Below are 57,671 nucleotides of genomic sequence, written 5' to 3'. Positions count from 1 at the left end.
TAACAGACCAAAAGTAATTGAAGTAGATAACTTAAACGTATCTTTCAATACTTATGCTGGTGAAGTAAAGGCTGTAAGAGGCGTAAGCTTTGACATCTACGATGGAGAAGCTTTGGCTTTAGTAGGTGAATCTGGATGTGGTAAAACAGTAGTAAGTAAATCAATACTTCAAATTTTACCTCAATCAGCAGTTATCAAAGAACCATCTTCAATTAAATATATGGATGAACAAGTTCTTAACATGGATAAGAAGAGATTAAGAGAATATAAGGGTTCTGATGTATCAATGATTTTCCAAGACCCTATGACTTCTCTTAACCCAACTATGAAAATAGGTAAACAAATTACAGAATCTCTTTTATTGCACACTGATTTATCAAAAGATGAAGCTAAAAAAGAAGCTGTTAAATTGTTAAAGACTGTAAATATTCCTAACGCTGAAGAACGTGTTAAACAATATCCACACGAATTATCAGGTGGTATGAGACAAAGAGTTATGATTGCCATAGCATTGGCATGTAACCCTAATGTAATCTTGGCTGACGAACCAACTACAGCACTTGATGTAACTATTCAAGCACAAATCTTGGATTTGATGAGAGAATTAAGAGATACTAAAAATACTTCTATAGTATTGGTAACTCACGATTTAGGTGTAGTAGCTGACTTTGCAGACAGAATTCAAGTAATGTATGCCGGTGAAATCATGGAAACTGGTACAGTACAAGAAATATTTAAAGATGCACATCACCCATATACATGGGCATTGTTGATGAGCGTTCCAAGACTTGATTCATCAAAAGACAATGAATTGTATTCATTAGGTGGAACTCCACCAGATTTATTGATGGAAATTCCGGGATGTCCATTTGCAGCAAGATGTGATTATGCAATGCAAATTTGTAGAGAAAAGAAACCACCTGAAACAAGATACTCAGATCATCATGTTTGCAGATGTTGGTTAACACACGAACAAGCACCAAAAGTTGAAAGACCTTATTAGGAGTGAATTATGTCAGAAACTAACGTTATTAAAGATAAAAACATAGATTATTCAAACAGAGAAGTGCTTGTTGAATTAGAAAACTTAGATAAGTTTTTCAAAGTTGGTAAAAACAAGACTTTAAAAGCTGTTGAAAATGTAAATTTGAAAATATATAAAGGGGAAACTTTCGGACTTGTAGGAGAATCTGGATGTGGTAAAACTACATGCGGAAGAACAGTTATTAACTTATATGAACCTACAAATGGTAAAGTTATATATGAAGGAAAAGATATCACAAAGTTGAGCGGTAAAGAAAAACAATCTTTCAAGAAAAAAGCTCAAATGATTTTCCAAGACCCATACTCATCACTTGACTCTAAGATGACTATTGGTGATATCATTGGAGAAGGTATCAGAGTTCACTTCCCTGAAATGCAAGAAAAAGATATTCAAAACAGAATTACTGAATTATTAAAAACTGTAGGACTTAACGCTGAACACGGAGCTAGATTCCCACACGAATTATCTGGTGGACAAAGACAAAGAATTGGTATTGCCAGAGCTTTAGCAGTAAAACCAGAATTTATCGTATGTGATGAACCTATCTCAGCGCTTGATGTAAGTATTCAAGCACAAGTTGTTAACTTACTTATTGAATTACAAAGAGAAAAGAAATTAACTTATTTGTTTATTTCTCACGATTTATCAATGGTAAAACACATTTCAGATAGAATAGGCGTAATGTATTTAGGTAGTATGGTAGAAGTATCTTCAAACACTAAGATTTATAATCAACCACTTCACCCTTATACTAAAGCATTGATTTCTGCAATTCCTATTCCAGATCCTGATGTTTCAAGCGAAGGACGTGTTAAATTACAAGGTGAAATTCCTTCACCAATTAATGCACCAGAAGGATGTAAATTCTGTACAAGATGTAACTATGCAATGGAAATCTGTAAAACTGATAGACCAGTTCTACAAGAAATTGCTGATAAACACTTTGTAGCTTGCCACTTATTCGATAAAGGATTGGATGAAGGTATAAGAGCTATGAAAGAACAAGATGCTAAACTTAGTCGTGCACCACAATCTGAAGTTCAAGAAAATGTTGAAGAAACAACAGCTGAACAAGAAATGGGCAAGAGATTAGATGATGAAGCACAAGCTAGAAACATCGATTCAACAGGAATGACAAAATAAATTATATTCCCCGCCATGTGCGGGGTTTTGTTTTGCCCAAAATTCAAACACAAAAACAAATATATGATAAAATAATCATTGGTGTTAAAATTAATTTATAAATACACCACAGTAAATTTGCTATGATATAATAAATCGAGAGGGGAATTATGATTAAAAATATAATATTTGATCTTGATGGTACTATTACGAATTCTTATGAGGGAATTGTAAATGCTGTTAAGTTTAGTTTGGATAAAATAAATTTCAAATACGATGAAAGTAAGCTTATATCTTTTATAGGTCCACCTTTAAAAGACAGTTATACGGAGTTGGGTTTTAGTGAAATTGAATGTAAAGAAAGAATTGAAGATTTTAGAGATTATTATTTCAAAAAAGGTATGAAAGAAATGGAACTCTACGATGGAATTGTAGAAACTATAAACAAATTTTATGATGAAGAATATAAAATTTATTTGGCTACAAGTAAAGTTGAATCTTCAGCTAGGAAAATTTTATCAGATAATAATTTGTTGAAATATTTTTCATATACTGCTGGTGCAACTATGGATCAATCTAGAGTTGAAAAAGAAGATGTAATAGCTTATTTAATTGATAAAACTGGTATAAATCCAGAGGAATCGATTATGGTTGGAGATAGACATCACGATATTGAAGGGGCAAGACTTAACAATATTAAAGCAATTGCTGCAGGATATGGATTTGGAAATGCAGAGGAATATAAAAATGCGGTTTTTGTTGCAGGTAATCCAATTGATGTGTATGAATTTGTGATTAATCAAAATGATAGGTGATTTGAATGGTTAATAATATTAAAAATACGGTTATGGAATTTTCAAAAGAAAATGAAGAAGTTAGAAGTCTTATTGAAACGGGAAGAAGACTTAATCCTACTTTAAAAAAGGACGAAAACACAGATTATCATTTTGTTTTCGGAGTAAGTGATTTTGAAAAGTTTAAGGATTCACACTTCATTGAAAGTTTATTCGGTGATGTGTTAATGTTAGAAAAATCTGACAAATTAACCTACACAAATAAAATTAATCCTCACAATATAAGCTACACTATTGTGCTTAATGATATTTCTAAAATCAGAATATTTTTCATTAAGGAAAACACGATGCAAGCTTATATTAATGAAGATAGCCAGGCGGAAATTTTAGTAGACAAAGACCAAGTTTTAGTTGGAAATAGCACCAAATCAGATGTTTGTTTTAGACAATTAAAGCCAACTAAGCATGAATTTGAATCACTAGTCAATCAGATGTTCATCAATTCTTTAAATGTTGCGAAAGGCTTGTACAGAAAAGAAGAAATCTACGCCATTCAAATGTTTTATCATGTCAGAGAGAACGTAGATAAAATGACGGGTTACTATATTGGTAGTAATTACGACTTCAATGTTAATATAGGATACAATTACGAATACATCAAGACTTATCTTCCAAAAGATCATTACGAAAGATATTTGCAAACATATCCACTTCCTGAAATAGAGAATCTGTGGAGTACATTGTTCAAATCGTGTGATCTTTTTAGAAAACAAGGACTTCATGTCGCAGAGCTTCTGGGATATGAATATCCGAAGAGAGTTGACCGTGATATAATGCAAAAAATTAGAGATATATGGCAAAGATCATACGATTAAAAAAACTGGTTTATAAAAAACCAGCTTTTTTTATCCCTTGAATATTTCCAAACCAAACATATCACACATATCGTTTAATCCTTGTAGGATTTCGTCACGACTGTAGTTTGATTTTTGAAGTTTTTCATCCGAAAGTCCTTTTAATTTGTCATAAAATCTCGTTGCGATTGTTGCATACATAAGATTATTTGTTTCTAGCTTTTCGAACAAAATATTTTCAGCATCGTTAATTCTATCTTCTTCGATTAGATTTTCCAACAATCTTTCAAATTCGAACGAATCTTTTTGATATTGTTCATTCTCATTTAATTTTCTATTTGTTTCCATATCTGTAAATAATTTTTGCAAAAATTCACTGACCACATTGATTTGTTTTAGTAGCCAATCGTTTGATTCTATCATATTATCACTCTTTCTAAATTTCTCTACTTATATTATACTAAATTTCTCAGTTTTGATATACTATTAATAGAATAAGATTATCGGAGAAAATTATGATTGTAAAATTAAAAAGAAATCCTAACGAAAAGGAAGTAAAAAAACTAATAGATTTTTTAAATGAACAAAACGTAAGAGTTGATGAGACTGTTGGCGATAGATACACGATTATTTCTTTAATAGGAGATACCTCAAGCATTGATGAAAAGCTAATATCACGTTTTGATATTGTGGACAAGGTTATTAGAATAGAAGAACCTTTCAGTAAGGCAAATAAAAAATACCATCCACAACCTAAAATTGTCGATGTCGATGGTGTAAAAATAGGTGACGGAAATTTCTGCGTGATGGCAGGGCCATGTTCTGTTGAAAGCGAGGAACAGATTATTACGATTGCTAAAAGCGTGAAGGAAAACGGAGCAAATATCCTTAGAGGCGGAGCTTTTAAGCCTAGATCTTCGCCTTATGCTTTCCAGGGATTAGGCAAAAAGGGAATCGATTTGTTAATCCAAGCAAAAAAAGAAACTGGACTTCCAATTATTACAGAGATAATGGATTTGTCAGATTTGGATTATTTCAACGATGTCGATATGTTACAAGTTGGAGCTAGAAATATGCAAAATTATTCCTTGCTTAAAGAGTTGGGACATTCAGATAAGCCAATTTTACTAAAGAGAGGTTTGAGTGCGACTTACAAGGAATGGATAATGAGCGCAGAGTACATTATGACTGGTGGCAACGAAAATGTCGTATTGTGTGAGAGAGGAATTCGAACTTTTGAAAATTACACTAGAAATACATTGGATATTTCAGCCATTTCTGTGATGAAGGAATTGTCGCAACTTCCTATTATAATGGATCCATCACATGCGAGTGGCAAATACACTTTGATAGAACCGCTATCACTTGCATCGACTGCGGCAGGTTGCGACGGACTTATGATTGAAGTGCACAACGATCCAGAAAATGCGCTAAGCGACGGGCCACAATCTGTCACTTGCGAAAGATTTAGAACAATAATGAGAAAAGTAAGGAAATTAAGGCAATGTATTCAGTAATAAATGTCAAAAATTACGATCTAATAGTTGGACTTGATGCTTTAAATCAATCGCGCGATTATTTGAAAGATTTTATAAAATCAAAGGCGATTGTTATTACTGACGAAAATGTGGACAAATATCACCACAAAACATTGGATATTTTATTAGATGAATTGGAGATTGAACATGAATTTTACGTTATAAAACCAGGAGAATCTTCCAAAAGTTTATTAGAGTACGAAAAAATAATGACTTACATGAGTATGTCTTATCACAGAAATGACACTGTGATTGCTTTTGGTGGAGGAGTCGTTGGAGATTTGGCTGGTTTTGTAGCGGCGACTTTTATGCGTGGGATTGATTTCATTCAAATTCCTACGACTGTTTTGTCAATGGTGGATTCATCCGTAGGGTCTAAAACTGGGATTGATTTGCCAACTGGAAAAAACTTGATCGGAGCGTTCAAAGATCCAAAGCTTTGCATTATTGATCCACTTTTGTTGAAAACTTTAGACGATTACGTGTTTGAAGATGGTTTCGGGGAAATTATCAAATACGCGATTTGTTTTGATGAAGAATTATTTGACATGATAAGTACTAAAAGATACACTAAACAAAGCGATTTATCGGAAATTGTGGAGATTTGTGTGAGCATTAAAAAAGATATCGTGCTTCAAGACAAATTGGAGCAAAATTTGAGAAGATTATTAAATTATGGGCACACATTGGGACATGCTGTCGAAAAACTGTCCGATTATAATGTTATGCATGGACATGCCGTGGCTTTCGGAATGAAGTGTATGGCGAAAAAATACAGCAAGGATTACGACAGAATCTTGGAAGTTTTGAAAATGTATAATTTGAATGATAATTACAATTATTCTGAGGAAGATGTCTATGAAGTTAGCCTTCGCGATAAGAAAAACACAAAAGACATGATTAGTTTGATAGTTTCCGAAAAAATCGGAGATTGTACGGTTTTGAGTATGAACAAAACAGATTACAAGAAGGTATTGAGTGATATTTATGAAGATTAAAACGGACAATTTACAAGGAACAGTGGAGGCTATATCTTCCAAATCATTTGCGCACAGGTTTTTGATTTTAGCAAGTGTTGCAGATACCGATACAACAATTATCATTAATGAATTCTCAAACGATATAATGACAACTATTGATTGTTTGAGAAATTTAGGAGTAGAAATCGACATAAACGAAAATGAAGTTACAGTTCATCCTTCGTTTTTTCAAAAAGATGTGTCCGATATTAATGTAAATGATTCGGGTTCAACTTTGAGATTTTTGCTTCCATTGGTGAGTTTCTTATCTCAAAAAACTAACGTAAAATGCACTGGAAGATTGCAAGATAGACCGATAAAAGAATTGATGGATCAATTGAAATTATCGGGGCTTACTTTTAGTGAAGATAAACTTCCTTTTACAGTTGATGGAACTTTTCATAAAATTGATTTTGAATTTCCGGGAGATGTGTCCAGCCAATATATTTCTGCGATTATGATGATTGCACCACTTATTGGTGGCTGTGAAATCAAATTGACATCACAACTTGAATCTATTGGATATATCAAAATCACACAACAATGTTTGAGATTATTTGGAGTAGATTCCGAGATTTTATTTGATAAAGTAATCGTAAAACCAGGGGCTTTAAAATCACCAGGAGAAATTATCGTAGAAGGAGACTGGTCAAACGCAGCGTTTTTCTTGTGTGCAAATGAGTTGGGTGCAGATATAAACGTTCAGAACTTAAACATGGACTCAGTTCAAGCAGACAGAAAAATAGTTGAATTATTAGAAAAAATGAATAACAACAGAGATTACTGTGAAATAGATATCTCACAAACACCAGATTTATTTGTGGTTTTGGCAGTGGTTTTGTCTCAAAAATGCGACAAATCAGTCTTAAAAAATGCTAAAAGATTGAGGTTAAAAGAATCGGATAGAATTAAATCAACTTACGATATGTTAAAATCATTCGGCGTAAACTGCGAGATAGAAGGAGATAATCTCGTAATCTACAAATCAGAAATGAAACCTGCTGTTGTAAATTCTTGTGATGATCACAGAATTGTAATGGCGGCTGCAATAGCTTCGATAATTACAAAAGAAGTTGAGATAAAAGATTGGCAAGCTGTGAAGAAATCTTATCCATCGTTTTTTGGTGAAATAGAAAGGCTGGGTAGCGATGTCAACTATAGGTAAATTAGTTAAGTTAACCGTGTGGGGAGAATCGCATGGCTCAATGATTGGTGGCGTGATTGATGGAATTGATCCAGGAGTCAAAATCGACCACGAAAGATTGAGAGCACACATGAAAAGAAGATCTCCCGGAAAATCCAACACGACACTTAGAAAAGAATCAGATGAAGTTGAGTTCGTATCGGGGATTTTGGACGATACAACTACGGGTGCTCCATTATCTTTTATTATAAAAAACTCAGATCATCACTCAAAAGATTATTCAAATATTTACAATACTCCAAGACCATCACATGCAGACTATCCTGCAACTGTTAGATACAATGGTTTCAACAATATAAATGGAAGTGGACATTTTTCTGGAAGATTGACAGCAGTCATTAACGTGGCAGGATTTATCGCCCAAGAAATATTGAAAAAACACGATATCTATGTATTCAGCCATCTGTATTCACTGGGAGATATTGTAGACGAAAGATTTGATGATTTAAACTTTACAGACTACAGATATTTGAATAATAAAAAAATCGAAGTAATAAACGATGAAATAATCGATAAAATTGATGACAAAATAGAAGAGTTGAGAGAAAGAAAAGATTCCGTTGGCTCAAGTGTCGAAACTGTTGTGTATAATTTGAGAGCGGGAGTTGGAGATACGCTTTTTGATTCGATTGAATCTAGATTGTCACAAAGCTATTTTGGAATTGGAGCAGTAAAATCGGTTGAATTTGGTTTGGGGAAATCATTCGACAAATCAAATGCATCTGTTGTAAATGACTGGTATTATATAGAAAACGAACAAATCAAAACAAAAACGAATTATAATGGCGGAATACTGGGAGGAATTTCGACGGGAATGCCGATAATTTCCTTAGTTACGTTCAAACCACCAGCATCGATTGGAATAACACAAGATACGGTTGATTTGAAAAACAAAAAGAACACTACATTGACTGTTGAAGGAAGACACGACCCAAGCATTGGAATCAGAGCCGTAAGCGTGATGGAGTCAATCACTGCATTTGTGATTTACGATTTGTTAAAGGAGTACGGATGGAAAGATTTAGAAAAGAAATAGATAAAATTGATTCTGAAATCGCCAAATTATTAGAAAAAAGATTTGAGATTTGTTCTGAAATTGGAGATTTTAAATCAAAGAATAATATTGAAACAGAAGACAAATCGAGAGAAAAGGAAATTTTTGAAAAAATAGAACAAATAAATTTAAAATACCGCGACAATATAAAGGAAGTTGAATCCAAAATTTTACTAGAATCAAAAAAAATTCAGGATAATTTGAAATGAAATTCGGATTATTAGGAAAATCTTTAAAGCATAGTTATTCCAAAGAAATTCACGAACTATTAGGATACTACAAATACGAATATTTTGAAGAAGATGATTTGGATAAATTTTTCAAAAGAAAGGATATCAATGGAATCAATGTAACTATTCCGTACAAGGAAGACGTCATAAAATACTTGGACGAAATGAGTGAAGATGCGAAGAAAATCGGATGTGTAAATACGATTAAATTTTCTGATACTATCAAAGGATATAACACCGACATCGACGGAATGGAGTATATGATTAGTCGAATTGTCGATTTGAAAGGTAAAGAAGTCGTGATTTTAGGTGATGGTGCGACTAGCAAAACAGCCGTAGAGTGCGCGAAAAGACTTCAGGCAAGAACTATTAAAGTGATTTCACGAAAAGGTGAGCATAAGTTTGAAGATGTAGATTATTACAAAAACTGCGACGTTCTAATCAACGCAACTCCAGTGGGAATGTATCCGAACAATTTGAAATCCGTTATAAAATTGGGGAAAATCAGGCCAGAAGCTGTGTTCGATGTGATTTATAATCCGAACAAAACTTCCCTTTTAATGGATTGCGATAGACTTAAAATTCCTAACGACAATGGTTTGCGAATGCTGGTGTATCAAGCTGTCAAAGCGTGTGAGATTTTTACTTCTAAAAAAATTGACGATGATGTTGTAGAAAATATCGTACAGAAAATTAGAACGAAAAATATGAATATTGCACTGGTTGGAATGCCTGGAAGTGGTAAAAGTACAGTTGCTAAAATCATCGCAAAAAACACTGATAAAAAACTTGTGGATATCGACAAAATCATCACGCAAAGATATGGAAGTATTAACGATATATTTGCAGTACAAGGCGAAAAATATTTCAGAAAAATAGAGTCTAAAGTTTTAGAAGAATTTTCCAAAGAAAAGAACTTGGTTATCGCAACTGGTGGAGGAGCTGTAACTGTGAAGAAGAATTTTTATTATCTTCATCAAAATTCAGTTGTTTATTGGATTGACAGACCGAACAGTAAATTATCCAGAAAAAACAGGCCGATTTACAAAACGAATACTATGCGTGAGATTAGACAAAACAGAAATTATTTGTATCGAAGATTCAGTGATAAATATTTCAACAATTACAACGCAAAAACAACTGCCAAATTAATCGTGGAGGATTTCAATGAAACTATATATTATTAATGGGCCGAATTTGAATATGCTAGGCATAAGAGAGCCTGAAATTTATGGTAAGCTGACATTACAAGACATTGAATCCAAGATAAACTTATACTGTGCAAAAAATCAAATAGATGTAGAGTTTTATCAATCGAATCATGAAGGAGAAATCGTAGATATTATTCAAAGTGCTTACAAAAAAGCAGACGGAATAATCATCAATCCTGCAGCATACACGCATACTTCTGTTGCGATTTTGGATGCATTGAAAGCTGTAGATGTAGACACAGTTGAGGTGCATCTATCAGATGTAGATGAAAGAGAGGATTTCAGAAAACTTTCTTATGTATCACTTTTTGCAAAAAAAGTTATCAAAGGAAAAGGAGCAGAAGGATATATCGAGGCTATCGATTTTTTCTTAAATAGAATATAATATAGGTATGAAAAATCAAGGAGGAGCAATGGACGAATTACAAAAACGTGGTTTATTTAATGAACACGGAGATATTGAATTATCAAAGAGAAAAATAATTAATGGAAATACTACTAATTTGAACGATTTTAACAACATAAAATACTCTTGGACAAGTGAATGGTACAGACAAGCTATGAATAACTTCTGGATTCCAGAAGAAATCAACTTGAATCAAGATATCAAAGATTACAGAAATTTATCGGAAGACGAAAAGATTGCTTACGATAAGATTTTATCGTTTTTGATTTACTTGGATAGTTTACAAACTGCACAACTTCCAAATTTGGAAGCATACATCACTGCTAATGAAATAAACTTGTGCTTATCTATTCAAGCATTTCAAGAATCTATTCACTCACAATCTTACAGTTATATTTTGGATACGATTTGTTCTCCAGAAGAAAGAACAGACATTTTGTACCAATGGAAAGATGATGAGTTTTTGTTAGAAAGAAACAGATTTATTGGAGATCAATACAACGACTTTTTTGAAGAAAAAAGCGAACGAAACTTCATGAAAGCTCTCATCGCAAATTATATATTGGAAGGAATTTACTTCTATTCTGGATTTATGTTCTTCTATAATTTGGGAAGAATGGGCAAAATGCCAGGAACTGTACAAGAAATCAGATACATTAATAGAGATGAAAATACTCACTTGTGGTTGTTCAGATCTATGATTTTAGATTTGAAAAAAGAACGTCCAGAATTATTTACTGAAGAAAAAAATGCCCAATACAAAGAAATGATAAAACAAGGTTCAGAAGCTGAAATAGAATGGGCAAAATACGTTATCGGTGAAAAAATCCAAGGGTTGTCCATCAAAATGGTTGAAGATTACATCAAATACTTGGGTAATTTGAGATCAACAGGACTTGGTTTTGGAGTTATCTATCCAGGTTATGAGAGAGAAATTCCTTCAATGAAATGGGTAAGCGAATATTCTGACCCAAATAAAATCAAAACAGATTTCTTCGAAGCAAAACCATCAGCTTATTCTAAGTCAGCGATAATAGAAGACGATTTATAAAATATACCCGGCATTTTTATACAGGAAATGCCGGATTATTTAATTTAAGCATATGAAAATACAATTAGAAGACAAAAGATATCAAAAAGAGTGCATAGATATTTTTACGATATTTGATTCCAAACAAAATCTAGAATTTGGTGAAAGTGATTTTGTCGTAGGAAAAGATTACGTGAAAAAAGAGAAAACTTATCCATTTACTACAAGATTAGAATTAAAAAGAATACTCTATACAATATTTTCAAGAAGATACAATTATACAAATGATTGGGGAATATTAACCGGAACGAAACCCTCTAAGATTTTGAAAAATCATACAGACGAAGAATTAAAACAAATGTATTTAATTAATGATGAGAATTTGAAATTACTTAGAGATATAGACGAAGTTCAGTCTAGCTTAGATTTTGATGAGAAAAACTACAACATTTACATCAATATTCCGTTTTGCCCAAGTAGATGCGATTATTGTTCTTTTCCTACTATTGTTTACAAAAACAACGACAGAAGAGAAGAATACTTGAGGTATTTATTAAAAGAAATAACCGAAGTCTCAAAAAGTATCGACAAAAACATAATTAAAACAATTTATGTTGGAGGTGGAACACCGACTAGTTTAGACTACACAATGCTAGAAAAATTATTGAAAGTTATTGAAAACTGTTTTGTGTCAGAAAACTTGGTTGAATACACATTTGAAGCTGGACGAGAAGATAGCTTGGACTTTGATAAGCTAAAATTGTTAAAAAAGTACAACGTGACAAGAATTAGCTTGAACCCACAAACTTTTAACGAAAAAGCACTGAAAGCTATGGGAAGGATTCAAAATAATGAGAACTTACTTGATTTGTACACTCAAGCCAAAAACTTGGGATTTGTGATAAATATGGATTTCATACTTGGGTTATTGTACGATGATGTGAACAATACAGAAAAAAATCTCGAAATTCTAAGACAGCTCCAACCTGATAATATAACTTTTCACACACTGTCGATAAAAAATGGAAGCAAGTACTCACAACAATACGACAAGGGAAATTTTAAAGAAAATATTGCTGAGAAACAAATGCAATTGATAAAAAAATGGACATTTCAAAATAATTACCGTCCGTATTACTTATATCGTCAGAAAAATATTCTGAATAATATGGAAAATATCGGATATTGCAGAGATATTCCTTCCAGATACAATATCGTAATCAATGAAGAAATAGAAAGCATAATAGGATTTGGAATGACTGCTAATTCTAAAATCATAAAAGATGATATAATAAAATACACAAACTACAAAAATTTAAGAGATTATTCAAAAAAATTAGACGAAATAATAAAAAGAAAGGTGGAAATCATCAATGGGTGAACTAAAGAAAAGAGAAGAATTCAAATCGGATAAAAGTAGAATTTTCCAAACGATAAAAGATAGATTGTTAGATAATTCAAAACCAACAGGAGTTGAAAATCAGTACGTAATAGATAACTTGGGAGTTACAATGACCTACACTATAAAAGAAATCGTTGAAAACGAAAAAATGTACATCGATTTAAACTCCAAAAGCATAGATGGATATTTGAATTTTGATTTTGGAGATACAAATTCAGGAAGTTTTGTGGATGTTGACATGAAACTTCACAACAAATCATTATTCGGCGGATTGATGAATTTCGTAATGGATGTGGAAAAACTAGAGAATAAATTAGTGTATGAATTGAAAAAGGAATTGGGAGAATTGTAGAACATCAATGTTTTTAATTGAATAATATATGACATAGTCCTCATGATTGTAATTCAAAATTTCTTGTTTTGGATAACTTTCATGGGGATTTTTTTGGTTTTATAATGACAATTTATTCTAAATCTAGTCAAAAGTACTTAAAATATTACAAAAATGAAATATTTTAGACTGTTGTACTCAATTAACAAATGAAATTAAAATTTGCTGTAACCTTTTTGTAACCCTTAATTTTCAAGCATTTAACAATTTTAAAATTTGAGCGAATAGATACAAAGAGTTCTAATGAAAACAAATATCATTTAAAGGGTTAAAAATATGTTCCTTTTTCTTGAATTATTTTTCTGGGTTTAATAAAATAGCCGGGTAGTAAAAAATAAACACAAAAAAATCTAAAAAAGAAAGAGGAGATACAAATGAATTTTAGAAAGTTAATTTTAAATTCTTCGGTTGTCATTATGACAAGTTTATTAGCATTTGTACCATCAAATTCACAAGCAAAAGATTTAAATAATGTTAAAGTAGAACAAAAATCAAGTGAAAATATACAATCAAAAAAATATTGGATAAATGATGATACAGATTTGTTTAAGAAAGAAAATGAACATAGTAAAATAATCGAAGGATTGGAACAAGGTGACAATGTAAAAGTTGAAAAAATCGGAGAAGTTTTTGCGAAAGTAAATTTCACAAAAGATGACAAAAAATTCGAAGGTTTTATTTATAAATCATATTTGTCAGAAAAAGAAGTTAAACCAGATCCAAACAAATTTGAAGGATGGGTTAACGAAGAAACTAAAGTTTTCGATTCAAAAGAAAAAGAAGCAAAAGAATTGGGAGTAATCGACAAAGACTCAGAAATCAAAGGTCATATCGATGAAGATAATTTGAGAATTACTTATTTCGGAAGAACTGCTTATATTGTTGCAAAGAATACAACAAAGGAGTCTCCAGCAGATAGAGACAAAAGATTAGCAAAAGAAAGAAAAATCCAAGCTCAAAAACTTGCAGAAAAAAGAAAAAAAGAACAAGAAGAAAGAGCTAAGGAGGAAAAACAACAAGCACAATCAGCTCCTCAAAATGTTTCAGGAAGAACTATCACAATGAGATCTACTGCTTATACTTCAGATCCTGCAGAAAATGGTGGATATTCTACAACTGCAATGGGAACGTCAATTAGATATGGTGTAGCTGCTGTGGATCCTAGAGTTATTCCATTAGGAACTAGATTGTACATTGAAGGTTATGGATACGCTAGAGCAGAAGATACTGGTGGAGCTATCAAAGGAAATAGAATCGACTTAGTGTTTGGTTCAAAATCTCAAAGCAATAATTGGGGAAGAAGAACTGTTAGAGTTACAATTTTAAATTAATTAAATATTATTACTACGATTAATGAAGGCGATGAATTTCATCGTCTTTTTTGATTGACAAATACATAAGATATGATATAATAAAAAGTTTTGTTATTGAATTAAGTTTGTGATTAAGCTATAATATATAGTGAGGTGATAGTATGTTTAAAATAGGCGATAAGATTGTTTATCCTATGCACGGTGCAGGCATAATTACCGAAGTACAAAATAAAGAGGTCTTGGGAGTTAAAAAAGATTATTATATTTTGAAAATGCCAATGGGGGAAATGAAAATCTCGATACCTGTAGATAAGATAAATGATATGGGAATAAGATTTGTTGCAGAAGAAGAAACCATTCATTCTTTAAGAGATATTTTAAAGAATAGCGAAGTTGATTTTCCTTCAAATTGGAATAAAAGGTACAAAGAAAATCTCGAAAAATTGAGAACGGGAGATATAAAAGAAACTGCTATTGTGTATAAGGGTTTGTATGAATTAGATTTTTCAAAAGGCCTATCCATGATTGAAAAGAAAGTACTTAATACCTCCAGAAAAATGCTTATTAGCGAAATAGCAAGTGGTTTGAATATTAAACCATCAGAAGCTGAAAGTATGGTGAACGAATTAATCGATTTAGATTAAAATATTTGTGAAAGGAGAAATATTTTGTTCAGACGAGGGATGTCAATACTGATATCTATCATCGGAGCTATTTTAGGAATTATATTTACTAATGTTATTTTCAGTAATTTTATTGAAAAATCAACTAGTGTTATTATTAAGATAGTCGCTATGATAATAGCGGCAGTCGTATTTGGATTCATATTTTATGCTTTGGCTCCGAAATTCATATCGGTAGAATTAAAATTGATAGAATCTATTGAAGATTCTCTTAAAAAGTTCTCTCTGGTCGATATTGTTATAGGGACAATTGGTCTTGTGGTAGGGCTGATATTAGCTTTTTTGATATCACAACCGTTGTTAAAATTAAATATTCCAGGGATAGGAACTGTATTGACTGTTATTTTTGAAATTGTGTTTTATATTGGAATGGGATTTTTGGGAGCAAAACTTGCTCTTAATTATCACGATGATTTTCTTGCATTTTTCGATAGAATCAAAACCAAAGAAAAACCAAATCTCAAATTTTCAAGCAAAGATAGCAAAGTTAGACCTAAAATCGTAGACACTTCTACTATTATTGACGGTAGGATTATCGATATATTGAAGACGGGATTTTTGGAAGGAAATTTAATAATTCCAATATTTGTCATCGAAGAACTTCAACATATCGCAGATTCGGATAATTATTTGAGAAGGCAAAAAGGGAGACGTGGATTGGATATTTTAAAAACTATGCAAACTGAGTACAAGGACAAGGTTAAAGTGGTTGATAAAAGATATCCTAATATTGACAAAGTCGATTCAATGCTTGTGAAAATGTCAGAAGAATTGAATGCAAATTTACTTACGAACGATTATAATTTGAATAAGGTCGCAGACTTGCAGGAAGTTTTCGTGTTCAACATAAATGATTTGGCAAATGCTATGAGGCCTGTTTTCGTAGCGGGTGAGCCGATTAATGTGTCAATCATTAAAGAAGGACGTGAAAACAATCAAGGTATTGGCTACTTAGATGATGGTACAATGATTGTAGTTGAAGATGGCAAAAAATATTTGGGACAAGTTATTGAATGTACTGTGACAAGTGTTCTTCAAACTTCTGCAGGAAAAATGATTTTTGCAAAGAAATCTGAGGAGAAAGATTAGTAGTTATATATTTTATTTATTATTTGAACTTATTAGAGAACTATTTGTGTAGTTCTCTTTTTTATTGCAATGGCAAATTTTTTTAATTAAATTGATTTTTTGATATAATAATAATGAGGTGTTATATGGATAAATATATTTCAGCTATTATAACTGCGGCTGGATCCTCTCAAAGAATGAATAAAAAAATTCCAAAACAATTTTTGAAAATAAAAGACAAAATGATTTTGGAGATGACTTTGGATGTGTTTCAAACAATTGACGAAATCAAGGAATTCATTCTTGTAATTAGAGAAGAAGACGAAGAATTTGTAAGAAATTTTATAAAAGATAAAAATTACAGGGATATCATAATCGCTATCGGTGGAGACACAAGAGAAAAATCTACATACAATGGCTTGAATAAAGTAAATGAAAATTGTGATTTGATAATAAGTCATGATGCAGCAAGACCGTTTATTAGACGTGAAAAAATACTTGAAGCCATCGAATCTATCGGCGACTACGATGGACTTGTGGTGAGCGTTGGAGCTAAGGATACCATAAAATATGTCGATGATGACATGAGGGTGGTTAATACTCCTAACAGAGCACATTTGTATATGGCTCAAACGCCACAAGTATTTAAGTATAAGTCTATCAAAGACGCATACAAACTAGTATTTGACGAAAAAATAAATGTAACAGACGATTCATCTTTGCTTGAAATCGTCGGTAAAAAAGTTAAAATAATTAAGGGCGATTATTCCAATATCAAAATAACAACACAAGAAGATTTGCTATTTGGAGAGCTGATTGCTAGAAAGAGAGAAAACGAATGAGAATAGGTTTTGGGTTAGATGTACATAAACTTGTTGAAAATAGAAAATTAATATTAGGCGGAGTTGAAATTCCACATGACAAGGGACTTTTAGGTCACAGTGATGCAGATGTTTTGATTCACGCTATAATGGATTCGATCTGTGGTGCACTTTGTTTGGGAGATATCGGCAAATTATTTCCAGACACTGATATGAAATACAAAGACATTGATTCTAGAGTTTTGCTTAGGAAAGTTTTTGAAATCATGGATGATATGGGTTATGAAGTTGGAAATATTGATTCTACGATTTCTTGCCAAAAACCTAAACTTAGAGATTACATTGATACAATGCGTGAAAATATTGCACAAGATTTGCACACTAATACTTTTAACATTTCAGTCAAGGCAACTACAACAGAACAACTTGGCTTTGAAGGCAGATGTGAAGGCATTACAGCTAACAGTGTCTGCATATTAAATAAAAAAGCTTTATAGGTGATAATATGAATTTTCGAAGAAAAATAGCAATAGATTTGGGAACTGCGTCTGTTCTTGTGTATTTGCCAAATAAAGGTGTCGTATTAAATGAACCTTCAGTTGTGGCGATGAATAGTTTTAATTCCAAAATAATATCTGTTGGAAAAGATGCTAAGAAAATTTTGGGGAGAACTCCAGGAAATATTGTCGCCAAAAAACCACTAAAGGATGGCGTGGTTGCAGATTTTAATTCAACAGAAAAAATCATTTCTTATTTGCTCAGAAAAACTTTAGGCAAATCACTAATCAGACCAGAAGTTTTGATTTGTGTTCCAAGTCAAATCACACAAGTTCAAAGAAGAGCTGTCATTCAAGCTTCAAAATACGCTGGAGCGTACAACACATATCTAATAGAAGAACCGTTAGCAGCAGCTATAGGCTCTGGAATTGATGTAACAGATGCAAGAGGTAATATAGTTGTAGATATCGGTGGAGGAACAACAGATGTGGCAGTGATTTCTATGGGAGGAATTGTAATTAATAAATCAATTCCTGTTGCAGGCGATGAGTTTGACAAAAAAATTCAAGATTTTGTCCAAACAAAATACAATATGATAATTGGGGAATCTACTGCAGAAAAAGTTAAAATAAATGTAGGCAGTGCATATCCTAGAGATGATGGAGAGTTGTACGAAATCAAAGGTAGAAATCTGGTAAATGGATTACCAATGCACATCTACGTTTCGTCAAAAGATATTTCAGTTGCATTGAAAAAGCCAATAGATAAAATTGTAGACACTGTTCAAGAAGTTTTGGAACAAACTCCGGCTGAATTAGCGGCGGATGTTTACGAAAGAGGAATCATCATGAGTGGCGGTGGATGTCTACTGAAAGGATTGGATAAATTAATTTCTGAAAGAATTGGTGTGAACGCTAGGATTGTAGATGGTCCAATCACGGCAGTTGTTAGGGGAACTGGTAAATCATTAATGTGGATGGATAAATTAAAAGAAGACAGTGATTCTCATCAGGATTTGAGAAGAAAAGTAATTGTTAGCAGGATGAGATAAAATTGTAATTATTACAAATTGTATTCATTGTTTGTTAACGATGTGATATAATATATGTATAAAATAAAATAGGGGGTATTTTGATATGAAAATGATGACACAAGCAAATTTACAATCAGCATTCGGAGGAGAATCTCAAGCAAGAAACAGATACAACATTTGGGGGAATAAAGCTGAAAAAGACGGTTTTAAAAATGTTGCTAGATTGTTCAATGCTACAGCTGACGCTGAAAAAATCCACGCTGCATTACACTTTGATGCATTAAAAGATGTTCACGGTGATTTCGCAGTAACTAGCATGGCTGGTTTCGGAATTGGAAGCACTTCTGAAAACTTAGAAGGGGCTAGAAACGGAGAAATCTTCGAAGCAACTGAAATGTACCCAGCTTACATAGAAGTAGCTGAAATGCAAGAAGAAAAAGAAGCAGTAAGAGCTATGAGATTTGCTGTAGAAGCAGAAAAAGTTCACGCTGAAAGATTCGGAAAAGCAAAAGAATTCGTTGACGGTGGAAAAGACTTAGAAGTAGAAGAAATATTACTATGCCCAGTATGCGGATACATAGGATTTGAAAAAATCGATGCATGTCCAATTTGCGGATGCAAATCCGAAAAATTCATAGAATATTAATTTTTTGATATAAGCCGGGTAATACCGGCTTATATTTTTAAAATCTGGAGGAAATTATGGTAGAGAAAAAGGTTTGTATAACAAACGAGATAGGACTTCACGCAAGAGCTGCATCCAAATTTTTGAATGAAGCAGTAAAATACAATTCTAATATTGAATTCATAAAAGACAATAAAACATACAGTGCTAAAAGTATTATAAGCATTTTGTCATTATCAGCGCACAAAGGATGTGAGCTTATTTTAAGATGTGATGGTGAAGATGAACAATTGGCACTTGAAAAATTAAGCGAATTAATTGAAAACGGATTAGATTATTAAAATATAGTGTGAAAATGTTTTTACGAATAAACAGCGCTATAATCGTTTAATTTTGCGAAAAATTAGTGATAATTTATGGTATCATATAATTAAAGAAGCATAGATGGGAATGATTAATTTGGTTTTTTTGGATAAATTTTTTAATATGATCAATACACTAAGATTTTTGGATATCATAGATATCGCTATAGTTGCGGTCTGTATTTACAAACTATATATGATGATAAAAGAAACAAGAGCTGAACAACTCGTAAAAGGACTTGTAATCATATTTATTTTTGTAAAAATTAGTGATTCGTTGAAATTATACACTGTAAACTGGGTTTTGGAGAACATGATGACGGCTTTGGCCATCATGATAATAGTGGTATTCCAGCCTGAACTTAGAAAAATTTTGGAAACAATAGGTAGAAGTAATATTTTGACCAAATCATTTGCGGATATCAGAGGAGAAAAAGTGGATAAGTGCGTGGAAGAAATTGTACACGCTGTATTTTCACTTTCAAGACAAAGAATTGGTGCATTGATTATTTTCGAGAGAAGTACAGGTCTTGGAGACGTTGTAGAAACAGGCACAGTTTTAAATTCTGCGATTTCTAGCGAACTTTTGATAAATATATTCATACCTAATACTCCACTTCATGATGGTGCGGTTGTAATCAAAAATGATACTATCAAAGCGGCGGCATGTTTTTTGCCATTGTCCACAGAACAATCCATATCCAAGGAATTGGGAACAAGACACAGGGCAGCTATAGGAATGAGTGAAAAAAGTGATTGTTTGGCACTTATAGTTTCAGAAGAAACAGGTGGTATTTCAATAGCTGAACACGGTAAAATCAACAGATATGTTGATGAACCAACTCTAACAAAGATTCTGACAAAATTATACAATGATCAAGATTCTTATATTTTCAACAGAAAGGAAATAGAAGATGAAAGATAAATTAAAGAATAGTTCATACTTAAAAAATATTGACTTCAAAGGATTTTATTCAAATAATCTTATAATCAAAATAGTCTGTCTTTTTTTGGCGATATTTTTGTGGTCTTTTGTAATGGGAAATAAAAACCCTGTAGTAACAAAAGATATTCCAGTAGTAAACGTTGAATATCGTGGCGTAGATAAGTTAAGAGAAAATGGAAGAGTTATAATATCGCCGAAAACTCCTACAATATCTATGCGTGTGGAGGGAAGAAGAAACACAATCACTAAAATGAAAAATTCGGAAATAAAAGCTTTTGTAGATGTTAAATCTATAAAAGTTGATTCTGAAACATTACCCGTAGAGATAAGCCTTCCTCAAGGAGTTAACGTAGCAGATCAATCTGACGAAACTATTTTGGTGAAGACAGAAACAGTTGATACTGTTAAATTTCCTATAAGAATAATGAAGGTAGGAGATTTGCAGGAAAATGTAGAAATTGATTCTATTAAATTAGATCCAAAAGATATAAAAGTATCTGGAGCTAAGACGTATCTCAACTCAATTGATTACGCATCAGTTAAAATTGATCAATCAAATATTGACAAGGATATCAACTTAGATTTACCGATTAATCTAAGCTTAAAAGACGACACTACAAGATCATACTTGACAAAATCATCTGAAAGCTGCAAAGTAATAATCGATGTATTGCTTAAAAAAGATGTTGAAATCAAACCGGTTGTGACTAATATTCCAGACGGGTTGAAAGTCAAGAAAGTTACATTCAGTAGACCGACAGTAAAGATAAAAGGTCAAGATGATATTATAAAATCACATTCAAATATAACAACAAAAGCCATAGATTTAAAAAGTTTTAAAGAGGGAGAAAACACAGTAGATGTAACATTGGACTTGCCGCAATCAATTGTACTTGCAGAAGGCTCCAACGGAAGAATCACAGCAACAGTTGTCCTGGAAAAATAATATGAAAACTAAAAACGAAATTCCATTGGTAACAATTGTAATAGGTATAATTCTAACAGTAATTTCATTTTATATGGAAAGAGTAGCTGAAACATCACCGGATTTTCCAAAATTACTGAGCCAAGTAATATTTTTCTCATTGCCAATCACATCTTTTATTGGTGTGTACTTTTCAAATAAAACTGAAAATTTAAAAATTTAATAATAAACACATTGTTCTTGTTACCGATTACAAGTTTTATGTTTATAAAAAAGCGAGTGCAAACTCGTTTTTTTATTTGAAAAAGATACACATTTTAATTGATTTTTACATTATGTGTTATAATTAGATTATAAAAATAGAGGGGGATATTGATGGGAAAATATTTCGGAACTGACGGTATAAGAGGCGTTGCAGGCGAAGATTTAACTGTTGAATTAGCTTATAAGCTTGCGAGAGCAGCTTGTTATAAATTAAAAGATGTAGATAATAAATTAATTGTTATAGGAAAAGATACTAGAATTTCTGGGGATATGTTGGAAGCAGCTTTGATTAGTGGAATTACTAGCATGGGTTTTGATGTTTACAGATTAGGAGTAATTCCTACACCAGCTGTGGCGTATTTGACTAGATTTTACAATGCTTGTTGCGGGATAGTGATTTCTGCAAGCCACAATCCTTACGAATTTAATGGAATAAAATATTTTTCGAATGAAGGTTTCAAATTAAAAGATAGTCTTGAAGAAGAAATCGAATATTTGATTGATCATCAAGATGAAATTAACGTAAAAATTACAGGAGAAAAAGTAGGTAGAGTTTATGAAGAAGAGTGTGCAAAGGATACATATATCAATTATCTTTTGAGCAGGGTTGATTTGGATTTGACTGGTGTGAAGGTGAGCTTGGACTGTGGTTATGGAGCTACTTCTGAAATCGCACCAATTATTTTCAATAGATTAAATGCTGATGTGACTGTTACAAATACAGAATACGACGGAAAGAATATCAACTTCAAATGCGGTTCAACAAATCCTGAAGTTATAAGTAATTTGGTAAAAATTTCTGAATCTGATATGGGATTTTCATTTGATGGAGACGGGGATAGGTTGATTGCTTGTGATGAAACTGGTGAAATAATGGATGGAGACCACGTTATTTGTGCAGTTGGACATTTCTTAAAAGAAAACAACAAGCTTAAGAACAATGCAGTTGTAGGAACTGTTATGACTAATATCGGTCTTATAAAAAGCTTGAAAGAAATTGGCGTGGATGTTATCAAAACACAAGTTGGGGACAGATACGTTCTTGAAGAAATGAGAAAAAATGGCTACATTATTGGTGGAGAACAATCAGGACACATTATTTTCATAGAAGATAATACTACTGGTGATGGAATCTTATCGGCGATTAAATTAGCGGAAATAGCTGTTAAATCAAAACAAAAACTTTCAGAAATGAACAAATTGATGACTAGTTTCCCACAAGTTTTGGTGAACGCAAAGGTTAATAATGAATACAAAAAAGTGTACAAAGATGATGAAGTAATCAATAAAAAAATAGCTGAACTTGAGCATGAATTCAAAGATGAAGGCAGAGTTTTGATAAGACCTTCTGGAACTGAGCCTTTGATTAGAGTTATGATTGAGGGGGAAAACCAAGAATATTTAGAGAAAAAAGCTATTGAATTAAAAGATTTGATAGAAGAAAGATGTGAGCTAATATGAAAACAATAGCGATTATTTCGGCATTAGAAAGTGAACAAGAGTATTTCAGAGAACAATTTAAGCCAGTTAAAAAGGACAAGTTCAATCACTATGAAATATATGTTTCGGATTTTGAAGACAAGAAAATTATAAATTGCGTTTGTGGAATTGGAAAGGTAAACTCAGCAGCTTTAACACAAAGAATTATCGATATGTACAATCCAGATTTGGTAATAAATTGTGGTGTGTGCGGTGGATTGGACAAATCTCTTACTTTTGATGAGGTAATACTTGCGGACAAATTAAAATACCACGACATAAATTTGGATATTTTTAGCGACAATATTCCTTACACTGACACCTTTGAAGCAGATAGCGAAACATTGAAAAAATTGGATGAGATTATGACACAAGAAAATTTGAAGCACAGGATAGGCCTTATTGTAACTGGAGATCAATTCATCTCAACGACCGAAAAACAAGAAGAATTATTCGAAAAATATCATGCGTTGGGAACGGAAATGGAAGGTTGCTCCATTGCTCATACGTGTTATCTTAACGATGTGAAGTTTTTGGTTATAAGAAGTTTGTCCGACTTTGCAGATGACGATGCGGATGATGAATTTTACAATGATTTAGAAACAAAAACAAAGAAGGCTGCACATAGTGTAGTTGTATTGATTAAAAATATGTAGAAAAGAGCGTAGGATGGATGAGAATTTGTCCTGCGTTTTTATTTTGCTTAAAAATGGGCAAAAAAATACATCTGTACAAAACAGATGTATTTTTTCATAATATCAATAACAAAAGGAAACAAAAAAATCACAAATATAATTTGTGATTATGGTCGGGGTGAGAGGATTTGAACCCCCGGCCCCATGGTCCCAAACCACGTGCGCTACCGGACTGCGCTACACCCCGACGTTTTTATTACTTGCTTATCTCAAGTACTTTATTAGTATACGATAGATTTAGATTTATGACAAATCCATTTATCGATAAATAAACGGAGATAAAAGAGATTACTTTTAATAATCATATTTTATCTCCGTTTTACTAAGAATTAAAAAATCTTAACTTTTAATTTACATTTTGTTAATATTCGTAGTAATACTTGAATAATTCATAGATATATTCGTTGTCTTTACATCCACCTAATTCCCTTACAGAGTGCATTGAAAGAATTGCGTTTCCTATATCAATAGATTGAATGTCCAAGTTAGATACAGTGATTGGTCCAATTGTAGATCCACCTCTCTTGTCTGATCTATTTGTGAATTCTTGACAAGGTATATTTTTATCTAAGCATAATTTTTTAAATATTGATGAGCTAACTGCATCAGAAGTATATGCTCCGTTTGCCGCGTATTTTATAACAGGGCCGTTGTTGATTAGTGGTCTGTTAGTAGGATCTGCCATTTCTGTGTAATTTGGATGCAAACTGTGTGCTTGGTCTGCACTAATCAAGTAAGAATTGTGCAATACTTCATAGAAGTTTTTATTGTTATCTTCTACGATTTTTTTGAAACAATCGCTAAGAAGTGTGCTGCCTGCACCTTGTTTTGTTGAAGAACCTATTTCTTCATTGTCAAAAACCATAGCTAATGCTAATGTATTAGTAACATTTGAATCTATTAATGATTTTATAGAATTAAATGCCATTCCCAAATTATCGATTCTTCCTACTGAATAAAATTCGTCGTTTTCTCCGACAAATTCTCCTTTTTGTCTGTCGTACAAGAATAAATCAAAATCTAAAATGTCTTCTGAATTTATTCCGGTATTTCTTGCCAAAATTTCTTCGAAAGAAATCTTTGAATCTTTTTCTGATAATGCTAAAAGTGGCAAAGTGTCCTTTTGTGCATTGAATTTGTATCCATTATTTACATCTCTGTTCATGTGGATTGCAACGTTAGGAATTATCAATAAATTTTTGTCTACATTGATATGTTTGATTTCAGGTTTGAAAGGATTATCTGATTTCAAAACAACTCTCCCAGCTACAGATAATGGACGGTCGAACCATGTGCTTAGTATTGGTCCACCGTAAACTTCAGTATTTAAAGTCAAAAATCCGTCTTTGTTTACGATAGAATTTGGTTTTATTCTAAAAGTTGGGCTGTCTGAATGAGACCCAATCAATCTGATATTATCGAAATCAGAACTTCCTTTAAAAGCGATAATTGATGAATCGTTATTTGTTACAAAATATCCTTTGCCATTTTCGATTTTCCAATTATCTTTAAATTTTAATTCAGTAAACCCGTCTTCTGCCAGTGTTTTTTTAAAATTATCGATAACGTGAAAAACAGATGGACTGTTATCGATAAAGCTCATTAATTCTTTTGTTATGTTCATAAAATCACCTCAATAATAGTATACCCAAAAATAAAAATACTTAATAGCAAAAGTTTACAAAAAATATACTTAGTGGTATAATGAAGTTACTTCAGGGCGAGGTTGATTTCCTCACCGGCGGTTATAGTCCGCGAGCATTATGCATGAATTGGTGTAATTCCAATACCGACAGTAAAGTCTGGACGAAAGAAGTAAATGTAATAATTAACATTTAGCCCTAAATATAAGGGCTTTTTTATTTGCCCTTTAAAATCTTAGGAGGTAGGTTATGGAAACCACAAGAAAAAATTCTAGTACTCAAACTATGGTGAAAATCAGTATTTTAGGGGCAATAAGTGCATTGCTTATGATTTTTAAATTCCCTCTACCATTTGCACCACCATTTATGACAGTGGACATAGGAGATTTGGGAGTATTAATTTCAGGATTTGCACTAGGACCTGTAGCAGGTGTGTTAACTTCTGCAGTTAAGATTTTGTTGAACTTTATAATTAACGGAACAACTACTGGTGGAGTTGGGGAATTATCTAACTTTATATTATCATCAGTATTTGTTGTTGTAGCAAGTTCAATTTACAACAAAGGAAAAAGCAAAAAATCAGCAATCACTGGATTAGTTTTTGGTGTATTGGCGTACACAGTAGTTGCTTGTATTTCTAACTATTTTGTAATTTTCCCATTGTACGGAATTAATTTGGTTGATTTTACAAAAGAGTTTGCAAAAGTAAATTCATTGGCAGGAACTCCGTTGATGTTCGTGCTTTTCAGTATCGTGCCATTTAACATTGTAAAAGGTATCATCGTATCTGCAGTTACAATCGCACTTTACAAGCCAATTTCAAGATTTTTGAAAAAATAATCAATAACATACATGTAAAAATTCATAAAATATACAATGACTCATTAATCTAAGATAATGGGTCATTTTTGTTGTTGTTCAGTTGTGATATAATTTATTTGGTGATATTTATGGAATATATTTTAAATGATTTAAAAGATACTGAAAAATTCGGACAACTTTTTGCAAAAGCTTTAAAAAAACAAGATGTTATATCTTTGATTGGTGATTTGGGAGCTGGAAAAACTACTCTTACTAAATCTATTGCTAAAAGTTTTGGGATTGAAGAAAATGTAACCAGTCCAACTTTTTCATTGGTAAATACATACTACGGTGATGTTGATTTAAATCATATTGATTTGTATAGATTAGAAGATGAGATGGAGATAGAATCCTTAGATATAGATGAGTTGTTGTATCCAGAAGGAATTACTATCATTGAATGGGCAAGTCAAGCACAGTCTTATATGCCTAGAAATTTAATTGAAATTTACATTGAAAAAACTGGTGATGTTTCCAGAAAAATTAGGATTGACGGGAACAACAAAAGAGAAAAAGAAATTATAGAGGAATTAAATGAAAATTTTAGCGATTGATACTTCAACTATGATTAGCTCTTGTTCTTTGATGGAAGATGGACTAATCGTTGGAGATTATAATATAAATCAAAAGAAAACTCACAGCGAAACTTTGGTTTTGATGATTGAGCAAATGCTTGAAAAATTAGATACAGATATTGAAGATGTGGACGTGTTTGCGGTGTGCAAGGGACCTGGATCTTTTACTGGTCTTAGAATTGGAATGACCACTGCAAAGACTTTTGCACAAGTTTTCGATAAAAAAATCGTCGGCATATCTACCTTGGAAGCTTTGGCTAATATGATTAGCACTGACAAAATTATTATTCCTATTTTGGATGCAAGAGGTGGGAGAGTTTACTACTCGATGTTCGCTAACGATTCAAAATTAGAACGTTTGATGGATGATGATTTGATTTATTTTGAAGATTTGGTTGAACAACTTGACGATGATAAGGAATATATTTTCGTGGGAGATGGAGTGTATTCTTTCTTAGATGAAATCAAATCTAAGAAGAACTTCCACCTTGCAAATTCTTCGTTGAATAATTGTATTACAAGGTCGATTTGTGACTTGGCAAATAAAACTGAGACATTTGATAGCTATTACACTCTTAGTCCAGATTATGTGAGAAAATCACAAGCGCAACGAGATTACGAAAGAAGACACAGTAATGATAATTAGACAGATGGATTCCTTTGATTTGGATGATGTTGTAGAAATTGAAAGGGAAAGTTTTTCAGATGCTTGGAGCAAAATAGGATACGAAGCTTGTTTGAAAAATGAATGTAATCATTATTTTGTCGGAGAAAAAGAAGGCAAAATCGTGGGGATTATTGGATTTTCAATAGTTGTTGATGAAGCTGAATTACAAACAATTTCTGTGAAAAAAAGTTGCAGAAACTGTGGGATTGCAACTGAATTTATAAAATTTATGTTAGATTTTTGCAGAAAAGAAAGTGTCAAAAATATTTACTTGGAAGTTAGAGAATCTAACTTTGAGGCTATTAATCTTTACACGAAATTTGGATTTCAAAAAAACGGTAGAATTAATGGATATTACGAAACTCCAAAAGAGGACGCATTGAGGATGATGTTGAATATGGAAGAAATAAATGAAAATATAATTACGCTTGCAATTGAAACATCTTGTGATGAAACAAGTGTTGCGATTGTAAAAAATGGAAGAGAAGTGTTGAGTAATGTGATTTCTTCTCAAATAGATGTACACAAAAGATATGGTGGTGTGGTTCCGGAAGTTGCGAGCCGTCTTCACTTAGAAGCGATGAATTCTATCTTGCAACAATCTTTGGACGAAGCAGGTTTATCATCGAAAGATATTGATGTAATTTGCGTTACAAAAGGTCCCGGACTTATTGGTGCATTATTAGTTGGGATTTCTTGTGCAAAATCATTGAGCTATTGTTTGAAGAAGCCTCTTGTAGGGGTAAATCACATGCAAGGCCACATTTGTGCAAACTACATTAGCCACAAAGAATTAGAACCACCATTTATTTCCTTGGTTGTATCTGGCGGACACACTTATTTAATAGATGTTGTGGATTATCAAAATTACGAAATAATTGGCTCTACAAGAGATGACGCTTGTGGTGAAAGCTATGATAAAGTTGCACGTGCGTTGGGATTGGAATATCCAGGTGGGCCTGTTATTGACAGGCTTGCAAAACAAGGAAATCCAACAGCGATAGATTTTCCAAGAGTAATGCTTGAAAAAGACAGCTACGATTTTAGTTTTAGTGGATTGAAAACAGCTGTTCTAAATTATTTGAACAATAAAAATCAAAAAAACGAAGAAATAATAAAAGAAGATGTTGCAGCATCTTTCCAAGAAGCTGTCATAGATGTTTTGGTTGAAAAATCTTTTAGATTATTAGAAGAAAAAAATCAAAAAACTTTCGTACTAAGTGGTGGAGTAGCAGCAAATTCTAGATTAAAAGAGAGAGTTTTGGAAAAAGCAGAAGAAAAAGGAATACAAGTGTATTTTCCAGATAAAATCTTGTGCACAGATAACGCTGCAATGATTGCAACTGCGGGATACTATGATTATATCAACGGAAAACAAGATGGACTTGATTTGAAAGTTTATCCTAATTTAGAATTATAAAATGTAGCTATAAAATTAAATATTAACATTAAAAAAGGAGTTCTCACTTTAAAATGAGGACTCCATATTTTTTATTCAACTGTTACTGATTTTGCTAAGTTACGTGGTTTATCTACATCTAAGCCTTTTTTCAAAGAAGTATGATATCCCAACAATTGTTCAGGAACTACTGAAAGTATCGGATACAATAATTCTAACGTTTTAGGAATGAAGATGATTTCTTCTGAGAAATCTTTCATATTGTCATTTCCTTCAACTGTGATTGTGAATACTTTCGCTCCTCTTGTCACAACTTCTTGAACATTTGAAATTGTCTTTTCAGCTAATTTTGATTGTGTAATAACTGATAATGCTGGAGTGTTTTGTTCTATCAAAGCGATTGAACCGTGTTTTAATTCTCCTGCAGGGAATGCTTCAGTGTGAATGTAGGAAATTTCTTTTAATTTTAAAGCTCCTTCTTTTACACTCAAGAAGTCCAATCCACGTCCTATAAAGAACATCGATTTATCTTCCTTGATAGCTTCAGCTATTCTTTCAGTTATTGATTCTGATTTTAATGTTTCATCTATTTTTTCAGGCATTGTTTTTAATTCTTCGATGTATTTTGAATATTCAGAATCTTCAATTGTGCCTAATTTCTTTGCAAAATCCAAAGCCAACATTATCACTGTTACTAATTGTGAAATGTATGCTTTAGTACTAGCTACTGCAATTTCTGGACCTGCCAAAGTGTAGATAACCTTGTCAGCTTCTCTTGCTATTGATGAGCCAACTACGTTTGTAACTGCTAAGATTTTTGCGCCTTTGTTTTTGGATTCTCTAAGAGCTGCCAATGTATCAGCAGTTTCTCCTGATTGAGAAATCAAAATTACTAGAGTGTTTTCGTCGATAAATGGATCGTTGTATCTGAATTCTGATGCGATATCAGTAATTACAGGTATTTTTGCCAATTTTTCAATAGCAACTTTACCAACTTCACCCGCATGATAAGCTGTACCACATGCAACGATGTATACTTTGTTTATTTTCGATAATTCTTCTTTAGTTAATGAATTTTCTGCAAAATCTATTACGTTATTTTTTACATTAACCTCCAAAGTCTTCTTAACAACTTCTGGTTGTTCGTGAATTTCTTTTAACATAAAATGCTCATAGCCACCTTTACTAGCTTGATCAATTGTCATGTTTACAGTTTTAACTTCACGATCTACTTTTTCGAAATCTTTATCGTAAATTGTGTAATTTTTCTTATCTATTTCTACGATGTCTCCATTTTCCAAATACACGATGTCTCTTGTGTATTTTAAAACAGAAGGAATATCACTTGCTAGAATTATTCCGTCGTCACATTTTCCTAAAATCAACGGAGATTCTTTTCTTACAGCGATTAGTTTGTCTTTTTCGTATTCTGAAACAATTCCTAATGCATAAGCTCCCTTTAATCTTTTGATTGTAGATTTTACTGCTTCTAATAAATCGTCTTTATAGTACTGGCTAATCAATGCAACAACAATTTCTGTGTCTGTAGTTGATTTGAAAGTGTAGCCATTATCTTCTAATTCTTTTTTTAATTCTTTGTAATTTTCGATAATACCGTTGTGAACAACTGAGAATTTACCATCTTCACTTACTTGTGGGTGAGCGTTAATTTCATTTGGTTCACCGTGAGTTGCCCATCTAATGTGACCGATTCCGACACTTGCGTTGTTGTCGATTTCATCGATAGAATCTATTAAATTTTGCAATTTTCCTTTTCTTTTTACTGTTTCGATTTTATCTGTTACTACAGAAATACCGCTTGAATCATAACCTCTGTATTCCAGAGATTTTAATCCGTTTAATATGATTTCTACGGCTGATTTTTCGCCGTTATAACATACTATTCCGCACATATATTTACCTCCAAATTTTTTAGAGATACACTTCATTATTTTTGTTTCAAAATTGCTCTTGAACTTTGTTAAATGCTAAGGCTGTGTTACCTATAGAGCTCCCGCCGAAAAATTCGATAACTCTATCCCTCGTTAACCGTAAAGGTCTGGCGCTTTTTTGTTTTTATCTCTTGAGATATTATATCAAATATAAAATGTAGTGTAAATTTTATTAGCAAATTGCAATAATTTTGTAACAAATGAAAAAATAATAATGATTTTCACTTGACATTAATACTCTTTATCATTATAATATCAATGTAATAGATTTAAACGTTTAAATGAGGGTGATTAAATGAATTTGGCATTAGTGCCACTCAATGAAGATTTTGAAATCGTAAAAATAAAAAAAATAAAAAATGATTCACAAAAAAAACTGTTGAATAATATGGGCTTTGTTGAAGGGGCGCTCGTGAGTGTTGTTTCAGAAAGCCACGGAAATTTGATAGTTAAAATCAAAGGTTCAAGAGTGGCTATAGGAAAAGATATAGCTATGAGAATTATGGTAAATCATATTTAATGATATTTTATCAAGGAGGATACATAAAGTGGATAACGAAATGAATCTTAAGCATGCCGAAGTAGGAAAATACTACAGGATTGTTAAGATTTTGGGGAAAGGTCCTGTTAAAAGAAGAATTATGGATATGGGCATTACAAAAAATGTCGAAATCTATATCAGAAAAGTAGCACCATTAGGAGATCCAGTTCAAATCAATTTGAGAGGATACGAGTTGAGTCTTAGAAAAGATGATGCAGAAAATATTTTAATAGAATTGATAAATAAATAATTAGGAGGACTTATGTCAATAAGAATTGCTTTAGCAGGTAACCCTAATAGTGGTAAGTCCACGATGTTTAACGCGTTGACAGGATCCAATCAATATGTTGGTAACTGGCCAGGCGTTACTGTAGAAAAAAAAGAGGGAACCTTAAAAAATAACAAAGATATTAAAATTACCGACTTACCGGGAATTTACTCGCTTTCTCCATATACTTTGGAAGAAGTTGTTAGTAGAAATTACTTAATAAACGAGAAACCAGATGTAATTATTGATGTTGTGGATGCTTCAAATATTGAAAGAAACTTGTATCTTACAACACAATTATCTGAAATTGGAATCCCAATGGTTTTGGCATTTAATATGATGGATGTCGTTAAGAAAAATAACGATAAATTAAACACAAAACTAATATCTGAAAAATTGGGAATTCCAATAGTTGAAGTATCAGCACTTAAAAAATTAAACTTGGATGAATTAATTGAAGTTGCACAAAAACAAGTGAAATCTCATCATGAATCGATAAAATCATTTAGTGATGAAATTGAAAATGTGCTTACTGAAATAGAAAATAGTGTAGAATCCATTAAAAATTCTGAATCAAAAAGATGGTTTGCTGTAAAAGCTTTGGAAAGAGATGAAAAAGCATTACAAGCTGTTCATATCACTGATGAAGAAAAAGCAAAAGTTGAAGAAATTGTTTCAAAAATTGAAGACGAATACGATGATGATGGTGAATCCATAATTACAGATGAAAGATATACATTCATTACTTCAGTAATTTCAGATTCTGTACAAAAAGGAAGATCGGGATTAACAACTAGTGATAAAATCGACAGGGTGGTTACTAACAGATTTTTGGCATTACCAATTTTCGTATTGATAATGATAGCCGTTTACTTTATTGCGGTAAAGGTTGTTGGTGGTCCTCCATTCCACGATTGGTGGGCAGATACTGTGATGGGAACTGCATTAGCTGATTTAGCTACAAAAGGATTAGAAGCAATCGGAACTAGCGAATGGGTAACAAGCCTTGTTGTTGATGGTATTGTTGCCGGCGTTGGTGCAGTATTGGGATTCTTGCCTTTGGTTGCAACGTTGGAATTATTGTTAGCTATTTTAGAAGATATAGGATACATGTCAAGAATCGCATTTATGTTGGATAGAATGTTCAGAAAATTTGGTTTATCTGGTAAATCATTTATTCCAATCTTAATTGGTACTGGTTGTTCAGTTCCAGGAATTATGGCAACAAGAACTATTGAAAATGAAAACGACAGAAAAATGACTATCATCGTTGCATCATTCATGCCTTGCGGTGCAAAAACAGAAATCATAGCATTATTTGCAGCAGCGATTTTCGGTCAATGGTGGTTTGCTCCATTATTGTATTTTACAGGAATTTTGGCAGTAATAATCAGTGGCCTTATTTTGAAAAAGACAAAAGCTTTTTCAGGAGAACCTGCACCATTTGTAATGGAACTTCCTGAATATCACAAACCAACTGTTTCAAATGTTTTGCGTGTAACTTGGGATAGAACTAAATCATTTATCATAAAAGCAGGTACAATAATCTTAGTTGCATCAATTTGCGTTTGGATTTTACAAAATATTTCTGTTAAGGGAGAATTTGTTCATTTCGCTGATGATAGTACCGATACTATATTGGCGTTCATCGGAAAAATATTCGCTCCGATATTTGCTCCATTAGGATTCGGAAATTGGACTGCAACTGTAGCTTCATTCTTAGGAACTGTTGCTAAAGAAATGGTAGTCAGCGTTTACGGAATAGTTTCTGGTGTAGGTGATGATACAGCTAAAATAGCTGATTTGGTAAAAAGTAACTTCACTATAGCATCTGCTTTGAGTTTCTTGGTATTCAACCAATTAACAGTTCCTTGTTTTGCGGCAGTTGGTGCTATAAAAGAAGAAATGAATTCTTCAAAATGGACAGCATTTGCGATTATTTATCAAATTGTTTTTGCATATTTAATATCGTTTATGGTATATCAATTCTTAAATGTGTTGGTAGTAAAACAACCATTTACAATTATGACAGGAATAGCACTTGTAGTATTTGTTGGAATGTTGTATATGATATTTAGAAAAGATAAATACAAAAACAATCAATCAAAAAGAGCAGTAGAATAGAGATAGAATTTTAAAGAAGGTGATTTTTTGAATATAGCTGATATAGTAGTATTATCAATAATTGTCGTAGCAATTGTGTTTGCAGTGCGTCGTATTATTAAAAAAGGTGGCAGCTGTGATTGCGGTTCCACTTCTTGCCCTCATTCTAATAATTACAATAAACAATAAAAAAAGCGTGGCCTTTAGCAGAGGTCACGCTTTGTTATTGTTCTAAACTTTTTAGGTGTAATTTGTTTTATATTTTTGAATTGTTGACAAAAATATGAATCAGATTGAAACCCAACTTCCTTTGAAATCTCGCTAACGGATTTGTCGGTGTAAGTCAAAAGCAGTAGACTTTTTTCTATTCTAAAAGTAGTCAAAATATTTGGAAGATTGCTTCCCGTGTTTTGACAAATCAATGTCGACAAATAGCTTTTGGACACGTGCAAGTGATCAGACAGAATATCCAAAGAAATCTTCTGCTCACTGTTATTGTAAATATAATCCAATGCCCTTCTGATTAATGGGTTTTCACAACCCTTTGTAAATATATTTTGGTTTGTAGTGTAATATTCTACGATTTCGTGAAGTATTTCACTGGTGTTTTCAGATTCATTATTTTCTACTTTATATAATAGTTTGTTTTTTTCATTTTCACAATATTTTAAACTTTGAGAATCGTTTATATTTTTCATCTGATTCCATGAAAATATCGCTAATAACTGAATAATTGTGTTCTTTTGGGATCTAATATTAGTTTCAGAATCTTCCCAATTTTTTAGTATTTCTTCAGCTAAATCATGTGCTTTTTTGTTTGATTTTATCTGAACAGCTTTTATTAACTTTGATTCCAATTCGAACATATACAATTCCTTTCATTTTTTGAGTGTTACGAATTAATTATATAACTAATTTGCTTGAAATTGCAAGAAATGATACATTTTTGCAATTTGATTTGATTTTAATATATAATTAATGGAGAGGTAATTATGAAAAGAATTTTAATTTTGTGTATGTGTTTGTTGTTTTTATCGACAAAATCACTAGCGAATACGGATGTAGTTCTGGATAAAATAATTGAGAAAGACTGTTCCGATTTGTCAGAAAAATTGACAGAGAAAGTTTACGACAAAAACGCAAACTTAGTCATAGTAAATGAAAAAAAGGAAAGCGACATAATTTCAGCCCTAAGTTTTGCATATAAGAATAAGGCTGCGATTTTGCTTATTCAAAATGATGGAGCATATATAAAGAAAGAAAGTCCGATATTAAATGAAGCTAATAGGTTAAAAGCGAAAAATGTTTATATAATTGGCGGCCCCAAATCAGTTTCAGAAGAAATCTCTGATAATTTGAAATTGAGCGGCTTGTTGGTTACAAGAATTGATGGAAGAGATCGCGTCGAAGTGTCCAAGAATGTAATCAAAGAAAACACGAATTTGAATCCTACGGATACTTTAGTTATTAGCGATTTGTCTAATTTTAATTTTATTCAAGCGAAGATGGGCTATTATTTAAAGAATGGATACGCGATTACATTTGTGCAAGGTAAGAAATTTGAAGATTCAATTACAAAGTTTGCTATTGATAAGGGAATTTCAAATATTTTGATAGATCAACCTACATCGATTATAAGTAGTGAATACGACGAGAAGCTAAAGCAAAATGGCTTCAAGGTTACACGAAATGATTACAAATCGGTCTATGATGCAAATTATGTTCAAAACAGTGATATTAAGTATTCTAAAATTATATTTACTGAATACAAAGATATTAGAACATCTTTATTGGCATCGTATGTTAGTCTACAAAAAAATTACGTAAATATTTTAGTAAATGAAGGCAATGTAGACAAGACTACCAATAAACTTCTTACGACATCTATACAAAATGGTATATATATCGGGAAAAAAGAAGAAAATTTCGAAAAATTAGCAAATAAATTGGATTTATACTACAAAGTTGAACAAAAATAACAGTTTTTTAATCATTTTAGCTAAAAAACTTTAAAAAAAATGGTATTTAGGGTATAATATTAGCTGGAATTTCTATTTTAAGTGAAATTAATTTAAGTTTTAAATAAAAATTAGGAGGAAAGTATGAGCGCAGTGCTTGTAAGTAAAGAAAATAATCAAGCGGTATTCACATGTGAAATACCTGCAGAAGATTTCAATAACGCAATTGAGGAAAGTTATAAAAAGAATAGATCTAAATTTAGTTTAAAAGGATTTAGAAAAGGTAAAGTTCCTAGAAAAATGTTGGAAAGAGCTTATGGTGAAGGTTTATTCTACGAAGATGCTGTAAATCTATTATTACCAGGAATTTACGAAAAAGCTATCGAAGAATTAGAATTAGAACCAGTTTCACAACCAGACATCGATCTTGATGACATTACTGAAAACAATGATGTAAAAGTAAAATTCACTGTTGATTTGAAACCAGAATTCGAATTAGGTGATTATTCTAATCTTTCAGCTGAAATCGAAGAATACAAAGTAACTGATTCTGATGTTGATTTGAAAATCAATCACGAATTAGAATCAAACGCAAGAGTTCAAGAAGTTGAAGGAAGAGAAGCTAAGGAAAATGACACTGTTTCTATCAACTTTAAAGGTTTTGTAGATGATAAAGCATTTGATGGTGGGGAAGCAGAAGATTACGAATTAGTTTTAGGTTCACACACATTTATTCCAGGATTTGAAGAACAAATCGTAGGTCACAATGTTGGAGATGAATTTGACGTTAATGTTAAATTCCCAGAAGATTACCACGAAGATTCTTTAAAAGGACAAGATGCTAAGTTTGAATGCAAAATCAATTCAATCAAAGAAAAAGTATTACCTGAATTAGATGATGAATTCGTAAAAGATGTTTCTGAATTCGATACTCTTGACGAATACAAGAAAGACATCAAAGAACACTTAGAAAAAGACAACGAACAAAGACAATTAGTTGAAAAACAAAACAAATCTGTAGAAGCTTTGATTGATGCTACTGAAATTACAGTTCCAGAATCAATGATTGACAACGAAGTAAATCGTCAATTCCAAGATTTTGCAAGAAGAGTTCAACAAATGGGCTTAAATACAGATCAATACTTCCAAATCACTAACACTTCAGAAGAAGATGTTAAAAACGAATTAAGAGCTAACGCTGAATTAAAAGTTAAAGGTGATTTGGTATTAGAAAGATATATCGAAAAAGAAGCAATCGAATCAACAGAAGAAGAATTAGATGAACAATTAAAAGAATTTGCAAAAGTATATGGACAAGATGATGAAGAAAAATTCATCGAAGAATTCAAAAATAGTCCAAACGTAGAATTCTTAAAAGAAGACATCAAGAGAAAAAAAGCTTTAGAAAAATTAGTAGAAAATACTAAATTTGAAACAAAGAAAGCTGAAGGAACAAAAGAAGATAAATAATATTTCAATATATTAGAATTAATAATAGGAGGTTATTATTATGCCATCTTTAGTACCAATGGTTGTAGAACAAAGTAATAGAGGCGAAAGATCTTACGATATTTTCTCTCGACTTTTAAAAGAAAGAATTATTTTCGTCACAGGCGAAGTTAATGATCAGATGGCGGATCTTGTTATAGCTCAATTATTGTTCTTAGAAAGTGAAGATCCAAAAAAGGATATTCAATTATATATCAATTCACCAGGAGGTTCTGTAAGTGCAGGGTTAGCGATATACGATACTATGCAATACGTTAAACCAGATGTTTCAACAATCTGTGTAGGAATGGCTGCAAGTATGGGAGCAATTCTTCTAACAAGTGGTGCAAAAGGAAAAAGATATGCACTTCCAAATGCAGATACTTTAATCCATCAACCACTTGGTGGAGCACAAGGACAAGCTAGTGATATCGAAATTCACGCTAAGAATATTTTGAAGAAGAGAGAATTATTAAACAAGATATTATCTGAAAGAACTGGACAACCTCTAGAAAAAATTGAAAGAGATACAGACAGAGATTTCATACTAACAGCAGAAGAAGCAAAAGAGTATGGATTGATAGACGAAGTTATATATACTTCTAAATAAGGAAATATTTATGCCAAAGAATGAAAATCAATATAAATGTTCTTTTTGCGGTAAATCACAAGATGAAGTCAGAAAATTAATTGCTGGACCTGGAGTATTTATTTGCGATGAATGTGTTTCGCTATGCAATAGCATTATCGAAGAAGAGTTCAAAGATGTAGATACTATCCAAGAAAGAATTGATTTGCCTAAGCCAATCGAAATCAAGGATGTGCTTGATGATTATGTAATCAAACAGGAAGAAGGCAAAAAAGCCTTGGCTGTTGCAGTATATAATCATTACAAAAGAATTAATTCTAATCTAATGAATAATGATGTAGAATTACAAAAATCGAATATTTTATTGGTGGGTCCAACTGGAAGCGGAAAAACACTTTTAGCTGAAACTTTAGCCAAGATATTGGATGTTCCTTTTGCTATAGCCGATGCAACTAGCCTTACAGAAGCTGGATATGTCGGAGAAGATGTAGAAAATGTAATTTTGAAGCTTATTCAAGCGGCGGATTACGATATAGAAAAAGCAGAACAAGGAATCATCTACATTGACGAAATCGACAAGATTACTAGAAAAAGCGAAAATCCTTCCATCACTAGAGATGTTAGCGGTGAAGGTGTACAACAAGCTTTGTTAAAAATAGTGGAAGGTACAATTTGTAATGTACCGCCACAAGGTGGAAGAAAGCATCCTAATCAAGAATATATTCAAGTTGATACAAAAAATATTTTATTCATTGTCGGTGGAGCTTTTGACGGCTTAGAAAAAATAATCGAAAAAAGAACAGAAACAAAATCAATAGGTTTTGGGGCAGATTTGGGAGAAAATGAACATAAGAGAATTTCTGAATTGTTCAAAGATATTAGGCCAGAAGATTTGATTAAATTTGGTTTAATTCCTGAATTTGTAGGAAGAATTCCAGTTTTAGTTACACTTGATGAACTAGATGAACAAGCTTTAATTAAAATACTTTTGGAACCTAAAAATGCAGTTATCAAACAATATCAAGAATTATTCAAAATGGATGATGTTGAGTTGGAATTTGATGAAGAAGCATTGAAAGCTATCGCCAAGTTAGCTTACGATAGAAAAACAGGTGCCAGAGGTTTGAGAACAATAATAGAAAAATCTTTGATGAATATTATGTTTGAGCTACCATCAAGACAAGACATTTCCAAAGTAATTTTGACAAAAGAAAGTGTACTAGAAGGAAAAGACCCAAAACTTGTTTTCAAAACAAATAATAAATAACACAAATAGCTCACTTTAGGTGAGCTATTTTTATCAATAGATTAAATTCGAAAGAGGAGTTTGATGAAAGAATACTATACAATATCAGAAAAGAAACTTCCAATAATCGCGTTGCGTGGTTTGTGGTTGTTTCCAAATAATATCCAACATTTTGAAGTTGGAAGAGAAGTTTCATTAAATGCTTTAAATGCTAGTTTGCTCAGAAATTCTGAGATTTTTATTTGTACACAAAAAGATCCAATGGTAGAAAACATTACAAAAGAAGATTTTTATCATACAGGAGTTCTTGCAAGTATCAAACAAACTATTAAAATGCCAAATGGAAATGTCAGAGTTTTGGTTGAAGCTTACGACAGAGCAAAAATCGTGGACTTCGTAGAAAACGACAGTTTCTTAGAAGCAAACGTAGAAGTTATGGAATACGATAAAACAAAATATCATCCTACAGATAAATCACTGACTATGATTAGGATGATTATTTCTTCGTTTGAAAGCTTGGCAGAAATCATCAAAAAACCATTACCACAAGATTTGCTTGGGGGACTTTTAAACGAAGAAGATCCAAGTTCTTTGATAGATACAATTTCAATGCTAATTTCATTAAACGACAAGGATTCAATTTTATTATTGGAAACTTTGGATATGGATGAAAGAATTGAGTTGGTGTACAAATTTGTAATCAAAGAAATTGAGTTTTTGAAGATAAAAGAAGATATCGAAGAGAGAACTAACAAAGAGATTTCTGACACTCAAAAAGAATATTTCCTTCAAGAACAATTACGTCAAATAAAGATGGAGTTGGGTGAAGAATACGATATTGAAGATACTGACGACTATGCCAATAAAGTAAAGAAATTAAAACTTAAAAAAGATTCAGAGGAACACGTTCTTAAAGAAATCAACAGATTATCTTCTATGAATCCAAACAATCCTGAAAGCACAGTTATCAGAAATTATATCGATCAAGTATTGGATATTCCTTGGAACAAAAAATCAAAAAGTTCGATTGATTTAAAAGTTGCAGAAAAAGTTCTAAATGATGGTCATTTTGGATTAGAAGATGTTAAAAAAAGAATTTTGGAATATTTAGCTGTTAAGAAGATGACCGGATCATTAAAAGGACCTATCCTTTGTCTAGTTGGACCTCCAGGGGTTGGTAAAACTTCAATTGCAAGATCAATCGCTGAAGCAACTAATAGAAAATTCGTATCCATGAGACTTGGTGGCGTACGTGATGAAGCAGAAATCAGAGGTCACAGAAAAACTTACATCGGAGCAATGCCGGGAAGAATCATAACTCAATTGCAAAAAGCTAAGAAATTAAATCCAGTTTTCTTATTGGATGAAATTGACAAATTAGCATCTGATTTTAGAGGAGATCCTGCAAGTGCCTTGTTGGAAGTTTTAGATCCGGAACAAAACAGTGAATTTACAGATAATTACATCGAAATTCCAGTTGATCTGTCAGATGTATTATTTATCACTACTGCAAATTCTCAAGAACAAATTCCAGATGCATTGTTAGACAGAATGGAAGTTATTAGAGTTACAAGTTATACAGATTATGAAAAATTTGAAATAGCTAACAGATATTTGCTTCCACGTCAATTAAAAGAAAATGGAATGGACAAATCCCAATTCCACATCACAAGAGATGCTATCTATACGATTATAAACAACTACACAAGAGAAAGTGGAGTAAGAGAGCTTGAAAGAAATATTGGAAAAGTAGTCAGAAAAGCCGTTGTGAAAATCGTAAGAGATGATGTTAAAAAAGTTGTTGTCAACAATAAAAATCTAGAAAAATTCTTGGGATCAAAATTAGTTTTAGATGATGAAATTCCAAGGGAAGACACAATAGGAGTTGTGAATGGTTTAGCGTGGACACAAGTTGGTGGGGTTATCCTTACAATTGAAGCTAATGTGATGGACGGTACAGGCAAAACTCAACTTACAGGAAAACTTGGAGATGTAATGAAAGAATCTGCAATGGCTGCAATTTCATACATCAGAAGTAACCAAGAGGATTTGGGTATAAAAGGAGAATTCTACAAAGAAAAAGATATTCATATTCATGTTCCAGAAGGTGCTGTTCCAAAAGATGGACCGTCAGCGGGTGTTACAATGGTTACAGCGCTAGTAAGTGCATTGACAGGAAGAAAAGTAAAACACGATTTTGCAATGACTGGAGAAATCACACTTACAGGAAGAGTATTGGCAATTGGTGGAGTTAAGGAAAAAGTATTGGCTGCTCATAGATACGGAATTAATAAAGTATTCTTGCCAAAAGAAAACAAAAGAGATATCCAAGACATTGATCCTAAAATTAGACAAAAAATCAAATTCTATTTTACAAATAATGTAAAAGAAATTTTGGATGAGGTATTAATATAATGAAAATAGGTGTAATAAGCGATACACATGGCTCTTTAGATAATACGAAAAAAGCTTTGGATATTCTAAAAGATTGCGACACGATTTTTCATTTGGGAGATGTTTTGTATCACGGACCACGCAATGCTCTTCCAGAAGATTACAATCCCAAAGATTTGGCGGTTATTTTCAAATCTATGGATAATGTGATATATACAAGAGGAAACTGCGATAGTGAAGTGGATCAAATGGTTATTGAACACGATTTGACACAAAAACATAGAATAATAAATATTGACAAATTTAGAATTTTCACAATTCATGGATATGAGGAAGATGAAGAAAAGAGAATTAGGCTTGCTAAGGCCAATAATTGTGATATCGTAATAACAGGACACACTCATGTAAAAGTTTTGGAAGAAAAAGAAGGCGTTATTTTGTTAAATCCAGGTAGTCCTTCTATTCCAAAAGACGGTATAAAATCAGTTGCAATAATAGATGATGATGAAATCAAACTTATAGATACAGACTCAAACAAAGTTTTGTCATCTTTGAAAATATGAAGTCAATTAACTCAGAATTGAGTTGATTGACTGTTTAGTTAGGAAGTGAAAAAATGATTCTAATAGGCGCAAAAGACATAGAAAAATCTTTCTTAGATAAAAGTATCTTAGAAAATGTTACTTTTAATATTAACGACAATGATAAAATTGGAATCATAGGAATAAATGGTGCTGGTAAATCCACTTTGTTTAATATTTTGACAGGAGAATTGTCTAAAGACGGTGGAGACTTGTTCATCAAAAATGATATGAAAATAGGATACTTGAAGCAACATAATTCATTCGATTCGACTAATACTTTGTACGAAGAATGCTTGAGCGTTTTTTCAGAAGTATTGAGATTGGAGAACAAACTTCGAGAATACGAAAATCAAATGAAGGATACCGAAGATTTGGAAGATTTGATGAACAAATACCACAGAGATTTGGAAAGATTTGAATCAATGGGAGGATATCTCTACGATTCTGAAATCAAAGGCACACTAAAAGGTTTGGGATTTTCGGATGATGATTTGGATAAAAATGTCACTAATTTCAGTGGTGGTCAAAAATCTCGAATAATGCTCGCAAAACTTCTTCTACAAAAATGTGACGTATTGTTACTAGACGAGCCTACCAACCATTTGGATATCAAAGCTATCGAGTTTTTGGAAACTTTTCTGAAAAATTACAAGGGCGCTTGTGTGATAATTTCTCACGATAGATATTTCTTAGATGGAATTGTAAATAGGATTTTTCATATGGAAAATAGAACCATCAAAACGTACGAGACAGATTACACTGGTTTTATGAAACAGAGAAAAATCTATATGGATATCCAACGAAAGACTTACGAAAATCAACAACGTGAGTATAAGAGACAACTTGAAATCGTTGAAAAATACACTAGCACTGATAATGCTAAGAAGAATAAACAAGGACAATCCAGAAAGAAACTCTTGGATAAAATGAAGCTTATGGATAAGCCAACGTATGATGATGGAACTTTTGGAATTAAATTCAAAATATCTTCACCAAGCGGCAAAGACGTTTTGATGGTTGAAGATTTGTCCAAAAAAATCGACGACAAGCTTATTTTTGAGAACTGTAACTTAGATATATATAAGGAAGAAAGAGTTGGACTTATTGGAGCAAATGGAGTTGGAAAAACGACTTTATTCAATATTATAACCAAAAAATTAAAACCAACTTCTGGAAAATTCAGGTTAGGTTCCAATGTAAACATCGGATATTTTGACCAAGAACAGATGTATTTGAACGATAAAAACACAATTATAGATGAAATTTGGGACGAATATCCTAAAATGACTCACTACGAAATCAGAAGTGCCCTTGCTATTATGAATTTCGTGGGAGACGATATTTTCAAACTTATTGAAGATTTGAGTGGTGGAGAAAAGGCGCGTGTATCTTTGCTGAAGTTGATGCTTTCAAAATCAAACTTTTTGTTACTGGACGAACCTACTAACCACTTGGACATTGACTCAAAGGAAAGTTTGGAAGATTCTTTGATAAATTACGAAGGTACTGTTTTTGTAATTAGCCACGATAGATACTTCTTGAACAGAGTTTGTGATAAAATCATTGTGTTGGAAAAAGATAAAACGACTACTTTCCTTGGAAATTACGATTATTATCAAGAGAAAATCAATGATTTAAAAGTGGATAAAACAGAGGAAAGTTTGAACAAAACTGCAGCTTTGAAAGAAAAGAAAAAACAACGTGTTATCACAAATAATCTTAAAAAACTGAGAAAACAAATTGAAACGATTGAATCGACTATAGATAAAATTGACGAACGAATCAAAGAAATTGAAGACCTGTTTTGTCAAAATGATATTTACGATGATCCTCAAAAAATTCTTCAATTAAATGAAGAACTGGAACATCTTAACGCTGACAAAAATTCTTTGTATTCAGATTGGGAAGATAAACAATTGGAATACGAAGATTTTGATAAAAATTAAGGAGGGAAAACTTGGATTTTTTAGAAAAAAAATTTCGTCTATCTGAGAGGAAAACAGATGTAAAGACGGAATTAATGGCTGGATTTACTACATTTATGACTATGAGTTATATCTTGGCAGTCAATCCTCAAATGTTGAGTCAAACTGGAATGGACAAGGGTGGAGTTTTTACTGCTAGTGTAATTGCAAGTATTGTTGCCATGGTTTGTATGGCTTTCTTAGCCAACTTGCCATTTGGTTTGGCACCAGGTATGGGGCTTAATGCATTTTTTACATTTACAGTTGTTAAAACACTAGGCTATACTTGGCAATTTGCTTTGACTGCAGTATTTTTGGAAGGTATTGTATTTTTAATTCTTTCATTATTTAAAGTAAGAGAAATGATTTTTGATGCGATTCCAATTAATTTAAAAAAAGCAGTTAGCTGTGGAATTGGACTTTTCATAGCGCTAGTTGGTTTGGTAAATTCAGGAATTATTTTGCAAGGTGAAGGTACTGTTTTACAATTGGGAAATCTCTTGAGCAGAGAAAGCGTAGTATTTATTGTAGGATTATTCATTATCGCTTTACTTTTGGCTAGAGAAATCAAAGGTGCGTTGATGTATGGAATTTTGGCTTCTACGATTTTAGCTTTAATTTTGGGAGTGTCAAAATACCAAGGCGGATCTCCAATAACATTGCCACCATCATTAGCTCCAGTAGCTTTTAAAATACAATTCGATAAAATATTTACTTTCGATATGTTCACTGTAGTATTCACATTCTTATTTGTAGATATTTTCGATACAGTAGGAACTTTGGTTGGAGTTAGTGCAAAAGCTGGTATGCTAGATGAACAAGGAAAATTAAAAGAAGCATCTCCTGCATTATTAGCAGACGCGATTGGAACAACAATGGGAGCTCTACTTGGTACAAGTACAGTAACTACATTTGTTGAATCGGCATCAGGAGTTGCAGAAGGTGGAAGAACTGGTCTAACAGCTTTATCCACAGCATTCTTTTTCTTCCTAAGCTTATTCTTGTTCCCTGTATTTGGAATGATTCCTGCACAAGCAACAGGACCTGCATTGGTAATCGTAGGATTATTTATGCTTAGCTCAATCAAAGAAATCGACTTTTACGATTATTCAGAAGCAATTCCTGCATTTATAACAATAATTGCGATGCCATTTTGTTATTCAATTGCAGAAGGAATTTCTTTTGGAATGATAAGCTACGTTTTGATAAAATTATTAGCAGGAAAAAGAAAAGATGTTTCCGTTTTGATGTATATATTGGCAATAGTATTCGTATTAAGAATAATTTGGCCTTTATTTTAAACATTAAATAAAAATAGTAGTGCATGAAAAATGTGCTACTATTTTTTTGCTCAAAACTATTTCATAATTTAAAATTAAGTGTTATACTTTTATTGTAAACGATAACATAATTACAGAGAATACATAGATTTATGAAATTAATTGTTATAAAATCAAATAATTTAGCTAATAAAAGAAGAAAAATAAAATAAGGAGGTTATAAATATAAGTAAAACGTCTTCTTTTTAAAAATAAAATCAAAGGAGTAAAAATATGAAAAAATTTAGCAAAAAAATATTAATGCTTTTAATGGCAATCGTAGTTTTAGTAACACCTACTTTTACAGTCGCAGTAAGACAAGAAGTACACAACGATAGAAACTATAATTGGTACATAGATCAAGGAAACACTGGCTGGGCTAGTAACTCAAATTGTGGTCCATCTTCAAGTGTAATGGTCGAAAAATGGTTCAATAGAAATACAATCGCGACAGCAGCAGGAGCAAGAGATCGTTATCCTATGCAAGGTGGATGGTGGTCAACAAACACTGTATCACAATATTTGAATGATCAAAGAATTCCAAATCGTACAATTGTATACAATGGAGAAGGTACTTTGACAGATATATTGGATAATGGAAACATTGCAATTGTTTGTGTGAATACTGGATTTATTTCATTTAATAATAACAACAATTCAAATATCGGTAGATTTTACAACTACCAAGGAGGACATTTTTTAGTTGTAAAAGGATACACTCATATCAATAATAGATTGTATTTTGAAGTTTACGATCCAAACAATTGGGGAGAAATGTACTTTAATGGACAACCAAAAGGAAAAGACAGATTATATGCTGCAAATGAATTATCACAATCAATTTTCAGATGGTGGGGAAATATTATAGTAATAGGATAAGAATGAGAGCCTTGAAATTAATTTTTCAAGGCTTTTTTTAATTCACATTTTTACTTATAGATTTTTCCTATAAGTAATGCTTGTTTTATTGAATAATCCTATAAATCAGAAAATAGTTTTGTTTGATGTTATAATGAAGATGGTGATAAATATGTATTATGTAGGAATTGATATAGGATCAACTGCTTCAAAGGTAGTTGTTTTAGATGATTCAAAAAAAGAAATTCTTTTCAAAAAAGTTATGCCAACGGGCTGGAGTTCTGTTGAAACAAGTAAAACTATCAAAGAATGGCTAGAATCAAATGGTGTAAACGAAGATAATAGCAAAGTTGTCGCTACAGGATACGGGAGAGTTTCTGTTCCATTTGCGGACAAAGTCGTTACAGAAATAACATGCCACGCAAAAGGCGCAAGTTTTTTCAACGATACTGATATGACTATTATCGACATTGGAGGACAAGATACAAAAGCCATAAGTTACAAAAATGGTATGGTAGAAGATTTCATAATGAATGATAAGTGTTCTGCTGGTACTGGAAAATTTTTGGAAGTAATGGCAAATCGTCTTGGTGTTGGACTGGACGAAATGTTTGATTTGGCAAGAACTGGAAAAGATGTGAAAATTTCATCAATGTGTACGGTTTTTGCTGAAACAGAAATCATTTCATTAATCGGAAAAGGCACACCAAAAGAAGATATTGCATGTGGTGTAATTAATTCCATTATTAATAAAGTAAAGACTTTGGTTCACAGACTTCCTGCTACCGATTATTATTTCTTAACTGGAGGTTTTTCGGGAAATGATTATATGACAGAACACTTGTCACAACTTCTGTCAGCAAACGTAGAAACAAATGAGAATGCAAGATTTGCTGGAGCAATAGGAGCAGCAGTCTTAGCAAGATAATGGATTATTTAGATATTAGAAAAAACGCATATATCGATGCCCTCACTTTGAGTAAATCAACAACTATTGTTTCATTGTGGGGCAGAGTTCCATGGGAAATCGTTGAGAGTTTTGGAGTCACAACAGTGTATTCTTATGGAATGGACAGGGAAGTCACAGAAGGTTATTCGGATAATAATTACTGTGATATGTTGAATTCTTCTTTTGCTTATTTGGAACTTGGAAGATGTCCTTTTATGTTTAGTTCATCGTTTTTCATAGTAGATGATAGTTGCAAAATTCGCTACGAAACTTTGAAAAAGAAAACTGACAAAGATGTTTTCGTGTACAAATACAGGGATTATAAATCTTTGATTGAGTATCTGGAAGACAAATTAGACAAAAAAGTTGACGAAGAAAAATTTGACGAATTAATTGAAAAATCCAGAGAAATTTCATCTCTTATATTCAATCTCAGAAAATGCGATATTGATGAGAGAAGAATATACGAGGTGGAATATTTCTCAAAATTTATCTTCGACATAGACAAAAGAATAGAATTCATCAAAGAACATATAGATGATTCTTTTAGGGATAAATCATCTGTAAAACTTCAGGCAGCAGCTGGAGTGTACAAAAAATTTGATCAATTAATCAAAGAAGGCTATTTTTGTGAAGGCGAATATCACGATATTTTTATAAAAAAAGGGTTTGAATACATAGATGAAAAGTACAGAAGATTTGATTTCAAACCAGATTATGTTATTAATAACTGTAGCCAATTTGATTGTGATGATAATGTAATTACTTACTAGGGGGTATAAAAATGGCAGATTACAGAAAAATGTGGGAAGATTTAGGAATGGATGTCGATCAACACGACGTTTTGTGTGAAGTTTTACCACAAGCATTTGGTGATGTATATTTATCACAAGAAAATAGACCAGAAAAAATGGATTATTTCAACATGGTTGTTGCAGAAATCCACGGGATTAGACCAGCTGAATTAATCGAATTCCAAAAAAACGGCGGAAAAGTTGTAGGAACATTCTGCATTCACGTTCCTGATGAAGTAGTATTTGGTTGCGGAGCTATAAATACTGGTTTGTGTTCAGGATCTCAATTCTGGGTACCAGGTGGAGAAAAATATCTTCCAACTGCTACATGTCCACTAATCAAAGCATCTTTAGGTGCTAGATTTGAAAAAACTTGTCCATTCTTCAGACTTGCAGATTTATTCGTCGGAGAAACAACTTGCGACGGCAAGAAAAAAGCTTGGGAAATCATGTCAAAAGATGCTCCAATGTACATCTTTGATTTGCCACAAATGAAAAGAGACAAAGACGTTGAATTTTTCAAAGACGAAGTTTACAGATACATTGCAAGAATTGAAGAATTAACTGGCAACAAATTAACTCCAGAATCTCTTCATGATGCAATTGTTTTAATCAACAATAAAAGACGTGCAATGCAAAGATTGTGGGAATTCCGTAAATTAGACAATGTTCCAATCAGTGGTAAAGATTGTTTATTAATTTCTCAAATCGCATTCTACGATGATCCAACTAGATTTGCACAAAAAGTTAATGAATTGTGCGACGAATTGGATAAGAGAAAAGAACAAAACGTTAGCGTATACAAAAAAGGCGCTACAAGATTAATGTTAACAGGAACTCCATTGTCCATTCCAAACTGGAAGCTACACCACATCATTGAATCAAGTGGAGCAGCTGTTGTATGTGAAGAAATGTGTACAGGTTCAAGATATTTCGAATTAACTGTAGATGAATCCGGCAAAACTATGGACGAAATGGTTGATCACTTAACAGACAGATACATGAAAGGTATTAACTGCGCATGTTACACTCCAAACACTGAAAGAGTTGACGATATCATCAGACTTGCAAAAGAATACAACGTTGATGGTGTAATCGACGTTAACCTAAAATTCTGTAATATTTACGATACAGAAGGTCACATTGTAGAAAAAGAACTTAAAGACCACAACATTCCAGTATTGGGAATTGAAACTGACTATACAGACGAAGACAGCGAACAATTGAAGACAAGAATTGAAGCCTTCGTTGAGATGATTGAAAATGGCAGATAAAATGAACTACATCTTGTTCAAAGATGTGGCAAACGGACAAAAACTTTACGATTTAATCAAACAACATTCTATAAAAGCTACGATTGCACCGACTCCAAGAGTTTTGGATGTGTGTTGTGGAATTTCTATATTGTACGATAATTTGGAAGACAAAGCCAAAATCGAAAAAATTATAGAAGAAAACAACATCGAAATCAAGGGCTTTCACGAAATAGAACGAGACATTAATCCCAACAGGATGAAGTTTCTGTAAATTGTAAAATCAAAAGAGCACACGCAGTGCTCTTTTTTGATGCTTGTGAAATGCTTAAATATGGTAAAATAATAGTAGCAATAAAAAGGAGAATAAAATGAGAGCTGGAATTTTTCAATTTATGAATGATGCTGTTAAATTAATTAATAGTCGTTACAAATTCATAAACTTTGTTGCAGAAGAAACAAAAGAGTTTTTTAGTAAAGTTTTTGAAACGAACGAAGATGTTATTAATATTAACGCACGTGTAAAAAAAGAAGACAGCATCAAAGAAAAAATACTAAAACAAAATTATTATATAAAATGTAAAGACGTAGAGGAAGTGTTCAATCTATTTCCAGATTTAATTGGAGTTAGAATAGAATGTCGTTTCAACGAAAATGAAAAAGATTTGTACGAATATTTGAAAAGACTTTTTTATTACAAAGATGACAATGGCTATTATTATTCTAAGTATGATATGAGAATCAGACTTAATTTGGATCAACCACAACCACAAAAACAAAAAAACGGGTTTGAAATTTATAAAATTGACGCTATTTTTGTGGAAAACGACGATATGAAAATCAATTTTGAAGTGCAAATCAAATCCATGGTCAATGTGTTCTGGGGAGAGGTAGATCATTCGATTTTGTACAAAAACTCAAACTACGTTATGACAGAAGATTTGATACGTGATGTAATGTATTCAATCAAAAACAACCTTACAATTATCGACAAACAACTCAACAGTGTTTACAAAAAAATGATGACAGTAGAATCCAACGAAGATGATGCTACAAGACAACAATTTAAAAGCATCATAACAAAAATGATTCACGATGGATACATGCTCAAATTAAAATACAATTTAGGTTTTGTAATAGATATGAGAAATATTGCAAATGTAGTAAGCGATTATTTGTTTTCTGTAATGGATGTTTTGGAGAAAAAACAATACGAAGAAAGATTGATCGACATATTAAACAAAGTCAATGCCATAAGTAACAAGCCAATTAGTTTTGGTGAATTGTATGATTTTTCGGATATGGAATTTGGGGATTACATTCACACTTCATTTGCACAGGGACTTAACAGCCGATTGGACAAGGACTTCAACTGGAACTTCTGCTTGTCGATATTATTTGCCATTGATGACAGAGAAAACAACGAAATTTTTATGGATTTTGTATATTATGTGATATATTCCATAAAAAAAGTCATCGAAAAAGAAATCAGCAACTGCAACATCAACCAAACTTACCAAGATATTTTGACGGATAAATTAATGAAAGAAAGCATAAAATATTTGTCGGAATCATATAATATTAATAATTTTTCACAAAATTCATTCGAAATAATAGGTGAAATCGTAGAAGAATTCGTAAAAGATGTGGAAAGCGTGGAAGACATTGAAAAACTAGACTTTTTAGCATTGAGAAACAAATTCTTGGAAAAATTTGAAGGAATCAAAAATGAAGATTAGATGTGGAACTGATATTCTAAGAGTTTCACGAATAGAAAACATCAAAAATCTGGATAAATTTATGCGAAAAGTCTTTACTGAACGAGAAATTTCGTACATTGAATCGAAAAATCGTAATTATGAGACGATTACAGGGATGTTTTGTATGAAAGAAGCAGTGTCAAAAGCTTTGAAGACTGGAATTGGTAAAATGAGTTTTATGGATGTAGAGTCTATACATGATGACGGTTTAGTTGTAAAATTAAATACAGATAAATTTCCAAAAGTTTTAGATATTGATGCATCTATTTCTCACGATGAAGAATACGCAATAGCAATGTGTGTGTTGATGTTGGAGGATTAAAATGGATTTTACAATAAAAAAACGCGACCCTTTTTCCAATAAAGGAAACTACGGAAGAGTCTGCATAGTTGGTGGTTCGAACGGAATGTGTGGAAGCGTCTACTTGGCAAGCATGGCAGCACTTCGTTGTGGTAGTGGATTGGTTTACACAATTGTCCCTGAAGTTATCTCGGAAATCATGCAAATTAAATCCGTTGAGAATATAATACTTCCACTTGATTGTGTCGACAAAAAATTGAGTGCAAATTCTATTTCTCAGATTTTAGAATATATTTCCAATAAAAACTGTGTCGCAATAGGTTGTGGCATGGGAAAAGACAAATTAAATTACGAATTGATAAAATCCGTACTCAAAAATTTTCATAAACCAGTGTTGATAGATGCAGATGGATTGAACTCAATAAAAGATTTCAGTGAACTAGAATACGATGATTATTCTGTTGCGATAACTCCACATCCTCTTGAATTTAGTAGACTTTCTGGATTGGATGTAGAGTATATCAATCAAAATCGCGAAAAGGTCGCCACAGATTTTTCGAAAAAACATAAATGCATTGTAGTTCTCAAAGGTCATCACACAATCGTCGCAAAAAATGATGAAATATATGTAAATAACACTGGAAATGCGGGAATGGCAACAGCTGGAAGTGGCGATTGTTTGTCGGGAATTATTGCAAGTTTCATGCACAGCACAGATGTGTTCGTAGCTTGTAAATTGGGAGTGTACATTCACGGATTAGCTGGAGATTTTGCAAAACAAAAAATAGGAGAGGACAGCATTATTGCATCGGATATTATTAGAAATTTGCCGGATGCTATTAATGCTTGTAAGGAGAAATAATGTTTAAATATCAGAGTTATTTGAAGGTTGATTTGGACAAATTAAAACACAATTACAAAGAAATCAAAAACATCAGCAATTTAGTCAAAATGTGTGCCGTTGTAAAAGCTAATGCTTATGGACAAGGCGCAGCATTTATCACAAAAGAATTGGAATATTTGGGAATAGATTACTTTGCAGTGTCCAATATAAATGAAGCCTTGGAACTTCGCAAAAATGGAATATTCAAACCAATTATGATTTTAGGATACATTTCCAATGAAAATATTGAAGTAGCAATCAAAAACAACATCGAATTAACGGTTTACGATTATGAAACTGCAGTTGAAATCAATAACGTTGCAAAAAGTTTGAATAAAATATGCAAAGTTCACATCAAAATCGATACAGGAATGACAAGATTAGGATTTCAAGTTAGACTTGACAAAGATAAATGCTTGGAAGACATCTTCAAAATCTATAAAATGGATAATGTAGTGTTGCAAGGAATTTATAGTCATTTTTCAGATGCTGATAGCGAAGATTATTCCTATACAAAAGAACAATACAATACATACATTGGTTTTATGATTGATGTTGAAAACAGAGGAATAACTGTTCCAATTAAACACATAGCAAATGATGCTGGAGCGATAATTCACGGATATTTCTTGGATATGATAAGATGTGGAATCGGACTTTACGGCTATCACGCATCAGATTATGTAAGGGAAAATTCTAGGCTAAATCTGGAAGAAATATCTTCGCTTTACACAACAGTGTCAATGATTAAAACAGTTCCAAAAGGAACAGACATTGGATACGGTAGAACATTCACGACAAACTCTGAAACAGTAGTTGCAACAGCGACAATCGGATATGCTGACGGTTATCCTTTGGAATTATCCAACAAAGCTTATGTAATTATAAACGGCAAAAAAGCAAAAATTTTGGGAAAAGTCTGCATGGATCAAATCATGATAGATGTAACATTCATTAGAGATGTAAAAGTCGGCGACAAAATTTTGTTGTTCGGAAAAGATGACATGGGAGAAATATCGTTGTATGATTTGGCAGAAATGGCAAACACAAATGTATATGAGCTTTTGTGCAGAGTTACAATGAGAATTCCTAGAATTTATACTAGAAATGGAAAAGTCGTAGAAGTGTGTGACTATTTACAAAAAATCAACTAATCTTAGCCCAGCTTTTAAGTTGGGCAAGTTTTTTATATTGATTTCTTGAAGTGTTTTGGATATAATAAAAATAGTTCTTAAAATAGCGAAGAGTTTATAGGGTGAGTTTATGAAAGTAAAAAGAGGAGACATATTTTACGCAGACTTAAGCCCTGTTGTTGGATCTGAGCAGGGTGGTGTAAGACCTGTCGTTGTTGTTCAAAATGATGTGGGAAACAAATACAGTCCAACCGTAGTCATAGCAGCTATTACTTCACAAATAAATAAAGCTAAATTACCAACACATGTGGCAATAGAACGATCCAAGTACGGCTTACCGAAAAATTCAGTTATTTTAGCTGAACAAATAAGAACTATTGATAAAAAAAGGCTTCGTGAAAAAGTAGGTAGCTTTGATGATAGAGTTCTGATAAAGTTGGATGAAGCTTTAAAAATATCTGTGGGTATATAATCTAAACTACATATTTTATAAAAAAGTTATCAAATTTGATTTGGTAGCTTTTTTTGTATATAATTTAAGCTATGGAAAATTACGATATTTTTAGATTAAACAACTTTTTAATATACAAAAAAACAGGAACAGATGGACTAAGCATCTATGATTGGAACAAGAAGAAATTCGCATTCAAAAACGAAAATAGCGAACAAGAACTTCTTAAAATCAACGACATATACATTAACGACAGAAACAGTGACATCGAACTAATCGATTTAGTTGAACGTGAACAAGAAAATTCATTTTCTTCAGTTGTGAATTACTACAGCGATATGAGCGAAGTACAACTTCATAAAAAGACGATACTATATCTCATAAAAGACAAAGATTTTGATATGTTACAAGATTTGTTCGACAAAATCGAAGATGATCAATCATATTCTTATCTATTCGTATACGCAGTCAAAAAACTCATACAATATGGAAATAGTCCATCATTATTAAAAGGAAAAATCCAATTAACAGAAGAAAACCAAGAAATAGTCACAACCTTATCAATAAGCATGATATCAGATGCATTGTTAAAATATTTTGATTATTTCAAGAAGTTTTTCATCTTCACATCCAATTACGTGTTCACAATAGATGTCAGAACGTATATACTTATGAATTACATGACTAAATTCATAGCAAAATGGAGAGAGTTTCTATACAAATACTCAAAAGTCGACGACAAAGAATCCACATTCAAATTAATCAACGATTATGTAATCATGCTTTCACAAAGCTTGGACAATGATAATTACTCAATTGAAATGGAAAAAGAAATCATATCGGAAACCAAGAAATATTTGAACGAAGAAGATTATACGAATGTGTTCAAAAACTTGTCATCAATTCACGATTCGTATTATTTTATACTATTCGTAGAAGAACTTATCAAACATGACAAAGACAAAACATTTGAAAAAGTGTGGGAAATGTATCGAAAGAAACTAAAAAGCACATACAAAGACAAAAAATACATGAATATAGTCATGGAAATTAAATCATTTGAAGTAAGGAATGATGATTTGTACCAATATTTGAAGAAAAATATTGAGAAAACATTCAAAAAAAGAACGAAATTATTAGAAATATTAAAATTCGTAGATACATTGGATTTTCAATAAATATATAGAGCATATTGCAGGGGCATTTAAAAACAATGTCCCTGTTTTTTGTGTCATAATATAATTTCAAAAAAAAACATTAATTTGTATTACTAAAAAACAATTACTTATAGATTTTTCAAATAAATGAAATTAATAATCAAATATTGATGAAATAGTATTAAAGCGAGAAGAATGATAATAAATATCGTTAATATTACAATAAATAAGATAACTACCGACCATTTATTAGAAAATCAAATAAGTAAATTTTTGACAATAAAATATTTTTGCTGTAATATTATAAGTAATAACGGAAGGAAAAATGAAGGAATCTAAATACAATTTTGTATTAAAGAATGAGGAAAATTATAATTGTACTTGTAATGAAAACACTTACCTAACAAATGAATAATTTCTTGAAGAAAAAATAAAGTTTATACAATATTGCAAAAATAGTGACTTAGACAATATGTATCCAAACAAACACCATTAAAATCGATTTCAAGTTCAGCTTGTACGGTAATAGATGAAGGTGGATGAGCGGATATCCATTTTCCATGTGTAAATCCATACAGAAAGGGGATACAAATTAAAAATGATAAATAAGATTAAAATTTTAAGCGCTGCTATAGTTATAGCAGTAGCTTTTTCTAATATATCTTACACTGCTAATGAATTAGACAATATAGAAGTTCTTACTATTTCTAAAAATAGCCTGTACCACAAGGGAAACTTAGATACAAGCAAGGAAAAACGTAAAAAACTTGGAGAAATAGAATTAAATAGAGTTTTATCAAAAGAAGATTACATAAAAGATGTTAATAATTTTAAAAGCTTTTATATTCATGAACAAGGATATCTTGGAGGACATACAAAAGAACAAGTAGATTTGGATATTGATAAATTACTACAACATCCTACAGGAAATACAATTGGAGATTTGAATTTGCAACTTGCTAAAATAATATCTAATATGAATGACGGGCACACAACTGCTATGTATTTTTTGGGGACAGAGCAATTCCCATTCATAATAAAAATAATTGGCGATGAATTCTATATCATAAACACAACAGAAAAATACAAAGACTTATTGTATTCTAAAATAGTAAGCATTGAAGGTGTAAAATCGTCAGAAATATTAAAAAAAGTTAGCAAATATGTATCTGCAGAAAATGAAACTGGCAAGAAAAATCTTTTACATTATGGTTATATGATGTACACTGATTTACTTAAAAAAGAAAATATATTAAAAGAAGATAAAGTACATTTACAAATTTTACAAAATGAAAAAATCGTTGATAAAACTGTAGATACTATAAAAACTGATAATATTGGAATATATAAAAATTACTACGATGAAGAAAGCTACAATCAAATAATGTATGATACTAGTGAATTAAAATGGGATGCATATACAAATTGGGGAAAAGAACAATTCACAGAAAATAAACCATTTTACTTTTATAAATCAAACAAAAATTTAGTAATTAAATATAATTATTCTTATGATATGAATAAAGATAACGTATTAAAAGATATGATAACAAAAATGCAAAACGAAATACAAGCAAAAGATATCGACAATATCATATTAGATATCAGATATAACGGAGGAGGCAGTGAGTTACATACCAGAGAGCTAGAATTTGCCATAATGCAATATCAATTATTAAATCCCAAAATCAATGTCAAAGTATTAACTGGAGAGGGAGTTTTCTCAGCTGGGACAAAAATGTTGGATAGTGTAAAAAGAAACCTAGAAAATGTACAGATGATTGGAACAAATACTGCTGGATCTTCTAGTTATAATACATCTGCTGGAAATTTTGTATATCTTGGGAAAAGCAAACTATTCATCCACACATCAGGAGAAATGATAAGATATGATTATAACTACAAGGATGTGTTACATTGTTCTAACTTAAACAAAGGCGATGGATTAACGTGGTATCCCGATATGTTTATCGAAAACCAAATTCAAGATTATGCTATTGGAAATGACAGGGTTATGAATTATGCACTTAGAGATGAAGCAAATAATTCGTTGATTGATAAGATAAAGGAAATTTTTAGATAAAGAAATGAATAATAAATTTAAAATATACAGAGCCATAATAACAGTAGTATCAGTTATTATGGTTCTACATATAAACTCAACATTGTCTAAATCAAGTAGTGAATTAGATAATGTAGAGGTATTGACCATTAATCAAGATGGGTTACAAGGAAGTGAATATTTAAGAAACAAAGAGTTAAAGAAAGAATTATTAGGAAATATTCAACTTAATAAAGGTCTTACAATAAAGGAGTATGAAAAAGATATAAGAAATTTCCTAAGTTTTTATTTAGATGAGCAAGCTTATTTCGGAAACTCAACCAGAGAACAAATAGAAAAAGAAGCAGAAAAATTATTAGAAAAACCAGAAAATAAAACAGTTTCTGATTTGAATTTGGATATATCAAAAATTATTGCTCACACTAATGACGGACATACGTCGACATTACTAGGAATAGGAGAAAATTTTTTGCCCATTAAAATTAAAATCATAAATGGAGACTATTA

Annotated in this window: 60 protein-coding genes, 1 tRNA gene, 1 pseudogene and 1 riboswitch (2 of these 63 cut by a window edge); of the genes and pseudogenes, 57 read left to right on the top strand and 5 right to left on the bottom strand. The window is 31.9% G+C overall.

The genetic code is table 11. From position 1 onward, the window contains the following. The 4 genes from GKG00_RS00800 to GKG00_RS00785 form a co-directional block, all read left to right on the top strand. Positions 1-1,003, top strand: partial view of an ABC transporter ATP-binding protein gene (locus GKG00_RS00800; RefSeq protein ID WP_154253735.1) — the 3' portion only. The gene continues 233 nt to the left of window position 1, outside the view; the window shows 1,003 of its 1,236 coding nt (coding positions 234-1,236); its start codon lies beyond the left edge, outside the window; its stop codon occupies positions 1,001-1,003. Between the two features lie 9 nt (positions 1,004-1,012). Next, positions 1,013-2,188 carry an oligopeptide/dipeptide ABC transporter ATP-binding protein gene (locus GKG00_RS00795; protein WP_154253733.1) on the top strand — a complete coding sequence of 392 codons (1,176 nt, stop codon included), beginning with the start codon at positions 1,013-1,015 and terminating at the stop codon, positions 2,186-2,188. Between the two features lie 149 nt (positions 2,189-2,337). After that, complete coding sequence (locus GKG00_RS00790; RefSeq protein ID WP_154253732.1) at positions 2,338-2,982, top strand: HAD hydrolase-like protein; 645 nt, start codon at positions 2,338-2,340, stop codon at positions 2,980-2,982. Between the two features lie 5 nt (positions 2,983-2,987). After that, on the top strand, positions 2,988-3,836 hold the full coding sequence (locus tag GKG00_RS00785) for an aminoglycoside 6-adenylyltransferase (RefSeq protein WP_094204015.1): 849 nt from the start codon (positions 2,988-2,990) through the stop codon (positions 3,834-3,836). A 30-nt stretch (positions 3,837-3,866) separates the two neighbouring features. Here the strand turns inward: GKG00_RS00785 and GKG00_RS00780 are convergent, their stop codons facing one another. Then, entirely contained in the window at positions 3,867-4,238 is a 372-nt protein-coding gene (locus GKG00_RS00780; protein ID WP_094206082.1) for a DUF6483 family protein, read from the bottom strand. Positions 4,239-4,330: 92 nt separating this feature from the next. Between GKG00_RS00780 and aroF the strand changes: the two genes are divergently transcribed. From aroF to GKG00_RS00665, 23 genes are all read left to right on the top strand, one after another. After that, the gene (gene aroF, locus GKG00_RS00775) at positions 4,331-5,332 is read left to right on the top strand and encodes a 3-deoxy-7-phosphoheptulonate synthase (protein WP_094204013.1); all 1,002 of its coding nucleotides are present in this window, start codon (positions 4,331-4,333) and stop codon (positions 5,330-5,332) included. Continuing rightward, positions 5,320-6,351, top strand: coding sequence for a 3-dehydroquinate synthase (gene aroB, locus GKG00_RS00770; RefSeq protein WP_154253730.1), 1,032 nt, complete (start codon positions 5,320-5,322; stop codon positions 6,349-6,351). Before aroF ends, aroB begins: the two co-directional genes overlap by 13 nt. Continuing rightward, positions 6,341-7,537, top strand: coding sequence for a 3-phosphoshikimate 1-carboxyvinyltransferase (locus GKG00_RS00765; RefSeq protein WP_154253728.1), 1,197 nt, complete (start codon positions 6,341-6,343; stop codon positions 7,535-7,537). Before aroB ends, GKG00_RS00765 begins: the two co-directional genes overlap by 11 nt. Beyond that, positions 7,521-8,612 carry a chorismate synthase gene (gene aroC / locus GKG00_RS00760; RefSeq protein ID WP_154253726.1) on the top strand — a complete coding sequence of 364 codons (1,092 nt, stop codon included), beginning with the start codon at positions 7,521-7,523 and terminating at the stop codon, positions 8,610-8,612. The genes GKG00_RS00765 and aroC overlap by 17 nt, the downstream gene beginning before the upstream one ends. Beyond that, a complete protein-coding gene (locus GKG00_RS00755) occupies positions 8,588-8,839 on the top strand; it encodes a chorismate mutase (RefSeq protein ID WP_154253724.1) in 252 nt (83 codons plus the stop codon). The genes aroC and GKG00_RS00755 overlap by 25 nt, the downstream gene beginning before the upstream one ends. Continuing rightward, a complete protein-coding gene (locus GKG00_RS00750; protein ID WP_154253722.1) occupies positions 8,836-10,047 on the top strand; it encodes a shikimate kinase in 1,212 nt (403 codons plus the stop codon). The genes GKG00_RS00755 and GKG00_RS00750 overlap by 4 nt, the downstream gene beginning before the upstream one ends. Then, complete coding sequence (gene aroQ / locus GKG00_RS00745; RefSeq protein WP_154253720.1) at positions 10,028-10,456, top strand: type II 3-dehydroquinate dehydratase; 429 nt, start codon at positions 10,028-10,030, stop codon at positions 10,454-10,456. The genes GKG00_RS00750 and aroQ overlap by 20 nt, the downstream gene beginning before the upstream one ends. Before the next feature lie 28 nt (positions 10,457-10,484). After that, positions 10,485-11,528, top strand: coding sequence for a ribonucleotide-diphosphate reductase subunit beta (locus tag GKG00_RS00740; protein WP_035109109.1), 1,044 nt, complete (start codon positions 10,485-10,487; stop codon positions 11,526-11,528). A gap of 52 nt (positions 11,529-11,580) precedes the next feature. Next, entirely contained in the window at positions 11,581-12,888 is a 1,308-nt protein-coding gene (locus GKG00_RS00735) for a coproporphyrinogen III oxidase (RefSeq protein ID WP_154253718.1), read from the top strand. After that, entirely contained in the window at positions 12,881-13,261 is a 381-nt protein-coding gene (locus tag GKG00_RS00730) for a hypothetical protein (RefSeq protein WP_154253716.1), read from the top strand. The genes GKG00_RS00735 and GKG00_RS00730 overlap by 8 nt, the downstream gene beginning before the upstream one ends. Positions 13,262-13,674: 413 nt before the next feature. Further along, positions 13,675-14,631: a 3D domain-containing protein gene (locus tag GKG00_RS00725; protein ID WP_154253714.1), complete on the top strand. Its 957-nt coding sequence runs from the start codon at positions 13,675-13,677 to the stop codon at positions 14,629-14,631. Between the two features lie 143 nt (positions 14,632-14,774). Further along, complete coding sequence (locus tag GKG00_RS00720; protein WP_154253712.1) at positions 14,775-15,257, top strand: CarD family transcriptional regulator; 483 nt, start codon at positions 14,775-14,777, stop codon at positions 15,255-15,257. Between the two features lie 24 nt (positions 15,258-15,281). After that, positions 15,282-16,385 carry a PIN domain-containing protein gene (locus GKG00_RS00715; RefSeq protein WP_154253710.1) on the top strand — a complete coding sequence of 368 codons (1,104 nt, stop codon included), beginning with the start codon at positions 15,282-15,284 and terminating at the stop codon, positions 16,383-16,385. Positions 16,386-16,510: 125 nt separating this feature from the next. Beyond that, positions 16,511-17,206, top strand: a complete 696-nt coding sequence (gene ispD / locus GKG00_RS00710) for a 2-C-methyl-D-erythritol 4-phosphate cytidylyltransferase (protein WP_154253708.1) — start codon at positions 16,511-16,513, stop codon at positions 17,204-17,206. Next, entirely contained in the window at positions 17,203-17,682 is a 480-nt protein-coding gene (ispF, locus tag GKG00_RS00705; protein ID WP_094207461.1) for a 2-C-methyl-D-erythritol 2,4-cyclodiphosphate synthase, read from the top strand. Before ispD ends, ispF begins: the two co-directional genes overlap by 4 nt. Positions 17,683-17,690: 8 nt before the next feature. Beyond that, entirely contained in the window at positions 17,691-18,734 is a 1,044-nt protein-coding gene (locus tag GKG00_RS00700) for a rod shape-determining protein (RefSeq protein WP_094206067.1), read from the top strand. Between the two features lie 85 nt (positions 18,735-18,819). After that, a complete protein-coding gene (locus GKG00_RS00695; RefSeq protein WP_094206066.1) occupies positions 18,820-19,362 on the top strand; it encodes a ferritin family protein in 543 nt (180 codons plus the stop codon). Between the two features lie 56 nt (positions 19,363-19,418). Continuing rightward, positions 19,419-19,682: an HPr family phosphocarrier protein gene (locus tag GKG00_RS00690; protein ID WP_094207460.1), complete on the top strand. Its 264-nt coding sequence runs from the start codon at positions 19,419-19,421 to the stop codon at positions 19,680-19,682. Between the two features lie 103 nt (positions 19,683-19,785). Then, complete coding sequence (gene cdaA / locus GKG00_RS00685; protein WP_002835149.1) at positions 19,786-20,628, top strand: diadenylate cyclase CdaA; 843 nt, start codon at positions 19,786-19,788, stop codon at positions 20,626-20,628. After that, complete coding sequence (locus GKG00_RS00680; protein WP_154253706.1) at positions 20,618-21,595, top strand: CdaR family protein; 978 nt, start codon at positions 20,618-20,620, stop codon at positions 21,593-21,595. Before cdaA ends, GKG00_RS00680 begins: the two co-directional genes overlap by 11 nt. 1 nt (position 21,596) lies before the next feature. Further along, positions 21,597-21,797 carry a hypothetical protein gene (locus tag GKG00_RS00675; RefSeq protein ID WP_154253704.1) on the top strand — a complete coding sequence of 67 codons (201 nt, stop codon included), beginning with the start codon at positions 21,597-21,599 and terminating at the stop codon, positions 21,795-21,797. A 152-nt stretch (positions 21,798-21,949) separates the two neighbouring features. After that, positions 21,950-23,299, top strand: coding sequence for a phosphoglucosamine mutase (gene glmM / locus GKG00_RS00670; RefSeq protein ID WP_154253702.1), 1,350 nt, complete (start codon positions 21,950-21,952; stop codon positions 23,297-23,299). Further along, a complete protein-coding gene (locus GKG00_RS00665) occupies positions 23,296-23,973 on the top strand; it encodes a 5'-methylthioadenosine/adenosylhomocysteine nucleosidase (RefSeq protein WP_154253700.1) in 678 nt (225 codons plus the stop codon). The genes glmM and GKG00_RS00665 overlap by 4 nt, the downstream gene beginning before the upstream one ends. Before the next feature lie 149 nt (positions 23,974-24,122). Here the strand turns inward: GKG00_RS00665 and GKG00_RS00660 are convergent. Together GKG00_RS00660 and GKG00_RS00655 are read right to left on the bottom strand one after the other, a co-directional pair. Continuing rightward, positions 24,123-24,199: transfer RNA gene (locus GKG00_RS00660), tRNA-Pro, on the bottom strand. A 174-nt stretch (positions 24,200-24,373) separates the two neighbouring features. Continuing rightward, positions 24,374-25,636 (bottom strand): M18 family aminopeptidase, encoded by a 1,263-nt coding sequence (locus tag GKG00_RS00655; protein WP_154253699.1) that lies wholly within the window; start codon positions 25,634-25,636, stop codon positions 24,374-24,376. Positions 25,637-25,719: 83 nt separating this feature from the next. Further along, positions 25,720-25,834, top strand: a riboswitch (FMN riboswitch). A 70-nt stretch (positions 25,835-25,904) separates the two neighbouring features. Here GKG00_RS00655 and GKG00_RS00650 point away from each other — a divergent pair. The 5 genes and pseudogenes from GKG00_RS00650 (at position 25,905) to tsaD (ending at position 29,178) form a co-directional block, all read left to right on the top strand. Further along, positions 25,905-26,495 (top strand): ECF transporter S component, encoded by a 591-nt coding sequence (locus GKG00_RS00650; RefSeq protein WP_094203992.1) that lies wholly within the window; start codon positions 25,905-25,907, stop codon positions 26,493-26,495. A 110-nt stretch (positions 26,496-26,605) separates the two neighbouring features. Continuing rightward, entirely contained in the window at positions 26,606-27,070 is a 465-nt protein-coding gene (tsaE, locus tag GKG00_RS00645; RefSeq protein WP_154253697.1) for a tRNA (adenosine(37)-N6)-threonylcarbamoyltransferase complex ATPase subunit type 1 TsaE, read from the top strand. Next, the gene (gene tsaB / locus GKG00_RS00640; protein ID WP_094224984.1) at positions 27,051-27,737 is read left to right on the top strand and encodes a tRNA (adenosine(37)-N6)-threonylcarbamoyltransferase complex dimerization subunit type 1 TsaB; all 687 of its coding nucleotides are present in this window, start codon (positions 27,051-27,053) and stop codon (positions 27,735-27,737) included. Before tsaE ends, tsaB begins: the two co-directional genes overlap by 20 nt. Further along, positions 27,727-28,134, top strand: a pseudogene (gene rimI, locus GKG00_RS08915) (ribosomal protein S18-alanine N-acetyltransferase); the annotation flags it as partial. The gene tsaB and the pseudogene rimI, both read left to right, overlap by 11 nt. Positions 28,135-28,155: 21 nt before the next feature. After that, positions 28,156-29,178 (top strand): tRNA (adenosine(37)-N6)-threonylcarbamoyltransferase complex transferase subunit TsaD, encoded by a 1,023-nt coding sequence (tsaD, locus tag GKG00_RS00635; protein ID WP_241673638.1) that lies wholly within the window; start codon positions 28,156-28,158, stop codon positions 29,176-29,178. Between the two features lie 71 nt (positions 29,179-29,249). Here the strand turns inward: tsaD and glmS are convergent, their stop codons facing one another. After that, positions 29,250-31,070: a glutamine--fructose-6-phosphate transaminase (isomerizing) gene (glmS, locus tag GKG00_RS00630; protein ID WP_094203988.1), complete on the bottom strand. Its 1,821-nt coding sequence runs from the start codon at positions 31,068-31,070 to the stop codon at positions 29,250-29,252. Between the two features lie 334 nt (positions 31,071-31,404). Between glmS and GKG00_RS00625 the strand changes: the two genes are divergently transcribed. Genes GKG00_RS00625 through GKG00_RS00610 form a run of 4 tightly spaced genes read left to right on the top strand, consistent with a single transcriptional unit; the run spans position 31,405 to position 34,210 of the window. After that, entirely contained in the window at positions 31,405-31,629 is a 225-nt protein-coding gene (locus GKG00_RS00625) for a FeoA family protein (protein ID WP_094203987.1), read from the top strand. A gap of 40 nt (positions 31,630-31,669) precedes the next feature. Continuing rightward, on the top strand, positions 31,670-31,900 hold the full coding sequence (locus tag GKG00_RS00620; protein ID WP_012290900.1) for a ferrous iron transport protein A: 231 nt from the start codon (positions 31,670-31,672) through the stop codon (positions 31,898-31,900). Positions 31,901-31,912: 12 nt separating this feature from the next. Then, on the top strand, positions 31,913-34,042 hold the full coding sequence (gene feoB, locus GKG00_RS00615) for a ferrous iron transport protein B (RefSeq protein ID WP_154253686.1): 2,130 nt from the start codon (positions 31,913-31,915) through the stop codon (positions 34,040-34,042). A 27-nt stretch (positions 34,043-34,069) separates the two neighbouring features. Next, positions 34,070-34,210 carry a FeoB-associated Cys-rich membrane protein gene (locus GKG00_RS00610; RefSeq protein WP_094206053.1) on the top strand — a complete coding sequence of 47 codons (141 nt, stop codon included), beginning with the start codon at positions 34,070-34,072 and terminating at the stop codon, positions 34,208-34,210. A gap of 14 nt (positions 34,211-34,224) precedes the next feature. Here the strand turns inward: GKG00_RS00610 and GKG00_RS00605 are convergent, their stop codons facing one another. Then, on the bottom strand, positions 34,225-34,887 hold the full coding sequence (locus GKG00_RS00605; RefSeq protein ID WP_094224981.1) for an AraC family transcriptional regulator: 663 nt from the start codon (positions 34,885-34,887) through the stop codon (positions 34,225-34,227). Between the two features lie 126 nt (positions 34,888-35,013). Here GKG00_RS00605 and GKG00_RS00600 point away from each other — a divergent pair, with 126 nt between their 5' ends. From GKG00_RS00600 to GKG00_RS00500, 21 genes are all read left to right on the top strand, one after another. Continuing rightward, complete coding sequence (locus tag GKG00_RS00600; protein WP_154253685.1) at positions 35,014-36,000, top strand: cell wall-binding repeat-containing protein; 987 nt, start codon at positions 35,014-35,016, stop codon at positions 35,998-36,000. A gap of 123 nt (positions 36,001-36,123) precedes the next feature. Continuing rightward, positions 36,124-37,449, top strand: a complete 1,326-nt coding sequence (tig, locus tag GKG00_RS00595) for a trigger factor (RefSeq protein ID WP_154253683.1) — start codon at positions 36,124-36,126, stop codon at positions 37,447-37,449. Between the two features lie 40 nt (positions 37,450-37,489). Next, positions 37,490-38,077: an ATP-dependent Clp endopeptidase proteolytic subunit ClpP gene (gene clpP / locus GKG00_RS00590; protein ID WP_002835127.1), complete on the top strand. Its 588-nt coding sequence runs from the start codon at positions 37,490-37,492 to the stop codon at positions 38,075-38,077. Positions 38,078-38,087: 10 nt separating this feature from the next. Then, on the top strand, positions 38,088-39,323 hold the full coding sequence (gene clpX / locus GKG00_RS00585) for an ATP-dependent Clp protease ATP-binding subunit ClpX (RefSeq protein ID WP_094203981.1): 1,236 nt from the start codon (positions 38,088-38,090) through the stop codon (positions 39,321-39,323). A 63-nt stretch (positions 39,324-39,386) separates the two neighbouring features. Next, positions 39,387-41,717 (top strand): endopeptidase La, encoded by a 2,331-nt coding sequence (gene lon / locus GKG00_RS00580; RefSeq protein WP_094208930.1) that lies wholly within the window; start codon positions 39,387-39,389, stop codon positions 41,715-41,717. Beyond that, positions 41,717-42,259: a phosphodiesterase gene (gene yfcE / locus GKG00_RS00575; RefSeq protein WP_154253681.1), complete on the top strand. Its 543-nt coding sequence runs from the start codon at positions 41,717-41,719 to the stop codon at positions 42,257-42,259. The genes lon and yfcE overlap by 1 nt, the downstream gene beginning before the upstream one ends. A gap of 53 nt (positions 42,260-42,312) precedes the next feature. Further along, positions 42,313-44,226, top strand: coding sequence for an ABC-F family ATP-binding cassette domain-containing protein (locus tag GKG00_RS00570; protein WP_154253679.1), 1,914 nt, complete (start codon positions 42,313-42,315; stop codon positions 44,224-44,226). 11 nt (positions 44,227-44,237) lie between these two features. Continuing rightward, positions 44,238-45,545, top strand: coding sequence for an NCS2 family permease (locus tag GKG00_RS00565; protein ID WP_154253678.1), 1,308 nt, complete (start codon positions 44,238-44,240; stop codon positions 45,543-45,545). Positions 45,546-45,797: 252 nt separating this feature from the next. Continuing rightward, a complete protein-coding gene (locus GKG00_RS00560; RefSeq protein WP_154253676.1) occupies positions 45,798-46,442 on the top strand; it encodes a hypothetical protein in 645 nt (214 codons plus the stop codon). A 151-nt stretch (positions 46,443-46,593) separates the two neighbouring features. Continuing rightward, entirely contained in the window at positions 46,594-47,349 is a 756-nt protein-coding gene (locus tag GKG00_RS00555) for an acyl-CoA dehydratase activase (RefSeq protein ID WP_154253674.1), read from the top strand. Next, a complete protein-coding gene (locus tag GKG00_RS00550) occupies positions 47,349-48,143 on the top strand; it encodes a 2-hydroxyacyl-CoA dehydratase family protein (protein WP_154253672.1) in 795 nt (264 codons plus the stop codon). Before GKG00_RS00555 ends, GKG00_RS00550 begins: the two co-directional genes overlap by 1 nt. Before the next feature lie 11 nt (positions 48,144-48,154). Continuing rightward, positions 48,155-49,438 carry a double-cubane-cluster-containing anaerobic reductase gene (locus tag GKG00_RS00545; RefSeq protein WP_094202766.1) on the top strand — a complete coding sequence of 428 codons (1,284 nt, stop codon included), beginning with the start codon at positions 48,155-48,157 and terminating at the stop codon, positions 49,436-49,438. After that, positions 49,428-49,691 carry a DUF3343 domain-containing protein gene (locus GKG00_RS00540; RefSeq protein WP_241673625.1) on the top strand — a complete coding sequence of 88 codons (264 nt, stop codon included), beginning with the start codon at positions 49,428-49,430 and terminating at the stop codon, positions 49,689-49,691. The genes GKG00_RS00545 and GKG00_RS00540 overlap by 11 nt, the downstream gene beginning before the upstream one ends. A 97-nt stretch (positions 49,692-49,788) precedes the next feature. Further along, positions 49,789-51,156, top strand: coding sequence for a GTP pyrophosphokinase (locus GKG00_RS00535; protein WP_154253670.1), 1,368 nt, complete (start codon positions 49,789-49,791; stop codon positions 51,154-51,156). Then, positions 51,146-51,499, top strand: a complete 354-nt coding sequence (gene acpS / locus GKG00_RS00530; RefSeq protein ID WP_154253668.1) for a holo-ACP synthase — start codon at positions 51,146-51,148, stop codon at positions 51,497-51,499. The genes GKG00_RS00535 and acpS overlap by 11 nt, the downstream gene beginning before the upstream one ends. Position 51,500: 1 nt before the next feature. Next, positions 51,501-52,340, top strand: a complete 840-nt coding sequence (locus GKG00_RS00525; RefSeq protein WP_154253666.1) for an NAD(P)H-hydrate dehydratase — start codon at positions 51,501-51,503, stop codon at positions 52,338-52,340. After that, on the top strand, positions 52,340-53,515 hold the full coding sequence (gene alr / locus GKG00_RS00520; RefSeq protein ID WP_094210053.1) for an alanine racemase: 1,176 nt from the start codon (positions 52,340-52,342) through the stop codon (positions 53,513-53,515). Before GKG00_RS00525 ends, alr begins: the two co-directional genes overlap by 1 nt. Before the next feature lie 109 nt (positions 53,516-53,624). Then, the gene (locus GKG00_RS00515) at positions 53,625-53,966 is read left to right on the top strand and encodes a type II toxin-antitoxin system PemK/MazF family toxin (RefSeq protein ID WP_002835111.1); all 342 of its coding nucleotides are present in this window, start codon (positions 53,625-53,627) and stop codon (positions 53,964-53,966) included. A 71-nt stretch (positions 53,967-54,037) separates the two neighbouring features. Further along, positions 54,038-55,123 (top strand): phage tail protein, encoded by a 1,086-nt coding sequence (locus tag GKG00_RS00510; RefSeq protein ID WP_154253664.1) that lies wholly within the window; start codon positions 54,038-54,040, stop codon positions 55,121-55,123. Between the two features lie 577 nt (positions 55,124-55,700). Then, positions 55,701-57,185: a peptidase S41 gene (locus tag GKG00_RS00505; protein WP_094208918.1), complete on the top strand. Its 1,485-nt coding sequence runs from the start codon at positions 55,701-55,703 to the stop codon at positions 57,183-57,185. A 4-nt stretch (positions 57,186-57,189) separates the two neighbouring features. Next, positions 57,190-57,671: the beginning of a S41 family peptidase gene (locus GKG00_RS00500; protein ID WP_154253662.1), read on the top strand. It continues 1,021 nt past the right edge of the window; the window shows 482 of its 1,503 coding nt (coding positions 1-482); it begins with the start codon at positions 57,190-57,192; its stop codon lies beyond the right edge, outside the window.

It is taken from the genome of Finegoldia sp. BIOML-A1, from assembly GCF_009678325.1.
GTDB classification, from domain to species: Bacteria; Bacillota; Clostridia; order Tissierellales; family Peptoniphilaceae; genus Finegoldia; species Finegoldia magna.
This window is presented reverse-complemented; position numbering and strand designations above follow the sequence as displayed.

Coding starts and splice junctions, on each gene's coding strand:
- GKG00_RS00795 (WP_154253733.1), top strand. CDS start 1,013: ATGTCAGAAACTAACGTTATTAAAGATAAAAACATAGATTATTCAAAC.
- GKG00_RS00790 (WP_154253732.1), top strand. CDS start 2,338: ATGATTAAAAATATAATATTTGATCTTGATGGTACTATTACGAATTCT.
- GKG00_RS00785 (WP_094204015.1), top strand. CDS start 2,988: ATGGTTAATAATATTAAAAATACGGTTATGGAATTTTCAAAAGAAAAT.
- GKG00_RS00780 (WP_094206082.1), bottom strand. CDS start 4,238: ATGATAGAATCAAACGATTGGCTACTAAAACAAATCAATGTGGTCAGT.
- aroF (WP_094204013.1), top strand. CDS start 4,331: ATGATTGTAAAATTAAAAAGAAATCCTAACGAAAAGGAAGTAAAAAAA.
- aroB (WP_154253730.1), top strand. CDS start 5,320: ATGTATTCAGTAATAAATGTCAAAAATTACGATCTAATAGTTGGACTT.
- GKG00_RS00765 (WP_154253728.1), top strand. CDS start 6,341: ATGAAGATTAAAACGGACAATTTACAAGGAACAGTGGAGGCTATATCT.
- aroC (WP_154253726.1), top strand. CDS start 7,521: ATGTCAACTATAGGTAAATTAGTTAAGTTAACCGTGTGGGGAGAATCG.
- GKG00_RS00755 (WP_154253724.1), top strand. CDS start 8,588: ATGGAAAGATTTAGAAAAGAAATAGATAAAATTGATTCTGAAATCGCC.
- GKG00_RS00750 (WP_154253722.1), top strand. CDS start 8,836: ATGAAATTCGGATTATTAGGAAAATCTTTAAAGCATAGTTATTCCAAA.
- aroQ (WP_154253720.1), top strand. CDS start 10,028: ATGAAACTATATATTATTAATGGGCCGAATTTGAATATGCTAGGCATA.
- GKG00_RS00740 (WP_035109109.1), top strand. CDS start 10,485: ATGGACGAATTACAAAAACGTGGTTTATTTAATGAACACGGAGATATT.
- GKG00_RS00735 (WP_154253718.1), top strand. CDS start 11,581: ATGAAAATACAATTAGAAGACAAAAGATATCAAAAAGAGTGCATAGAT.
- GKG00_RS00730 (WP_154253716.1), top strand. CDS start 12,881: ATGGGTGAACTAAAGAAAAGAGAAGAATTCAAATCGGATAAAAGTAGA.
- GKG00_RS00725 (WP_154253714.1), top strand. CDS start 13,675: ATGAATTTTAGAAAGTTAATTTTAAATTCTTCGGTTGTCATTATGACA.
- GKG00_RS00720 (WP_154253712.1), top strand. CDS start 14,775: ATGTTTAAAATAGGCGATAAGATTGTTTATCCTATGCACGGTGCAGGC.
- ispD (WP_154253708.1), top strand. CDS start 16,511: ATGGATAAATATATTTCAGCTATTATAACTGCGGCTGGATCCTCTCAA.
- ispF (WP_094207461.1), top strand. CDS start 17,203: ATGAGAATAGGTTTTGGGTTAGATGTACATAAACTTGTTGAAAATAGA.
- GKG00_RS00700 (WP_094206067.1), top strand. CDS start 17,691: ATGAATTTTCGAAGAAAAATAGCAATAGATTTGGGAACTGCGTCTGTT.
- GKG00_RS00695 (WP_094206066.1), top strand. CDS start 18,820: ATGAAAATGATGACACAAGCAAATTTACAATCAGCATTCGGAGGAGAA.
- GKG00_RS00690 (WP_094207460.1), top strand. CDS start 19,419: ATGGTAGAGAAAAAGGTTTGTATAACAAACGAGATAGGACTTCACGCA.
- cdaA (WP_002835149.1), top strand. CDS start 19,786: ATGGGAATGATTAATTTGGTTTTTTTGGATAAATTTTTTAATATGATC.
- GKG00_RS00680 (WP_154253706.1), top strand. CDS start 20,618: ATGAAAGATAAATTAAAGAATAGTTCATACTTAAAAAATATTGACTTC.
- GKG00_RS00675 (WP_154253704.1), top strand. CDS start 21,597: ATGAAAACTAAAAACGAAATTCCATTGGTAACAATTGTAATAGGTATA.
- glmM (WP_154253702.1), top strand. CDS start 21,950: ATGGGAAAATATTTCGGAACTGACGGTATAAGAGGCGTTGCAGGCGAA.
- GKG00_RS00665 (WP_154253700.1), top strand. CDS start 23,296: ATGAAAACAATAGCGATTATTTCGGCATTAGAAAGTGAACAAGAGTAT.
- GKG00_RS00655 (WP_154253699.1), bottom strand. CDS start 25,636: ATGAACATAACAAAAGAATTAATGAGCTTTATCGATAACAGTCCATCT.
- GKG00_RS00650 (WP_094203992.1), top strand. CDS start 25,905: ATGGAAACCACAAGAAAAAATTCTAGTACTCAAACTATGGTGAAAATC.
- tsaE (WP_154253697.1), top strand. CDS start 26,606: ATGGAATATATTTTAAATGATTTAAAAGATACTGAAAAATTCGGACAA.
- tsaB (WP_094224984.1), top strand. CDS start 27,051: ATGAAAATTTTAGCGATTGATACTTCAACTATGATTAGCTCTTGTTCT.
- tsaD (WP_241673638.1), top strand. CDS start 28,156: ATGGAAGAAATAAATGAAAATATAATTACGCTTGCAATTGAAACATCT.
- glmS (WP_094203988.1), bottom strand. CDS start 31,070: ATGTGCGGAATAGTATGTTATAACGGCGAAAAATCAGCCGTAGAAATC.
- GKG00_RS00625 (WP_094203987.1), top strand. CDS start 31,405: ATGAATTTGGCATTAGTGCCACTCAATGAAGATTTTGAAATCGTAAAA.
- GKG00_RS00620 (WP_012290900.1), top strand. CDS start 31,670: ATGAATCTTAAGCATGCCGAAGTAGGAAAATACTACAGGATTGTTAAG.
- feoB (WP_154253686.1), top strand. CDS start 31,913: ATGTCAATAAGAATTGCTTTAGCAGGTAACCCTAATAGTGGTAAGTCC.
- GKG00_RS00605 (WP_094224981.1), bottom strand. CDS start 34,887: ATGTTCGAATTGGAATCAAAGTTAATAAAAGCTGTTCAGATAAAATCA.
- GKG00_RS00600 (WP_154253685.1), top strand. CDS start 35,014: ATGAAAAGAATTTTAATTTTGTGTATGTGTTTGTTGTTTTTATCGACA.
- tig (WP_154253683.1), top strand. CDS start 36,124: ATGAGCGCAGTGCTTGTAAGTAAAGAAAATAATCAAGCGGTATTCACA.
- clpP (WP_002835127.1), top strand. CDS start 37,490: ATGCCATCTTTAGTACCAATGGTTGTAGAACAAAGTAATAGAGGCGAA.
- clpX (WP_094203981.1), top strand. CDS start 38,088: ATGCCAAAGAATGAAAATCAATATAAATGTTCTTTTTGCGGTAAATCA.
- lon (WP_094208930.1), top strand. CDS start 39,387: ATGAAAGAATACTATACAATATCAGAAAAGAAACTTCCAATAATCGCG.
- yfcE (WP_154253681.1), top strand. CDS start 41,717: ATGAAAATAGGTGTAATAAGCGATACACATGGCTCTTTAGATAATACG.
- GKG00_RS00570 (WP_154253679.1), top strand. CDS start 42,313: ATGATTCTAATAGGCGCAAAAGACATAGAAAAATCTTTCTTAGATAAA.
- GKG00_RS00560 (WP_154253676.1), top strand. CDS start 45,798: ATGAAAAAATTTAGCAAAAAAATATTAATGCTTTTAATGGCAATCGTA.
- GKG00_RS00555 (WP_154253674.1), top strand. CDS start 46,594: ATGTATTATGTAGGAATTGATATAGGATCAACTGCTTCAAAGGTAGTT.
- GKG00_RS00550 (WP_154253672.1), top strand. CDS start 47,349: ATGGATTATTTAGATATTAGAAAAAACGCATATATCGATGCCCTCACT.
- GKG00_RS00545 (WP_094202766.1), top strand. CDS start 48,155: ATGGCAGATTACAGAAAAATGTGGGAAGATTTAGGAATGGATGTCGAT.
- GKG00_RS00540 (WP_241673625.1), top strand. CDS start 49,428: ATGGCAGATAAAATGAACTACATCTTGTTCAAAGATGTGGCAAACGGA.
- GKG00_RS00535 (WP_154253670.1), top strand. CDS start 49,789: ATGAGAGCTGGAATTTTTCAATTTATGAATGATGCTGTTAAATTAATT.
- acpS (WP_154253668.1), top strand. CDS start 51,146: ATGAAGATTAGATGTGGAACTGATATTCTAAGAGTTTCACGAATAGAA.
- GKG00_RS00525 (WP_154253666.1), top strand. CDS start 51,501: ATGGATTTTACAATAAAAAAACGCGACCCTTTTTCCAATAAAGGAAAC.
- alr (WP_094210053.1), top strand. CDS start 52,340: ATGTTTAAATATCAGAGTTATTTGAAGGTTGATTTGGACAAATTAAAA.
- GKG00_RS00515 (WP_002835111.1), top strand. CDS start 53,625: ATGAAAGTAAAAAGAGGAGACATATTTTACGCAGACTTAAGCCCTGTT.
- GKG00_RS00510 (WP_154253664.1), top strand. CDS start 54,038: ATGGAAAATTACGATATTTTTAGATTAAACAACTTTTTAATATACAAA.
- GKG00_RS00505 (WP_094208918.1), top strand. CDS start 55,701: ATGATAAATAAGATTAAAATTTTAAGCGCTGCTATAGTTATAGCAGTA.